This is a genomic window from Palleronia abyssalis, from assembly GCF_900302445.1.
GTDB lineage: Bacteria > Pseudomonadota > Alphaproteobacteria > Rhodobacterales > Rhodobacteraceae > Palleronia > Palleronia abyssalis.
Map to the genome: position 1 here is coordinate 1 of NZ_ONZF01000017.1, position 47,566 is coordinate 47,566.

The window sequence follows — 47,566 nt, forward strand, 5'->3', positions numbered from 1 at the left end:
GAACCCTCGTCAGGCCCTTCCCACACTGGCCTCGCGTTTGGACCATATAGTCATTTGTCTAAATGGGCCAGCCACGCCCCAAGCCGACTCATCGAATTAGGCTCGCTTGCCCATCTGAGGATGACAAACTAACAATATTGTGGCAGGTGTTTCCTGATCCCTCAGAGGAGGCCCGATCCATGCTGTCCAAACTCAGGACCACAGCCCTTGCAGCCGTCGCGGGCGCAGCGGCCGTCTCGGCCCAGCCCGCTCAAGCTCAGTCTTACCCTATCGACTGCGCGATCCTGCTTTGCCTATCCCACGGCTGGCCGGCGTCCGCGCCGTGTGCCGCCGCCAAGGCCGAGTTCGTTCGCCGGATCACGCCGTGGCCGGTCGAGCCGCCCCTTCAAATCTGGCACTGTCCAATGGGAGGCGGCGTCCAGTTGCAGAGCGCCCCTGCACGGAGCCCGTGGCTGGATAACCCCGTGATCGACGCGGAAACCGATCCGCACCCTTTACCAGCCGACTCCGCCACTCCCGAAGCGGTCCCGGCGGTTTTCCGCAACTTGGGCGGCGATGACTTCGAGCCCACCGATCTTCTGCACTTCGTACAAGACTACACGGACGGAGATGGGCGCGCAGACATCGACATCAGCGGCCCGACCTTCGACTATGTGCGCTCGATCCGCGTCTACAGCGTTGAGCGCCTGCGCCAGCGTGAGGTCGGTCGGGACGGAGACGAGTATTGCCGCAGGTCCGAAAGCGTCCGTCTCGGCACTTATGGCGAACAGGGGTCCTTCTCGTGGCACGGCGCCGATCCTAGCGATCTTCCGGATGCTTTCGTTGGTGACGAGAGGTGGGGGGACCACTGCCCGACCGTTTCCGTCCGCGCGGTCTTCGTGGACTGGCGCGATTACCAAGGCAACTACGGCTTCGAGCAGGTGAATTACTAGGCTTTGTGCCCGTGACGGGCGTGCAACCCTAGAATTGCGACACCCTCCGAAACCCTGTATGCCTTATCACATAATAGTGCGGCCAGAGAGTCGCAGGCAAAGGAGCAGTAATATCCGCACAAAGTAAAGCCCCCGCGACGGCGGCAACCATCACGGGGGGGCTATAGAGCCAGGGTCGGCAAACCCAGCTAACCTATCTGTCAGGTTCGGTTCTATCAGCTCCCCTACATCGCAGGCAAGCGAAAAACGCACTTGTGCGAACCACCCCGCTTTGTCTGTCGCCGCCTCGCTCCAACAGCAGCGAGAACCGAACCAATGCAGGCAGCACACCTATATTCCGTGGCTCCGTCAGAGCCTCGACAACCTATCCTTCCGACCGGCATGGAGCGCGACGGCTTCGTCGCCTTGGTCGATACCATCGCCCCGCTTCTCGGGGTCGGGAACGCGGCGCTCAGCACGTTCCGCACCATGATCGCCATGACCAAGCCGAGCGCCTTCAAGGGCGGCTCTCAAGAGCCGTGTTGCTACGCCAGTCAATGCGAGATCGCGCACAAGCGCATGGTGAACCCCTCGCGCATTCGCGCCCATGAGCGTGAGCTTGAGGCCGCAGGACTCATCGAGCGCCGCACTATGGCAAACGGTGCCCGCTCCGGTTTCGCCGGATGCGGCGTCTACTTCACACGCGCCATTGCCCGCGTTCACGACTTCCTAGCCATGCGCGACCAGCTCGAAGCGGAGCGCCGCACACACACGACCCTCCGGGGCCTGCGCAGCGTCCACAAGCGCCACATCAAGGCGGCGCTGTCCGACCTGATCGACGCTCTAGGCGTCACGGCAGAAGTTCAGGCGCTCATCGACGCCTATCAGAGCTGGCCGGACGCAGACGCGCTTCATCGGCTCCCGCTGGCTGATCTCGAAGCCCATGTCGAAGAGGCGGACAAGCTGTGCACAAGTGCCTACGATCTTCTAACTAACGTGCCAGAATCGAGCGGTCGACCGGCCGAAAACGAGCGGTCCTATATACAAGATACGAGCCAAGATTCTAATAATGTAACTTGTAACGCTCACGCGATCGTGCGGAGCGCGGGCAAGCCCGCGCACTCAGATTCAGTAGATGCACCGCCTACCGGCGGCGCATCATACAATGAAAAAAAGGATGGACGGGGAGCGACCGAGCGCAACACCGAATATCTCGCCAAGCTCACCCCGCAGCAGCTCTACCGGCTATGCTCCGAAGAAATGCAGCTCTACATCGACGGCCGAGTAGGGGCAGGCTATCCCTTCGACCTCCGCGCTTTCGAGATCGCCGCAGAAATGCGAGTGCCAGAGCTTGGGATCAGTCCGAGCGCCTGGGCCAAAGCGAGAGACGAACTACAAGGCGGCGCGGCCACTCTCGCAGTCCTCATCATCGACGCGAAGACGACCGGCCCCCGGCCTCAAGTCAAATCGCCCGGCGGCTATCTGCGCGGCATGATCGCGAAGCATCGAGAAGGATCGCTTAACCTTGTCGGCGGCCTCATCGGCCTTTCGCAGCGACACATCGAGCAAGCAGACGCATGAGCCCTTCCCCGGCATCGCCACCTCCCAGGAACAAAAAAAGGCCGGAACCTCGCGGTCCCGGCCCGGTGCTATCACCTTTCGCGGCCATCGGCGTCCCCGCCTGTTCCGCACCTTTGACAATACTGCAACGTTGCGCCGGATCAACCCCCATCATCTTTCCCAAAATACCCTCTGGGGAAAGCGCGGTAGCGCTTTTAGGGCAGACAGCCCCCATGAATAAAATTGTAATATTGTCCGGCGCCAAGTATTGTTTCGGAAAGGCTGGTCGTTGTTTCGAGCCTTGCCTTGATGCATTCTCCCGATCTCTTCGTGGTGAAGAGGCACTTCGGCTCCCTTGCTCCGGCGGGGGGCCTTTTTTCGTGCCGATCTAAGTCCCGACCGAGCTTTCGCCGGGGGTCTCAAGCTCGCTGATCTCGGCCCGCGTCGTTTCCAGCTTGTGCAGGGATTCCAGGATGGTGCCGGGGATGAAAAAGACCGATGAGAAGGCGATCAGGCCGATGAAGACCTTCTGCGTCCTGTCGGAAACGATGTGGCTCAAAGCCAGGCCCAAGCCCATTGCGGCGAAAGTTCCGACGACAAAAGCGATCAGCATCATCACGCACCATGCGGCGAAGCCCCATTATCCCATCATCGCGCCGTAGACCCCGGCCTTCATCGCTTTGACATAGGCCGCAGCCAGTCCCGTGAGAGCGAGGGCGAAGTCGCTCATTCCCCTGCGATAGCCATCGGCCACCGGGTTGTGCGCGCCATTGTTGTTGGTTTCGGTCATGCTCGACCCTCTCTTGTTTTCGAGTGTCCTGAGAAGGATATGGACTCTTTGTGAAAACCAGAAATCGAGAGGTGCCCGGCCTTGGGGCCGGGCGGTTGGCCCGACCTTCCCACAGGACTCCTCGCTTACCTTCGCTCTATGGGGGGCGCGTCCAGCTCGTCGCCTGCATGGCGCGAGGCTGACGCCTCGCGCTGGAAAGCTCGGGCGGGGCGCGTCGAAGGTTTGCCGAGAGTCGGCTTAGTGAGCCCTTCGGAGAGTGTCCGTCGCTTATTTTCTGCCGAATATCTGGGTCCAGAGACGGCGCCAGAAACCCAGCTCATTCGTGGGCAGAGCAGGCTCTGCCTGAGGCTCAACGTTCGGCGACTGGCCGTAAAAGCGCGCCTTGGACATTCGGTCCCGACGGCGCTCAGCTTCGACCTGCTCGTCACTCCAAGGGCCGGCTTCTTTAACCTTGCCCCGGTCGATAACATAGTGTGACCGGCATTTCAGGGTCCAGTTGCCGATCGACGGCCGAAGCGAAATGGTCTCGCCATCGAACGTCATCTTCCAGTCCGTAGGCGTGAAAGGCGCGACGACCTCCTCGCCGCAACCACAGCAGCACGTGTGGGCTGAGGTCGCGTATTCCATCGAAACGTATAGTACACCGGGCTGAAGTCGTTCAGGGATGTGCTCGACAAAACGATGTTCAAGTCGCTTGTGCCGCATCACTCAAGGTCTCCATTGATCAGCATGTTACCGTCGGTCGTGTAGGTGCAATGATGCTCGCCCTCGAGATCGCGATAGAACCCGCGGATCTTCTTCCATTTGGCGACTGCGAGGGCCGCATTCAGGGCGTTGAGCTCCGCCACCTGGATGTTGGAGGCGTAGACATCATTGGCGCCGCCGCCTACAAAGGAGATACGCTGGCGCGCATGGCCCCGCCTCTCCGGCGTACTAGCGGTCACCCGCAGGATACCGCCGAGCGACCCCTCATCGAGCTCGAGGCCCATACCGACATCGAGGAACGCCGCGCCGATCGTCTCGAGCTTCTCGACGATCAACCGCTTCGCTTCGCCGGCATCTAGCGACAAGAACGCGAAGGTGACGCCGTCAAGGAGATGAAGATTGTCAGCTCCGAGCTCGACATCGTGCGCCTCGATATTGCGGTGCATCCGGCCGTAGATGCGCTTGAAATATTCGACCTTCTTCGGCGCCTCGCGAAGCTCCTCCAATGTCGGCGCGCCGGGTGCCCTAAAGGCGTTATGGGTCAGGAACTCGTCGCTGTCGAATAGCCTAATCTCCCTGACCGGGGTCTTGGCGACGAAGTCCAGAATGTAACCGCCGGTGCCGCCGCCGCCGATGATGGCGACCCGCTCGTTCACGAGCCGCTCTGTTAGGACGCCGATGCCAACACGGTCGGAGGCGGTCTCAATGAAGTTGAAGACGCTATCCTCCTCCGGCTCCGGCTCGCGGAAGGTGCGGGGGGTCGCCCGAGGCTTCAGCACCGACGCCGGCCCGGCGATGATATTCGCGTAGCTCGTCATCTTGTGGTGGTAGTCCGAGTAACCGCCATCTGGCTTGCTCGAGAAGCTGTGCGTCGCTTTCAGCCCGTGGCCGAAATGGAAGGTCCTGGCTTGATGCGAGATCCCCTGGATAGGCGTCCCGTCAGCGCGGCAGGGAAAGTCGCCGTCCCAATGGACTACATGGGTGTCGGGTCGGCGCGTCGCATCGCCAGCCAGCGTGAGGCTCGAGATGAGTGTGCCGAAGCGCACTTCGCGCCGCGCATCGACGTAGGGCACTTCCCGCATGACGAGCTGACCGCCCTGCCGCAGGACGAAGTAGCCTTCGTCCCGCAGCAGCTTGAGGTCAGGACTACGACTGAACAGTTCGCGTGACATTGAACACCGTCCTCTTTTTCTTGACATCGACCGAGCCGCCAGCTCCGAGTTCACCGGCGTGCGGCGAGGAAGCCGCATGCCGGTATGTCATCGAGAAGACGACGTTCGGCTCATGCTGGCCCGGGAACGCGAGCTGGACGATCTGCTCGAACGTGACCGTGCGTGCGTTCACCGTGCGCGGCCGCGAATTGACGATGATCTCGAACGCCAGCCGCGCCGTGATAAACCGCTCGATGCCTGGCTCGGCCAAGTCGATCAGTTCGCCATTCTCGATCAGGCGATCTTCGCCCCCGGGGACATCGAGGAAGACACCCTCCCCTTCGCCGGGCTTTGCGAGGTTGTAGAGGATAGCGCTGCTGATGACGGGTTTGCCCCAGCGCAGCTCGTCATCGTTCAAGGTGAGCTTGAAGTCCCGATCCGTCATGAAAGCTACGAACCGCTCGGCGCCATGCTCGCGCAGGTCGAAGGGTTCGTTCAATCTAACGTCCTCGAAGTCGCCCGAGGGCAGGATCGCGAACAGGCTGTATCCGTCCCGCGGGTCCAGGGCACCGGCCTCGAGCAACTGACGGCCCAGAGGCACGGGATCGCTCACCTGACGAGACCGGAAATTGAGGTCGTCCTGCGCGAGGAGAAAGCGATACCCCCGCGCTGGACGCAGCGCCCGGCCTTCGCGCAGGGCGTCGCCGAGATCGTCGTAATCAAGAAGTTCTTCGGTATTCATAAGATTGGGTCCTTAGGTTTTGCCGAGGCGGCGCCACGGCTCTAAGGGTCCAATCGGGGCGAGGAGGGCGGACCGGTAAGGTCAGGTTAACTTTTTTTGCAGAGGCCCCTCGGGGGTCTGCCCACAAATGAAGAACGCGGGGCAATTCGGACAGGTACGCGACGAGACCTCGGCTGGAAATCGTCCCGCGCGGATGTCGCCAAGAAATCTCGCGAGCTTGTCCTGACGCCCCTTCAGTTCTCGGTCCGTCAACGAAAGCGCATGCGCCTGACCGTCTGAAAGATGGATGAGCTCCGCGACGGCCCCGGGAAAGGCCTGCTGTACGGCCAGCACCAGCGCTGCCGCACCGACATCCTTGCTCTCGGCCGAGCGCATGTGACCCGTCCGGATACGACGTACGGCGCGGACGCCATCCGATCGCGCCAACACCTCGTCCGGTCGAACGATGATCTCGTCCCCGCCGAATTTGAGGCTCAGTGCGACCGGCGTCTCGGCCACCGCTTCAGCGCGGTTGGCTAGGAAAAAGCGCAGCATCGCCAATGCCAAATCCCGGAATTCGGCGCGATAGCCGTGGTCGCCCAGGCCGTGAGCGGCTAGAGCCGCGTCCGTGCGCTCCTCTAGGTCCCGCTCGGATTGTGGGCTATTTGAAGTGATCAGCTCCTCGACCACCACGCGCACCGCTTCGTGCAGGTGCATGAAGGCGCTCACGGTCCGTTGGCCACCGATCTGGAGGATATGCGTATAGAAGAAGCGACGCGGACAGGACTCATAAAGAGCGATCTGCGGGGCTCCGAACCGCAGCCGTCCGTCGACAACCAACTCGATGTCTCTGGTTTCCGCGGACGTGGGAAGCGACCGCGCCGGCACGAACGAAAAGTGTGCCAAAGCGGCCCCAAGACGGTCGAGAAATGGCGATAGCGGTCGGTTGTGCCCGTTGCTCTTCTTGGTTGGGGCATAAAGGATCAAGCGGTTGCAGGCGCGCGACTGCGCCACGTAGAAAAGGCATTCCTGCTCCTCGAATTGACCTGCGCGGAACGCCTCCAAGGCACTGCCCTGCGCCCCCTCAATCATCCCGTCAGGCGCCGGACAGGGCGGAGCTGGCGGCGTGCGTGGGATCGTGTCGCTGTTAAGCCCAGGAATATGGACGCCGGCGAATTCTAGGCCCTTTGCGCCATGGATAGTCATCAGCCGCACGGCGTCGAGATGCTGGGCCGCCGCCGGCAATTGCCGCAGGTCCCGGTCGTCGCCAAGGCGCACAAGCCTGCGAACGCGATCGAGCACGCGCGTGATAGGCAGTCCGCGGCCGCCCGGTTGCACCCGCAGAAAGTTGAGGAACTGCCATATCGCGATCCCGCGCGTACGATCGGTTAGATCGGAGGACTCTCCAAGGCGCGCCGAGATGCGGGTGCGATCAAGCAGCAGCGTCGCGAGTACGGTCCACGGCGAGGCTGTTTGGTCGAATCCGCTGAGCGCGGCCGCAAGCTTGGCAAGGGCCTGTCGGCCGGCCTCACTGACTCCGGGTATCGCATCGGCATGCTGGAGCCAGCCGCCCGGAGCGTGCTCGGACGCCCGCAGATGTTCGAAGGTCGCCGAAACGTCGGCCAAGGACATGGTGAAGTCAGGCCAGCAGCCAACCCGCACTAGGCCCATGGCGCGCCGATCTACAAGGAGGGAGAGAAACGCCAGAAGATCCTTAACTTCGGCACGCTCGAACAGGCTGCCAAGAAACAGCACTGGCACGCCGAGCCGTTCAAGATCCTGCCCGATGGTGGATAGTTTCTCGTTGCCGGTACAAAGGACAGCCTGATCCCGGTAGCCGTAGCCCTCGCGGCGGAGCTCCTCGATCGCGTCGGCTAGCGCTACTTGCTGCTGCTCGCTCTGCTGCACAGTCCGTAGCTCGGGCTTATGTCCAATGGCATCCCGATCCGCTTCGAGGCCATCGTCTGCGTCGCCTGCGCGCATCGTGATCGCGAAACCCGAGAAGCTGTCAACGATCTCCCGCACCGAACGATAGTTGCGCTTTAGCCGCCCGCGCTTGCCACCGGCGAAGTCCTCGTTGCCGAACCGGGTCATGTTGAAGGATGAGGCGCCGCGAAACCGGTAGATCGACTGCTTGGCGTCGCCGACCATCCAAACATTATGGCCGTCTGGCCGCAGCGCGCTCAGCAAGCGCACGCTGCTGCGGTTCACATCCTGATATTCGTCTACCAAAATGTGGTCATATTGCGCTTGCAGCGTCGCACGGATGGCCCCCTCGTATTCGAGAAGCTTGACCGGCAGGGCAACAAGATCGCCAAAGTCGACGCAATGCGTGTTGCGTTTGAGCTGCTCGTAAGTGGAGTAGACGCGGGCCACCTCGGCTGCGCGCTCGGCGGCCTTGCGCGTTTCGGTGTCTGCCGCTCTGGCAAGCATGGCGTCGGCAAGCCCGGCGTAGGTTTCGGCGTCGACCACCTCGTCCTTCGCCCGCGAAACAGCGGCCAGCATGTCGGAGATGATCTGAGTTGGATCATAGAGATTGCGGTAGTGCGCGAGCCTCAGCCGCGGGAACTCTTCCTCAAGGAGTTCGACGGCTTCAGTTCGATCCATCATCCTCGGGTCTTTCGGCAGCCCGAGCTCGGCATGGAAACGGCGAATGATATCGAGACCGAAGGCGTGGAACGTGCCGATCCACATCGCGGCCGTAGCCTCGGGCCGCTTGCGCGCAATGCGCTCCGCCATTTCGCCCGCTGCCTTGTTCGAAAAGGTCAGAAGCAAGATGCGCCGCGGATCGACACCCTCCTCAAGAAGGCCTTCAACGCGTGCGACCAGCGTTTGTGTCTTGCCGGTCCCAGGGCCGGCCTCAAGTAAATAGGCTTCACCCCGATGCGCCGCCGCTGCGGCCTGAAGCGGGTTGAGCGGCCATTCGACATGTGCCGTGGTCGTAGAGGGCGGCATAGGTGGTAATAGCAACGCATCGAACAACTGCTGCGCGACGACCTCGAACGGCGCGGCGAGCTTCGCGGCGATTTGCGATGCGGAGAGCCCCTGATCGATATGGAGCGCCCGCGCCACAGTGCGCGGAAGCAACAATTCGCGCGCGAATAGGTCCATCTGTACTTCGCGGCGTTGCCTGCTTCCGTAGTCGACAACCCGATCCATTCCGACCGGCGAGTGCTCAGCTGCTCGGGCCGGGTCGATTGTCGGTGCCGCATCGCTAACTGTATCGTCACCCAGCTCGACATGACCGATCTCATGCGCCACGAGAAAAGCTTGCTCGAACAGAGATCCGATATTCTCGTGAAGAATTAGATCGTCCGCGGCGACGAAAGTCGCGCGGCCACCGTTGAGGACGGCTGCCCCGGCGGCGGTCTTTTCGACGTCAAGCCCCCGCCGCTTGGCCTCGGCGACAGCAAAATCGTAGGGCGACCAGGGATCGGCGCCAAGTGCGGCGAGGCGAGCGTGAAGCTCGGCGGCGACTTGCCTAGCGAGTTCCACGCTGTCCATGTCAATCCGCCTCCGCCAACAAGCGGGCCCGCTTATCCGCTGGAACGCCGGCATCGATCAGCACTTGCTCGAACGTGACCTGCTCGGCAGCCACTGGCTTGCTATCGGCCTTGTAACTGCGCGCGGCGTCTAATTTGGGTGCCCCACCCCAGGACGCCTCCAATTGCGCGATACTGCTGCGCGTAGCCTCAGCCAACCTCGCCAAGAAGCCTCGCGGGATGCTGACCAGAGAGACCCGTCGTTCGCGCAGCGCGGTCACGACCTGCCGCGGCACGTCCAGGCGTTGGGCGACGGCGCGCCAGTCATCGACCGTCAGTGCTGCGAAAGGGTCGGCCGCCGCTGCCGGCATGGCCGCGGCGTGTTGCGACCAAGCAGCGTCGATCGATGCCTGATCAGCGTCAGATAGGGGGGCGGCATCTTGATAAGGCTCGCGGTTGAGTTCGCGAGACAGGTCGATGAGTTCCGCCGCGTATTCTGGGAAGCGACGCAGATAATACTCCAAGGTGGACCGGCCAGGCTGGCTTTCGACGGCGAATGCGTCGAGCACGGACTCCCGGGATGGACGTTCGCCGGCGGGGCTCAAATCTCGTCTCCGTTGGCCATCGCGGCACGCAGGGCGGAGCAGGCCTTGTCGCGGTAGGTTCGGACGGTCTTTTCGGATCGGCCAATGGCCTTAGCGATGGTCATGACGTCCTGCTCCTTCGAGTCGATGGGGAAGCCTTGTCTCAGCATGTGAATGATCCTGCTTTGTTCGGGCGGTAGAGCATCAATCGCTGCTTCCAGGCGCAACCGGTAAGCCGCATCGTCGAGATCCGACGTGAAGAAGGGATCGAAGGCGCCAGCCGCCGCCTCCACCTCGGGCGTCAGCTCTCCACTTTCCTCGTCATATTCGATGGGCCGGGTACGGTTCTCGTCGCGCCAGGCTTGTTCTTGCGCATCCCGCCTTAGACTGGCGACCGCGCCATCGAAACGCACTTCAAAATAATCCAGCTTGTCGACGTAGGCGATGCGATCCGTGGAAAGAAGTTCAGCGAAACGGCTCACCACCTTGTCTCGCACGTTCCCACGGGTTAGCGATTCCGTCTTACCATCGAAACTTTCCACCCGAGGCAGACTGCGAAGCACTCGTTCAATTAGTATCCGATAGAGACGCTCGAACCACGTCTCATTGTTGTCGGCGCAACTTGCACGGATGAAGTAGACGAGACATTCGCTGGGGATGTATCCTGGATCGGAGCGCTTCGTGATCGAAATCCGGGCGATCAAATCATCACGTTGAAGGACTTCCAGTTCCCCGATAAGAGCTTCCACCTTTGAATCACGCTCGTAGCGTTCGCCGCTGATGAGGCGTCGCTTGCGCAGCGGTACTACCATTGTTTCTCCCAAACTCCATTGGCCTGCATCTTACTTCAAGATGGAACGGCGACCGAGCCAATTACAGCCAGGTCTTCCTCTGTCAGGCCGAATATGGCGCTCACTTGCCGTTCCAATCGCATTCGCGCCTCCCTCAATGCGCGCTCACGACGGGTGCGCTCGTGAGGCGTGCGCGCCGAACGCAAGTTATCGAAAGCAGCAACAACTCCTCTGGCCTGTGTCTCGACTGCCTGCCGTGCCGCCTCGTCGTCAGGCACTGGAATAGGCAAGTCCCTGATGAACTGCTTGCCATGAGAATAATAGCCGCCTTTGAACACGCTTGTGTTCGTGCGGATCATCGCCTCGCATAGCGGATGGTTCAGCACGGCCAGCAAGTATAATGTCGAGACCGGCGCGTCATCTTTGGCGCGGATCATGTAGTACGGGCCGTTGCCGCCGCCGGTGATGATCGTGTTTGTTTCGTCATAGGCATAACGGGCTTCGCGGGAGAGCACCGGCAGGATGATTTTCGGCCGGTCGAACTTCGTCAGACTCTGCGAGCGGCCATACTGGTACCATTGGCGCTCAGCAGCGGCCCCGCCGGCGATATTGCGCTCTTCAAGCGCCGCGCGCCGTGCGGTCAGATAGTCCAGGCAAAGCGGATATTGCGCCGCCATTTCGTCCGGCTGCAACAGCCGCGCGCGCAGCCTGCCGGTGGGCGTGTTCACCAGTTCATAAGGGAAGATCATCCACGCATTCGCCTCCGGTCGCCCGAAGGCATCAAGCGGCGCGTCGTGCAAGCAAGGACGCAGGATGCCACGCTCAATCTGCCACTCGCGCCCATCCCATTCTATGGTGATGCTATCTGCATCGCTGCGTGTTTCACGCACCAGATAGATTTCATCGGCGCTGGTCTGAACACCAACCTCGATACTGGCAAGCGTCTCAAGCCTGCCCTCCACAGCGCCCCTGATCCTGCCGAACAACGCGCGGACATCATCCTGTCCGAACGTCCAAGGTTCATCGGTCAGCTCGGCGGTCGGCACTGTCAAGGTTGCGCCCTGACGGCCGTAGCGCCATTCTTCCAGAGCGCAGGCATGCTCTACGTGAACATTGTCGGAGCCGCCGCCATCCAGCACCAGAATGCAGGTGTAATTCGATGTGCCGCGCCCGAAAACCTGCTTGACACCGAAATGCACAATCTCGTCGAGCCACGGGGTGGCAGTCAGCAATCCGCGCAGAGTGCGTCCCGAACGGATCGTCATGAATTTGTTCGGCACAATCACACCAAGTCGGCCGTCATCTTTTATCAAGCCGAGCGATCGCTCTATAAAGAGCGCATATTTATCGAAGTTATCCTGCCGCCCCGTTGTGTAGGGGGACTGCGCGGCATGGTAGAATTCAACTTCTTCGGGCGAGTAGGCTACCATGTTCTGAATGCGGATATAGGGCGGGTTACCAACAACCACATCAAAGCCGCCCGCCGCCATTTCCTGGGGGAACTCGTCCTCCCAGCTGAACGGGTTGATCCGGTCGCGAAGAGCCGGATCGAGCGGACCGCACGCGGCTTCCCATTCCAGCGTGCTAACCAACGAATTCCCGCAGTGAATGGTCTCATCCAGCGCTGGTAGCGCAGCGTGTTGATTGCGCCGCACATAGTCTTCGAGCGCGGCTTCGCTTTCGTCCTCGATCAGCTTGAGGAGCAAGCTGAACTGCGCCACCTCGACCGCGTTCGGATCGATGTCCACACCGCGTAGATGCGCGAGAAGGATGCGCCGCTTCTCGTCGAAGGTGAGCCGCCAAAGATTATCAGCCACCTGATAAATCGTCCGGCCTTCGTGTCTCTCGAGGCCGTCTGCGACGTACCAATCCAGATAATGGCCAAGTAGAAAATCGAACGCCGAGAGCAGGAAGATGCCCGACCCGCAGCAAGTGTCGGCCACGGTAAAGCCGGTCAACTCTTCCGGTGACTTCCCGGCGAGACCCGGACCAAGCGCGCGGGCGACGATGGCATCGGCGACGAAGCTAGGCGTTGGGACGACACCGCCGCTTTCACGGACTTCAGGCTTGCTTTCGATTGTAACCCGCCCGTCGTCAATGACGATCACCTCACCGAGGAACTGCTCGTAAATCTCTCCGAGCACTTCGGTTTCTACCACCGCGAAGGTGTAAGGGCTGAGCGGATAATATAGCTCGGCAATGATGCCTCGCAGCACCTCATCGCCGATCCGGATACCGAGCGGGTCGTCATCGATCAGCCGGAAAAGGCCGGAATCGTAGAACTCATCCGCACGCCGCAGAACATCTGTCAGGGCGTTGAATGTCGCAGCGCCGTCAAGATTCTTGAGCGTTTCATACCTTTCGATCTCCCTGTCTTCACAGACGCGCAGGAACACGATCCTTGAAAGGAAAAGTTGCACGGCGTATGTGAGCTCTTCCGAGGTCAGTCCGGCCACGTTGGCGTGAATATCCACCGCCAGGCGCGACCGCCAGTCACGAACCTGACGTAGGAAGAAATCATCGAACTGCTCTGAACCGTGACGAGTGGTATCGATTGCGAAATGCCGATCGAAGTCACCGGAAAGCATGCTGGCGCGAGAGAGCAACAGCCAAAGCTCGTCAAAGCGCGCTTCGAACTCGTCATATCCGAACAGATGAAGCCGCGCGACATGGGCCGCATGCGCTTCGTCCGGTACGGGATTACAGTCGTATATTGCAAGCTGATGAAAGTTTGTGACCACGGCAATCGGCATGCTTGCCGAATAACCGTATCGGCGCGTCTGGAAGGCCGGTGCGCGGTCACGGTCTATGCGAACGCTTGGCTTTTTGGCTTCAATAAAAAGCTTCCGTTGCCGTGCCAGCCGCAGCTCATAATCGGGGCGCTTGGACAATCGCTCTGGCCCGACCTCAACAGTCGCTTCCTCGATAACTTCGCGATAAATGCGCGGTTGGCCACCGATATTATGAACGTCCCAGCCAAACGCTTCGAGCAGGGGAGTGATAAACTCGGTTCTCGCCTGTGTCTCGTTGTAGCCGGCATCGCGATACTCGGCCTCGTTGTGCCGGAAACGCGCTACTAGCTCGGCGACACGGGCGCGCGCTTCGTCTTTGGCATCGTCGGGATCTACTGCGGGGGCCATGTCTTCGCCTTCGGCCTGATCGGTCATGCTTTCCTAGCCTCGCGGAGCCTTACCGGCACGCCGCCGCGCGAGCCGCCGGTTGCGCATCTTCTCCCATATGCTCCGAAGCATCTGGCAGTCGGCTTTCGATAGGCCTATCTGACCCATCAGAACGCGGCGATTATTCTCCTCAAGCACCGTCTCAAGCTTGCCGGCGCGGATGAGGGCGTCGCTTTCTTCCAGTGGCATCGCATCGCCGAGCGCGGCCGGCATCAGAAGCTTTTCGGCTTCGGTGGGTTCCAACTCCAGAACGCCGCCGCCATAGCTGCGGCCTTCAATTTCTGCTGATGCAGCCGTCAGGTAGCTGTAGCTATTGGCAACGATGGCACGCGGGTCGCCGCCCTTGCAGCGCATGCGGTGAATTGTATCTGTCGCCGTGGCTTCAGCTTCATTGAGCACAATGCGGGGAAAGTTGTAAATCTGCCGGAACACAAACGCGTGCGGCACATAAACTGACGGTACCGCATACCAGGGCGTGCGCACGGAGCATTTGTAGCCCTTATGGACCTGCTGGTCTTCGCCGAGGCGGATATAGCTCGCCAGCGACCCTTTCGGCTTCGTGCCGTTCATGGGCGCCAGATGCAGTAGATGCACGCGCTGGTTTTCGTCCGCGAGGGTCCGCCATCCGGCTTTGTCCACTATTGCGCCTTCGAGGTGCGCAGATCGGGCGATCAGCGGCATCGTGTATTTTTGCAAACCGAGATCGCTCACTTCGCTTTCGCGCAGCACAAAAAACTGGTTCTTGCCGGTCACGACACCGACATTGACAGAGGCATACGAGCCAAGTTCAACCGTTTTTTCGCTGACACGCAGTGCGCGCATGAAGCTGATTTCATCCGCATTCAGAAAGTATTTGAGCCATTTCTCGCTGTCATGACAAACGGTTTTAGGGGATGCGCCACGCAGCACAGCCGGTGGCGAGCGTTTAACAATATCGGCAACCGAGTCGCTTTCCGTGAGGTTCACCTTGCACGGATTGCTCGCGGACGGTGCGGGGCGAGCCTCATCGGCGAGCAGAAGCAGTACTTCCTGCTCGGCTTTCTCAAAGAACAGCTCGTTACAAGCGATCAGGTCGACACGGCCAAAACGGTCGGTCAGGAACGAGCGGAGCTGCGCAGCATAGCTAACCTGCAAAAGCTCCGCCGGCAGCACCAGCGACATACGTCCGCCTTCCTTGAGCGCCGCTGCTGCTGCAACTACGAACGGCACCCAGATATTGGTCAGACGGTTCGGCGAAAGCCCCTGTTCCTTCATTATATCCATCGCACGGGTGCGGTGCGGTTCGGGAAAGCTCTGATAGCGAATGAAGGGGGGATTACCGATTACCGCGTCGTATTCCGGCCGGTGCGGTCTGCTCCACCAGGCAAAGAAGTCGCTGGTCTCGACCACATCGGCAGCGCGATAGCCAAGACCGTCCTTTAGACGCGCGCGCGCCTTGTCGGCTTCGTCGGGTATGATCTCGACACCGCGCAACTGGTTCGCGCGCGAGGGTCCGTGCGCCCCCAGCTCTTCCAAGCGCTTGCTTGCCGCTTCGAGAAAGGAGCCGTCGCCACAGCTCGGCTCCAGAACCTGTTCCCCTGCGTCACGGATCGCCCATGTGCACAGCCATCGCGCCAGTTCGGCGGATGTGTAATATCCGCCGCGCAGCTTGTCGGCATCAAGCGCAGTGAAGCGGCCACTATGCGTCCGCTCGCTCGCATCTTTCAATGCGGTGTAATCGGCAACATCAGTTGCATGCTTGTTCATCGCTCTTGCCTCACATGAAATAGCGGCTGTTCGTCGCGAAGCAGCCGCTCGATAGCCTCGCGCACCACCCAGGCGACGGAGACCTTGTTTTGTTCCGCTATTTCAAGGAGTTCAGCGTGCTGCTCTTCGGTCAGGCTGACCGATAAGCGGTGTGACGCTTTAGACGTGGTCTTCTTTCCGGCGACAGGGGGCATAGCGTGCGAATCCTTGTTTGCACCACGCTACACCACTCTGGTGCATGCGAGAAACGGGTCTTCCTGTTTCATCCCCAACAAATTGTGGGGGAGGTTTCTAAGTGACATATAGATTGATGTATAAGAAGAACAAAAATAGAACATAAGAGCGCTGAATCCAGCCCGTCCCGTTCTCCCTGCGGCCCAGATGCGCCGGCGTCCGTCTCGGCCCATTCGGGTGACGGTCGCTTATGCGACACCGCCACTCTGGCGGCTGAATAGTCGGGAGAGAGCCGCGCGAGGCGCGCGGCTCGCATGAGATCAGGAGACAGGCCGGGGGATCGACGGGCTACGCCCGCTCACCCCCGCCCTGCCATCTTCCTATCAGTTTGTCCGCCCAACAGTCCTGCCCCGGAAAGTCAAAAGACAAGCGCCGCCTGCGGCGTCGTCTCCGTCGGGGGCCGTGTCCTCGGCTTCGCCTGCGGGCCGCACCAACCCCCGTCTCCGATCCTTTGACTGTCCGGTCCAGGACCGTGGGTCGGGCTTCGCCCTCTCCCACTCTGTTCCGCCGAAAACATGCGTTTTCGGTCGGATCAGGTGGCCGAGGCGCAGCCCATCGGCGGAACGAGGGCACCTAGACCCCGCCGCCTCACTACGAAGGAGGCCACAAATGGCTAAATCGAAATTCGATGTTTACCAGCACGTTACCAACGAAATCATTGCGCAGATCGAGGCAGGCACGCCGCCGTGGCGCAAGCCGTGGACCGGCGGCGGTGGTGGCGCGCATATGCCCTTGCGGTTCAACGCCAAGGAATATCGCGGCATCAATGTCCTGATGTTGTGGGCGACCGCTTCCGCGAAGGGCTACACGTCCGCGCGCTGGATGACCTACCGGCAGGCGCAGGAGCTTGGCGGGCAGGTCCGCAAGGGCGAGAAATCTGCAACGGTGGTCAAATATGGGACCATCGAAAAGGAGAACGAGGACGGCGACGAGCAGCGCATCCCGTATTGCCGCGCTTACCGCGTTTTCAACGCCGACCAGATCGAGGGCTTGGCCGATGAGTTCTACATCCGGCCCGGGCCGCCGCGCGACCTTGGCACCGGGCCCGACCCCGAGCTTGAGGCTTTCTTTGCCCGCTCCGGTGCGACCATCGAGACGAGCGACCAGCCGCGCGCCTTCTACGACCTCCGCCGCGACGTGATCCACATGCCGCCCATTGCAACATTCCACGCCGCGCAAGGCTATTACGGCACGCTTGCCCACGAGCTGACCCACTGGACCGGGGCCGACAAGCGCCTTGAGCGGTTCAAGCGGTTCAATGACCGGAAAGCCTACGCCTTCGAGGAATTGGTCGCGGAGATCGGCGCTTGCATGTTGGGCGTGCAGATCGGTGTTGAACCCGAGTTCGACCAGTCCGCGGCCTATGTCGAAGGTTGGCTGCAAGCCATGAAGGACGACAAGCGCGCGATTTTCCGCGCCGCGTCGGAAGCTCAGAAGGCCGTGGACTACATCACCGAAAAGGCGAGCCGTGAGGCACCCGCCGCACAGGTGGCCGCATAGGCGGTCCCTCCCGCCGCTTGATGCAGCCGGCGCGGTCCTTCGGGGCCGCGCTTTTTCATGTCCGCTTCAGGCTAGGCGGGATCGAGGAAGGAGCCGCCCTTGAAATGAACGGGCCGGGGCAGGTCTCGCGCCCTGCCCCGGCCCGTCCCGGCGCTATCGCGCCGATGGCCGCTTTCGCGGCCTCGATCAGTTGCAGGTGAATTTCTGACCCTCACCCGTCTCGATCCTTCGGGAGCTGCCCTTCATCGTCAGTTCGAGCGTGTCATGCCCGCGCAGGCCATCGAGCAGCGCCCCCCAAGTCTCGGCTAAAACAACCCGCTTGGCGACGCGCCCGCGCTCCGCTTGCACGTCGATCACCGTCTCGTCGGGAAATGCGATCCGCACCGGCCCGCTGAAGTCGTCATCGGCCCCGAGCTGAACCATGAGGGCGCTTTCCGATTGATCGCCGTAGGCCTTGTTCGGGTCGCAAACCAAGGAGAGGACCGCGCCGCCAGAGGCAACGCGGTAGAGATCGACGCCACTCTCGAAGTCATGCTGCCAGGCGCTGGCCGGAGCTGCGCCAAGCAGCCCAAGCCAAGTCGCCAGCCCGAGCGCGCTACACCTTTTCCAGACGCTCAGCATTGGAGGTCTCCAATTCCTCGAACACGAAATCAGTCACAGGTTCACTGAACCAAGCGTGCTGACGTTCGCCCGTGTTCCACTCGTAGAGGTAGCCGACATGCTCGCGGGCCTCGCGGGTCATAATTTTACCGACAACCTCTCCGTGTGTCTTTTTTGTCTTCGCCATTCTGCGGCCTCCTTCGTGGTGAGGCGGCGGGGTCTTGCTGCCCTCCTTCCGCCGGTGGCCTCCCTGGCGCAACCATGACCGGCTGCGCTGGCGGTAATGAGCGTGTGATCGCCACTACCTTGCCTGCACCTTGGATGCCTTTTGACCACCCACTAGATCACGTCCCACTACGAATGGACACGAAACGGAACGAAGTATAGCCGCGTAGAGCATTGATTAAGAACGGAAAATATTTTTCCCCCCCGGACGGCGGCGACGACGATTTCAAGACGCTTTTCGCCCGTGTTGCGGCCGAGGGTGTCGGGCGCCCCGCCGACAGCGACGGGTGCCCGCAGGGACCGTGGACGCCCGAGCTGCTGGCCGAGGCGATTTCGCAGATCGACGCCAACCGCGCCGGGATCGAGCTGCGCACGGTCCAGCTCTGGTTCGAGGACAACGAGAAGGGGATTAGCACCAACAACATCCGGTGGCTTGCCAGGGTGCTAGGCTGCAATGACCCGGAGGGCGCGAGTGCGTGGCAAGCCGCATTGAGCAAGTCCCAGGCCCGGTTGACCGCCCGTCGGCGCGCGCGGCGTCAGAAGGAGACTAGCCATGACACCGAGAAGGACGATCGGACGCCAGATAACGCCCCGAGACCGACGCGGGCCGAAGATCCCCGCCAGGGGTTCAGTCTCGCCCGCGTCTCGGAAGGGATTTTCAGTCGCGGATCACCCCTGAACCTTCCCGCTTCGGTCTTCGCGGGGGCCGTCGCCCTCCAATTCGTCTCCTACTTCCTGTCGATCCACAGCGTCACATACGTGCGCGAGGACGGGATCACCAAGCAGGTCGGGTTCCTTTGGGCTCCCAACTGGACCTTCCTCTTCATCGTCTTCATGCCCCTCTTCTTCGCCTTCGTGGTCGATCAGGTGACAAACTGGAAGAACGGGGGCCGCTGCGCGCTGCTGTCCCATATCACCGAGAGCGACCGCCCCGATGACTGGATGCGGAGGGTCGAGGCAACATCCTACACATATTGGGCCGTCTTCCTGCTGTGTGTGGGGTTCGCCGGCGTCTTCCAGTGGGTCGGTGTCCGCCTGCTGCCGGTGCTGAACGGTGGCGGCGACTACGCGATAGACTGGGGTTCGCTGGCTATCGCCCGCCCTGACGAGATCGGCATCATCGAGCAAGTCGCGTTCACCGGGGCTGCATATTTCTATATGTCCCTATGCTTCTACCTGTTCATCGCGGGCCTGATCCTACTTTCGACCGTGGCCGAGGACTTCGCGCAGATCGGCAAGACCTTGGAGCGGCAACCGAACGTTGCGCGCTCGCGCGAGGCTCAGGCGGCGGGCTCGAGGATCATGCGCGGGATTTTCCGCGCCACGGTCGCCGGGCTCCTTGTCGCCATGTGCATGAAGCTAGAGAGCCTGTATGTCGTCACCGCCGCCCCGAGCGTCTGGCATTGGCTCTTCTTGGACGCCGCCTCGATTATGACCCGCTTCGGAGACCCGGTCGATTGGGGCGACTATAGTATGCCGACCCACTTCACGAGCCTCCTGGTCGCGCTCATGGTGGGCGCCGTCTATCTCTACGGGGCCATCCGCATCGGGCTCACCACGCCGTTCCATGTGCCGTTGGCCCGAACGACCGTTGCTGTGCTGTTCCTCGGAATCGCCTACTTGCTGGTTGGCGTGGTGACTGGTTTCTCGATTCTTCTAGCGCTCGCACTCATCGTCGCCGTCTATGGCCTCTTCGATCCCGGCTTCGGCATTCGCTACAAGACGCAGGAGGGCCGTCAGCATGTATCATAGGTGGCTGGACCGCTGGGATGAGCGCCGCACTCGACGCAGCGACGATGTGAAGGAGGTGACGGGGCTCGACCTCCGTGCCGACTTTGCGTTTCCCGCATCTGAGGGTGCGGCCAACATGGCCGAGTTTGGCGCATTGGCAGCCGAGGCCGTCGCGGACTCGGACTCTTTCTATGGTCTGGACGACGCCGCCCCCGCCGCGAATTGGGAAGACGGCTGGCTCAGCTTCCCATCGAGCATTTCCACCGAGACGCCAGAAAACAACACCGTTCGGGCCAAGGTGACGGAGGCCGGTTCATCCGATCATGCCCTGATCGTCTTCCATCACTGGAACGCCACTTCGCGCAACGCCCAACTCGCCCGTTTCTTTGCATGGCGCGGTTTCACGGTTGTTGAGATCGCCATGCCCTATCACCTCGAACGCAGCCGCCCCGACTCTTCGCACGCCGACCACATGCTCAGCCCCAACCTCGGCCGCACGATCCAGTCAATGCGCCAGGCCGTGCTAGACGGGCGACAGCTCACCACCATCTTGCAGCGGCGCGGATATGCAAAGGTCTCGGTCCTTGGGATCAGCTTGGGGTCTTGGGTGGCTGGCTTACTTGCCGCGCACGAGCCCGCGGTCGCGAAAGCTACCCTGTTTCTCACCGCCGGAAGCCTTGCCGATATGGTCTGGACCGGCAGCGCCACGCGCCACATTCGCGCGAGCCTCGAAGGCGAGATCGAGCTTGCCGAGCTACGCCGCGCTTGGGCGCCGCTCAGCCTTGAGAGTTACGCCGACAAGCTGGCCCGTCACGGCCTTGAGCTACAAATGGTTCTGGCCGAGCGGGACCAGGTTGTCCTGCCCGCTCTTTCGGAGCGTCTGGTTTCCGAGCTGGACCGCTCCGGCGCCAGATCACGGGTCAACCGGATGAACTGCGGGCACTACTCGCTCACCCTGCCCCCTTACATCATCAGCGCCGGTCTCAGCGCCGCGCGGTTTCTGAACCGCTAGGCCCCGGCCTGCCCATCATCTTTCCGAAAATATCCTCGGGGGAGCGCCGCAGGCGCGGGGGCTGAAAGCCCCCTGCCCTACTTCATTTTGCGTTTCTTCACGTTCTCAATGATCGAGTCCAGCTCTGACCAGAACAGCGGCTCGAACTGCCCGCGTAGCATTTCGTTGTCCGACTTGAGGCCCAGCGGGTTCATAGACTCGTGGAGCTTTTCAAGCACCGGCTGACTGACGTGTTTCGTTGTCGTGTAGCGGTGCGTTGAGCCCATCCGCTCTACGTCGGGCGCGGCCTTAAACTCCGCTTTCGGTTCAAACTGCGCGAGCGCGCGGCGTCCCGCCAGCTTGACCATATCCATGATCGAGACCGCATCGGACTGAACCGCTTCCAGGGCCGCGCGATGATCTTCCTTTGGGTAAGCGGTCAAGGCGACTTTCTTCATCGGCTTGGGCTCCTTGCTGTCCGTTTGCCGTCTCGGGCGCTTCGTAGAAGCGCTGCGCGTCGCCTGTGGCGTCGGTTTGTCTGCTACGGGCTTCTGTGGCGGTTGCGGCGTTGGTGCCGTCACCTGAGGCTCTGCTGCCGGGGCGCTGGCCGTCGAGCTGGCTTGTGGCGTCTCAGTCGTCTTGGTTTCTTCGGGAGCTTTCGCCTCCGGTTTGGTCTTTTGTTCGCTCTCAGTCGGCTTCGGGGAGGGTGTCGGCTCCGCTTCATACTGCCCGCCGAACCCTTGAGAGCGGTCCACATTCGGACGTTTGATCTGAGGTTTCTTGCGACGATATTCGCTGCTCATTGGGACGCCTCAATCTGCTCAAGGATCGTGCGCGCTTCGCGCAGTGCGTCGAGGTAATACCGAGCGTGGCCCCGCATGAGCGCGTTAGGATCATTCTGCCGTTTTTCTGCCAGCTCGTGCATCGGCCCTTCCCGATCCACGTCGCCGTGCTGAGCTCGATCCAGGAACATTTCATCAATGACCGGGAAGGCTTCAAATGCAGCTTGAGCGGCAAGGACCATAGATTTCGTCGGCTTCGACGGCATCCGGGTCAAGACGACCGAGAACGGGGGCATCAGGGACGGATCATCTGCGGCCTCACATGCCCGCCGATAGTATTGGTAGGTGTCGCGCGTTATCTTCACGTCGGTTTCACTCGGCATCATCGGGCAGATCAGGAAGTTGCTCTGTTCAACCAGAATATCGGCCCACATGCCCCCTGCCCCCAGCGTGTCGATGAAGACGTAGGCAGCGGTCTTTTCCGCTTCATCGAGCATAGCTTCGAGCGCATTCGGGTCGTCCAGTTCCTTCACAGTCAGTCCCGGCGTTTCTCGCCCCAGGTCTTGATGCCAGCGGAACAGCGCCTTTTGAGGGTCAGCGTCGATAGCCAGTGTTTCGTGTCCGTTGGAAACGGCGGCGTCGGCCAGCGCCCGCATCAGCGTCGTCTTTCCGCTGCCGCCTTTTCTCGAAAGTGCCGTGATGACTATCATCGCAAGTCGTCCTTCTATCTGCTCGCTGCGGCCTGCGTTTTGCGGTGTGCGGCCTGCTGTCTGCCATTTGTGGCATGTGGTTCTCGGTTTGCGGCCATCGGTTTGTGGCTACCTGTCTGGTTTTTGCAGCTCGCGGTCTGCGGTGTCAATATTGCTGGATGCGGTGTGCGGTAAGTTGTAAGCGGCCTGCGGTATGAGGGGCGCGGTATGCAGTTAGCAGGGAGTGGTTTGCGGTCTGTGGTTTGCGGTAATCGGTTAGCGGCCCGAGGTCTGCAATTGCCGATACTGCGGTGTGCGGCGTGATGCTTGCGGTGTGCGGTGATCGTCTTGCGGCTATCGGCTTGCAAGGTTGCGGTACGCGGCCTGCATGTTGCGGCGAACGTTGTGCTGCTTAAGGTTTGCGGTTTGCGGTGTGCGGTCTGACGTATGCGGCCTGCGGTGTGCAGCGAAGCTGCTGACCCCCCGAATTTGCATAATTTCGGATGCGCAGCGCGGAGGGCAGGGTGAGCGCGCCTCGGCAATGCCCGTGAGAGCGCCTGTGCTGGCCGCTGAGTGCCGTTCAGTCCCTTGCGGGGCCCTCACCCGCGGATGCGCCCCTTGGCGGCTGTCAGGGCGCGCTTTTCAGCGCGGCCACCTCATCTTCGATTTCGGCGGCGTGGTCTCGCCCGGTGGGGCTCGACGTTCGCGGGCCTATGGCCGCTCAAGCGGAAGACGCCCCAAGTCGTTCAGTGGAAGCTCGCGCTTCCGTTGATCGGTGGGGCGTGGGGGTTTATTGGGGGAGAAGGTAGCAAGAAATAGAGACGTTAACTTCGCATGGCTCGCACACGCCGACTTCTCCCCCAAGAGCGATTCGCGATCGCTCGCGAATACGAAAAAGGCGTGTCTGCAAAGGCACTTGCAGCGCGTCACGGAGTGTCGACGCGAACGATCCATTACACCGTTCGTTCGGTGCGAGACGCGAAGACCGAGAACCAGTCGAGGACACGGACAATCGGAGCCAGGGTGACGGAGGACGAACTGGCTGCCTTCGATCAAGTCTTGAAACGATACGGCATCGAGAACCGAAACGATGGGTTGCGGGCGTTGATGCACGCCGCAGACGGTCTGTTCGTCACGGACGCCGAGCTAAAAGATGAGCTTCACAGCCATCGCGTTGCGCTGAATCGTATCGGGAACAACATCAGTCAGATTGCAAAGCGGTTGAACGAGGCGAAGCTGAAAGGCTTGAAGCCGCGGATCCATCAGGACGACATGGCCCAAATTCGGGGCCTCGCCGGCATGGTGATGACCTTCGGCGACCAGCTTCAAGGGATGATCCTACAGCGCCGCAACGGTCTAGCGCTTCGCGTTTCCGATGCTTTGAGGGCCTTCGGCAATGGCTCGTAGTGATGCCGTGTCGGCTGTATCCGGCGAGCTGTTTCGCGACGGGTGGAGCAAGATCAGGGGCGGGGCAGGCGCCCAGGCCCGCCGCCAAAAGCAGCTCACGCGCGCCGCTCGGGGCCACTCGCCCGCGATCTTCAAGCCGGTGAAACAAGGCGGGTGCCGTACGCGCTCCCAGCTTTCAGGCCAGTTAAGCTACGTCGGCACCAAGGCATCGCACATCATCGATAGCCGGGGTGTTCATGATGGAAGCGGGCCTCTTACCGAGCAACAGATTAACGATATTGCAGATCGTTTCTCCGGCAACTGGAACGAGCGGTTCAGCCCGAAGCTCGGCCATACCACGCATATGATCATGGCTTTCCCCATTGGTACGAAGGGGGAAGACGTTCGCGATATGGCCGGTGAGGTCTGCGAACAATTTTTCATGCAAGAGGGACAACAATTTGACTATATTGTAGCTATCCACGAGGATCGCGCGCACCCTCATGCCCACGTCATCCTCAACCGCCGGTCTGCCGAAGGGGAGCTGTTCTATCTCGGGCGCGATCATCACTTCAACTACGACGACTTCCGCCAGGCGATGGTCGAAGCGGGAGAGCGTCATGGGGTTAGGTTGGAGGCCAGCCGTCGCGTTGATCGCGGCGTTGCGAGCTACAGCCCCAACAAGAGCGAAGTCTATCGCGCCAAGGAAGAGGGCAGGGAGCCGCAAGCGCGTGAGCGCGTCGGTCCCGATCTTGATCGGGCCTTGGCCGACATTGCCAGCACGGCGGAGCTTTATCGGTCGCTCGCAGTGGAAGCGACGGCCGAGAACCGAGAGGGCGTTGCCAACGCCCTGAACCGCGCCGCCGCCCTGCTTGGACGTGGCGAGCCGCTAGAGCCTGATGGAGAGATTTACATGGCCGAGACGCAAACCTTCGATGAGCTTCGGAGCGATTTTTCCGATCTTGCGACGCAGGCGGAGGCAAAGGCTCGGACGTTGGCGCCTGACCGCCGCGCCTCATTCGAGCGCGAGTTGTCCGACATTTACGCCAGCGTGTCGCGCTCCGAGACCTACAAGAACGCGCCGACCGAGACGGGCATTTATGCCGAAAACAATATCAACCGGGAGGCAATTGGCCGTCTCGAGGAAGCCGACACGCGCGCGCAGATCGAGAGCGCGCTTGAGGGGACGGGCATTTCGGCGGATGCCGTCGCGGCTCGCGTTGAGGCGGGCGCGAACAGCGAGGCTCTTGAGCGCCAGTGGCTCACCGACGACATACGGCAGATTGCAGAGCATGACGGCTTGGACCTGTCGCGCGCCGAGGATCAGCAGATTGCCGTGGACCGGCTCGACGCCGTTCATGTCCAGCTTGGCGAAGCTCTTTATGAGGCGGATGTGCTCAGAGATTCCGGAGTCAGCGACGCGGACGCCGAGCTAGTCGAGCAGGGCGATGCCGCTTCGCCCACCGCTTCTGTCCTTGCCGCGATGCGCCAGGACAGCGCCCGCGATCCGTTCGCCAGCGACAACGAGCGGGACGCTTACCGTGCCGAGATCGAGTCCGGGCTAGACGAGGATCAGATCGAGGATCTTCGCCACGGCAGCGACGAGGCGCTGGCCGAGGTTTCCGATGACCGGCTCGACCGCCTCTATGCGGCGAAAGCTTACCTGCAAACCGACGCGGCCACCGCCGAGGGCGAGGTCATGCAGGAGATCAACAACGAGATCGCGAACGAAGAAGTCGATGCCGCGCGGCTGCGTCATTCCGCTACGGACACGGAGAAAGGGCAGACCCATGGGTAACGGCAAATTCGCCGGAGCCGTTCTCAGCCTGACACTGGTGGGTGCGGCCATCGGCTATGTGATCGCGACCGCCTTCCTGACGTTCCGCTATTCGGGCGTCTCGGCCGACGTGGATTTTCTCATGCTCGCCCGAGACTACACGAGCATGGCGTCGAGCCGCCCGGAAGACTTCACCATCGTCAACCTCATCATCGGCGGCTTCGGAGCCGCCGGTCTTCTTTTGAGCGTCGTTCTAGCAGGGGAGGCCCTGACAAAATTCGGGGAAACCCACTGGCAAACCGCGCGCGAGATGAAGCGCAATGGCTTCTTCGGCTCTGTCGGGACCGGCTTCATCCTTGGCAAGATGGGGAAGCCAGGAAGCCGCGCGAACCTCATCATGTCGAAGGTCTTTCCGCACGCCTTGATCGTCGCTCCGACGGGCCGAGGGAAGACGACCGGTTTCACCATTCCGAACATGCTGACTTTCAAGGGCAGCGCCGTGGTCCTGGACGTGAAGGGGGAGATTTTCGACGCGACCGCACGTCATAGGGCAGGGGAGGGCGATAAGGTCTACCGCTTCGCGCCGACCGACTGGCAGAACAACCGAACGCACCGCTACAACCCGCTTAAGCGCATCTACGAGCTGGAAAACCCCAACCAGCAGCAAATGGAGCTGCAACTGTTGGCCTCGCTTTTCCTGCAAAGCGACAACGACCGTATGCAGGGGCTCTTGAAGGGCGGCATCGACCTGTTCGTCGCGGCCGGACTCCTTGCCTTCGAGCGCAAGAGACCGACCCTTGGCGAGATATACCGGATCACCGCGTCTGGCGGTGACAAGCAGAAGGAATACAACGCGCGCCGCCTTGAGGTTCAAAACCCTGCGGCCCGGTTAATCTTCGAGCGCATGGCTTCGACCAACAACGATACGCTTACGTCCTACGTCTCGCTCCTGATGACCTCCGGTCTCGACCAATGGAGCAACCCGGCGATCGACCATGCCACTGCGGATTCTGATTTCGACTTTCGCACGATCCGCAAGCAGCCGTTTACGGTGTATCTCGTGGTGGCCCCGTTGATGGTGAAGCCGCTGGCTTCCCTGATCCGCCTCTTCTTTTCCGACCTGATCGCCTCGCTACAGGACCGTCAGCCAGGCAAGGACGAACCGTGGCCGGTGATGATTATGCTGGACGAGTTCAACCGTCTCGGGAAGATGCCTATCGTGGTCGATAGCATCGAGACCCTGCGTTCGTATCGCGGCCACCTCGCCATCGTGACGCAGACGATCCCGGCACTCGATGAAATCTACGGCGAGAACACGCGGCGGTCCCTACAAGGCAACGCCGGCGTGAAGCTCTACCTCACGCCCTCCGACGAGAAGACCGTCGAGGAATTGAGTAGCGCCGTCGGCAAGACGACCAAGCGTGTTGTCACCCGATCACGCGCCGTTGGCCGAAACCCCTTCGAGGGGCGCAGCACGTCCGAGCGCACCGAGGAAGCACCGCTTCTGACCGAGGACCAGGTGCGGCGTATGCCGCTCGATGATATTGTCATGGTCATCGACGCCCAAATGCCGGTGCGCGCGAAGCGCATCCAGTATTTCAAGGATTCCTACTTCAAGCGTCTCTACGAGGCGCAGACTGGCGCCTATCCTCTGCCCGACGAGGGCGTCGTATCCGTCGATCCAGCGGAAACCGCCGAGCATGAACTGTCTTCTGACGCGCCCGATGATGCGGTGGAGCCAGAGGCCAGCAGCCTTCAATCAATGCTGTCACGCGACCCCGCCGATGAGAGCGACCAAGGGGGCGGGGAGCCGGAGCTGCCGTTTTCCGGGAATGGCCCCGACCCAGACGAAGAAGCGACGACCGACCCTTCCGGCCTGCAGCCGGGCTCCGGCCGCTCCGAAGAGAGCATGAGCATCAAAAAGGCCACGGAGACTGAATCCCCGGAAGGCCGGACGATCCGCCCCGGCAGGCGGCGGCGATCCCGCTCCGTCAGCGATCAGCAGATGGCCTTCGATCTTGCCACGCAGACGGAGTTACCCTTGGGCGGCCAAGGTGAGAGTGAAGGCGACCGAGAGACCTTGGAGCAAGGCGTCAGCAGTCTTCAAGCGTTGCTCGACCGGGAAAACGAGAGCGGGAACCTCCGCGCGGCTGAGTGATAGCGACCGCGCCTTGCCACCATGAGAAAGGTGGCCATTGCAGAACGGAGTAGAGTCTTAGGTTCGCGCGAGAGCTGCCGTTCAAGCAGCGCGCAGCGAATGGCTCTAGAGAGCCCTTTTTGACGAATGCTGCCGAGCGACTGGACGGCCGCTTCGGCGGACCCGCAGCTTAGCGAGGTGTTCTCCGTTCGGGTCTAGACATACTCCGTAATGCGTTTCAACAAGGCGACACCGGCACCTGATAGAACGCCGCAAGAAGACGTAAGCTCTTGACGACGCCCGGTGTCGAGCGGGTGGGGTCCTGTTATGTGACCGTAAACTGCCCCATCATGCCCGCATCCTCGTGTTCGAGGATGTGGCAGTGATACATGAATGGTGTCTCTTCCGAAGCCAGCTTGTCGAACCTCAGCAGGATTCCGGTCGGACCCTGCACACGGACAACATCTTTCCAACCGATCTGCGCCGAGTCGACCGGCCGTCCGTTCTGACTCACGCCTCACGATAATTGTCACACGCCTCAACACCCTTTGCGACCACGTCGAGAAGTGCGTCCACATCGTTCAGAAGGACCGTGATGCGCGGGTTGCTGATACGGTAACGGATGAAGCGCCCTTCGCGGTCGCTGGCGACAAGCCCGCAGTCCAGCAGGCACCTCAGATGGTTGGAGACGTTGGGTTGCGATAGTTCGGTCCGCTCGACGATCTCGTGAACGGCCAATGGCTCGTTGCAAAGTGCACCGAGGATGGCCAGGCGGCTCGGGTCCGCGAAGCCGCGGAACAGCTTCGCCCGTCGCTCGATGGTCGCGCTCTTGCGGTCATCGACGATTTGGGCCATATCACTCCTCGCTGATACGTTGTTCTTCAATTCATTCTAGCAGGAATAGCGCGACCATGGCCAACACCGAAAGTGCCGGACCGACGGCAGATGTTCCGCCCGTCCGTTACCGGGTTTCCGGTATGGACTGCGCGAAGGATGCCGCGCAGATCGAGCGGGCGGCGCAGTCGGCCGGAGTCGCGGCTGACGATGTGAAGGTGTCGGCGGCGACGCACATCATGACACTGAGCGCCCCCGAAGCGCGCCTGCCGGACATCGAAAAGGCCGTTGCGGTGACCGGCTACGGCTTCGACCGGATCGAAGGCGATGGAGACATTCCGCCGAATCCCGCCCATCAGGACCCGGCCTACCGACGCGCGCTCTGGATCGTCGTGATCCTGAACGTGGGTTACGGTGTCGTTGAAATGATCGGCGGGTTCATCGCCGGGTCACAGGCCGTGAAGGCCGATGCGCTCGATTTCATCGGCGACGGCGCGATCACCTTCCTTGGCCTGCTGGCCATCGGCTGGAGCCTCGCCTGGCGGGCACGGTCGGCCTTGATCCAAGGCATCTTCCTCGGCCTGCTCGGCCTTGGCGTCCTCGGCACGACCATCGTGCGAGTCTTCGAACGGACGACGCCGGATGCAGGTCTAATGGGCCTGCTTGGCATGATCGCCCTTGTCGTCAACGTCATCTCCGTTCTGCCGCTGCTGCGGTTCCGCAAGGGCGACGCGAACATGCGGGCCGTCTGGCTATTCTCGCGCAACGACGCCATCGGCAATGCGGCGGTTGTCGTTGCCGCCGGTCTCGTGGCGTGGCTGGGCAGCGCCTGGCCGGACCTCATCGTCGCCTTCGGCATCGCCGGACTGTTCCTGCACTCGTCTTGGGCAATCATCCGCGATGCGCGGGCCGATCTGAAGGCAGCGGCATGAACAGCCGCGTTCTGGGCGGGCTCTGCGCGATCGCGGCGTTCGGCCTCGATCAGGGTACCAAGGCGCTTGCGCTGAACACACCGGCGCTTGAGCGCGGCGTCGAGGTTCTACCCTTTCTCAATCTCGTGCGGGTTCTGAACGATGGAGTCAGCTTCGGTATGCTGGGCGGGATCGTGCCTTGGTGGGGTCTCATCGCGCTTGCTGGCGTGATCGTGGCATGGCTGCTGATCTGGTTGTGGCGCGCGCCGGACAGGCTGACGGCTGCCGCTCTCGGTCTGATCATCGGCGGCGCGCTCGGCAATGTCCTCGACCGGCTGCGTTATCAGGCCGTCCCGGATTTTCTGGATTTCCATTACGGAACATACCACTGGCCGTCCTTCAATCTTGCGGATGTGGCGATTTTCTGCGGTGCGGCCCTGCTGTTCTGGGACAGCTTCCGCTCGGCGCAGAACAAGCCCGAACGTAACCACCGAGAAGAAAACGTTACGGGGAAATAATCGATGTCCAGCATTCCATCCGCAAAGGGCATCGACAGCACGCTTGCCCTGCTGCGCAACCCATATGAGTTCATTCCGGACACATGCCGCGATCTTGAGGGCGACCTGTTCGAGACCCGCATCCTCTTTCAAAAGACGATCTGCATGACTGGTGCCGCAGCTGCGGAGGTCTTCTATTCCGAGGATGGGCTCGTGCGCGCAGGCTCGATGCCGAAGCGTATCCAGAGAACCCTGCTCGGCGAAAAGGGCATCCAGGGGCTCGATGGCGAGGCCCACCGTCATCGGAAGCGGATGTTTATGTCACTCATGGCGTCGGAGCGGATCGAAGCTCTCGAAAACACGACGCGGGACCTGTTGGACCGCTACGCACGGGACTGGCAAGCGGCGGAGAAGGTCGTTCTCTACGACGAAGTGCGCGAAATCCTCACCAGAGCTGCCTGCGCCTGGTCGGGCGTGCCGCTTCCCGAAGCGGAGGTCGAGACGCGGACGGCGCAGATGACGGCGCTCTTCCAAGACGCCGGGGCGGTCGGCTGGAAGCACTGGGGTGCGCGTCTGGCGCGGCATCGCGCAGAGCGTTGGACAGCCGGGATTATTGAACGGCTGCGCGACGGAAGCCTTCAGACAGGACAGGAAAGCGCCGCCCATGTCGTCGCGACGTGGCGCGATCTGAATGGGGAGCTGCTGACCTCCAAGGTTGCCGCCGTGGAGCTTCTGAACGTAGTACGCCCGATCGTCGCCGTCTCTGCGTTCATCGCCCAGGCGGCGCATGCCCTGCATCGGCATCCCGAGTGGCGGCAAAAGCTGAAGGACGACGAGGGACAGCTCGAAACTTTCGTGCAAGAGGTCCGCCGTCTGTATCCGTTCTTTCCCGCGGTCGCGGCACGGGTGAAGAGTGATTTCGAGTGGCGCGGATATCGCTTTTCCAAAGGGTACAGGGTTCTGCTCGACCTCTACGGCACAAATACCGACGCTCGCTCGTGGGACGCGCCGCAAGAGTTCCGGCCCGAGCGGTTTCACGATCGGGAGGTCACCCCCTACGACTTCATTCCGCAGGGCGGTGGTGATCACCACAGGAACCACCGTTGTCCGGGCGAGTGGATCGCGATCAGCCAGATGAAGGCGTTTTGCAGTTTCTTCGTGAACGCCATCGACTACGAAGTGCCAGATCAGGATCTGGATCTGGAAACCGAAGAACTGCCGCCCATGCCTAAATCCCGGTTCATCATGCGCAACGTCAGGCGTCGGCAGTAGCGTCGGCCTCCTCCGGCTCGACCGACCGCGCATCCTTGGTGGCCTCAAACGCTTCCCACGCAACGTAGGGCACGATCAGAAGCGCCGCGACCGGGTCGGCCCACCACCAGCCCATCCATTGCGTCAGACCGATCCCGGCCAACACCACGATTGTCTGATACTGGCAGATCATGGTGTCCTTGGCATCGTACTTCAGGGCGGGCGCATCGAGCCGTTTGCCATAGCGATACTTGCCCCAGGCGAGGAACGGGTTGACCACGAGCGAAGCACCCAGAATCGCGATACCCCACCAGTTGAAGCCCGGCGCCTTCTGCGAAATGAAGGCGGAGACCGCCTCGTAGAGGATCGCCGCGACGACGATCCAGAAGGCACAGGCAACCACGTAGAGCGCGACCTTCTTGCGGTGCAGGACCGTGCGCTTGCCGGCACCGTCCTTCTCCCCCTTCAGGCGCCAGATCAGCGTCGCGGCTGAGGTGGCTTCGACCGTGCTGTCGAGACCCCAGCTTACCAGTGCCGCGCTGCCGGTCAGAAGTCCCACGGTGACGGATACGACGACCTCGATGATGTTGTAGACGAGGCTGGCGATCTCGACGCGGATGCCGCGCGTCAGATTGGCCTGCCGGTTATCTTTCTGACTACTCATAATACCTCATAATGCGGAGCCTGCAGCAAAAGTTCGAGGCGGGAATTGATTGCCTTGCCATTAGTGTTGCGCCACGAATCGAAAGCCGATGTTGTTCTTTTTCCAAGCTTCCTTAGTAGAGGCGAGCTTGCCCCTCATACATGAATACGAATGGCCTCGGACCTGTCGCGTAGCCGGTGTCGAGCCGCTCGATCCGAAACCCGCTCTTCTCGACAAGGGCGTTCGTCGGGCGGTCAAGGTGACAGTTCCCGGCGCAACGCTTCCAGGCAGGCGTGAGCCAGCGCTGCCAGCGCCGGACACGGGCTTCCGGCGCCAAACCATGCTCGACGAAGCGGAAGATGCCGTCCGGCTTGAGAACGCGCCGGATCTCGGCGAGCGCCTTCTCCGGCTCCGACACGCTGCAGAGCGCCCAGGTGGCGACGACGCAGTCGACGCTGCGATCCTCCAGCGGCAATGCTTCGGCCACGCCCTCGATCATCTCGGCCGCGGGCATCAGGCCATGGGAGGTTTGCGCGGCCCGAGAGAGGAGTTCGGGCGACGGGTCAACACCGATGATCTGACGCACGGCCTCGGGGTAGAGCGCAAGGTTCAGGCCCGAGCCGATCCCGATCTCCAGCACACGTCCATGCAGCCCGGAGGCGGCGCGGCGCCGGTAGGGAAGAAGTTGATCCTGGCCCATCGCCAGATGCGTCAGCCGAGGGAGGATATGTTTCTCGTACAGTCGCATCTGTTCACCCGATCCGCGCAAGGACAGGGAAGGTGTCCAGCAGCCAGTAGGCCAGTGCGCTCAACCGCCCGGTCATCATCGCCAAACCCATCAGGATCATGACGCCGCCCGCAGCCTGATGCAGGCGGCGACCCCAACGACCGATGCCGCGCAGCCTGCCGGCAATACTGTCGGTGAACCCCGCGACGACCAGAAACGGGATCCCAAGGCCGGCCGAGTAGAAGGCAAGCAATGCGACGCCCTCGCCAATCGTCGCGCTTGTCGCGCTGGCGGTTAGGATGGCGCCGAGGATCGGCCCGATGCACGGTGTCCAGCCGAAACCGAAGGCGAGTCCGAGCACGTAGGAGGCGACCGGTTGCCCGCCCGGCAGGTCGAGATGAAAACGCAGGTCGCGCTCCATGGCCGACAGGCGCGCTGCCCCGATCATGAACAGACCGAACAGGATCACGATCGCGCCGCCGACGAGGTTGAGTTCGTAGCGCCACTGCAGCAGCGCCTGACCGAGCGCGGTGGCAGAGGCCCCAAGCGCGATAAATATCGTGGAGAAGCCAAGGACGAAACAGAAGCTGAGCCAGACGGCCCGCCCCTTCGAAGGCGCTGCACTGCCGGTGACCGTACGTCCGGCAACGTAGGATACGTAGCCGGGCACGAGCGGCAGCACGCAGGGCGACAGAAAGGAAACGGCACCGGCCAGCAATGCCGCCATTAGTCCAAGAGCGGAAAGTTCAATCAAATCCACATCTCCAAACTGATCGGTAGACCGCCACCACGTGTGCGCACGGAGCGGAACGGCTGGCGCGGTCGTCGTGCTTTTCCATGTCCTATTGCTTACGTTCGTCAATAAGAGCGCTTATCTGCGCAACGGCTTCGGGGCTGTTCCATTCGGCCGGGCCTGCGAGGCGCCCGCGCTCGCGCCCAATGCGGTCGATCAGAATCGTTGTCGGCAGGCCCACCACGGCCAAGGCCAGCATCGCGCGCGTATCCTCCGCGATATAGAGATCGAGGTTGCGAATGCCGGTCTCTCGGTAGAAGCGGCGCACAGGTTCGAGACCGGCCCGATCGATCGACAGCGGCAGAACATGAAAATCCGATCCGCCGAGGCGCGCTTGCAGCGCGTCGAGCGTCGGCATCTCCTCGCGACAAGGCGGGCACCAGGTCGCCCAAATGTTCAGAAGCACGACACGTCCCTCGAAGTCCGCCAGCGTCAGATTCCGTCCATCTCCATCCACGAAAGGCGGCGACAGGAGATCACGCGGAGTCCCGTGATTAGGGATCGGTGGTCGGGCGGAGGCAGGGCTTGCCGCAAGCGCCAAGACTCCGGCAAGGACGTCACGTCGCCTCACGGGTCGCTCTCAGCCTGCAACCGGCGCACGACCGGCAGAATGTCCTCCTCAAGCGAGGCCTGATCAAAGGGGCCGACATGCTTGTATGCAATGCGCCCCTCGGCGTCGATTATGTATGTTTCCGGCACTCCATAGACGCCCCAGTCTATCGCAACGCGGCCTGATCGGTCCGCGCCGATGCGGGTGAAGGGATCGCCGAGCTCTTCGAGGAAACCCAGCGCCTCCTCGGCATTGTCCTTGTAGTTGATACCGTAGATCGGAACGGTGCCCGCTTCGGCAAGATCGACGAGAAGCGGGTTCTCCGTGCGGCAGGGGACGCACCACGACGCCCAGACGTTGACGAGAGAAACCTGGTCTAGCAGGTTCGCCGAGGCTAGGCCGTCCTGCCGCCCTTCGATGGGCGGGAGCGCGAATTCCGGGATTGGTCTTCCGATCAGCGTCGAGGGCAACCGGTCGTCGTTGTTCCAGAGGCCCCAGTAGAAGACTACGCCCAGCAACCCAAACAGAAGAATAGGCAAAATCATGAGCGGCCGTCCGCTCCGGCGCCGCTGTTCTTGGTTATCCTTCGAACTCATAGCCTGCCATCAATGCTTGGAAGGAATAAGGTATCAGCAACCGCTGATATGAAGCAAACCGTCGCCGATCACAATGCCGAACGATGGGGGAGGCTTGGCCGCGGCTTCGCAGACCCGAGCCATACTTACTGTCTAGATTCTTAAGAAATCAGCGAAAGGTCGGTATCTGAAGAGGCCGTTGAATTCAGACCTCTGAACGGCCCCTTCGTCCGCACAGTCGCCGCTCACTCTTGGTCCAGCGAACGTCGGCTATCCCAAGCGATCCTCCGGTGCCTCTCGACAGATGCCTTACCGTAGGATTTCACACCGTCCTGCAATGGACCCCAAAAAAGCCCGCTGAAGCGGGCATTTTTCTATGTCTCGGACAGTCTCTTGTTGCGCTGCATCATCCTTTGGACTCGCGCGCCAGCGCCCAGGGCGGCCGACCTCGACGCCGACCCGGCCAGCTCCGTTCCGCTTCGCATCCCGCGTTGCGCCCGAGCCTGCGAGCCGCTTGTGTTCGCGGCCCCCGCCGTGAAGGAGCGAATGCCTTCGGGGCTGACCGCCTGCATCGCCGGCATCACCACATTGCCGGAGATCGAGCGCACGAGAAACGGCGTGGCCAAGATGAAGGCTTTGGACATGAGAACCAGCATGAAGAAAGGGATCAGTGCCCCGATATTCTCGGCCGAGCCCGGATCGCCAAGGGTTGCCATGAGGGAACCACCCACACCGATGATTGTCGCGAAGATGCCCGCGATGACCACAGGATAGAGGGCGAAAGAGGCCGTCGAGCTGACCCAGCGGAGAAAGTAGTCTTTCGTCGCGTCGAAGAGGGTCAGGAAGATCATGATCGGCGCAAGGGCCAGCATGAGTGTGAGGATCACGCGCGAGAAAACCACGATGAAGGCGGCGATCCCGCCGAGAAGGCTGAGAAGAACGAGGCCGATGCCGTTCGTGATCGCGCCCTGCATCCAATTCATGCTGTCTGCAATCGCGTCCAGATATTCCGTCATGTTCTCGATGAGACCGTCGAACTCTTCCGCGAAGGTGCCCGAAGGCCCGATTTCGCCGCCGCCGCCGACCGAGGCGACAAGTGATCCCGCGATGGAGTCGATGCCGTTGAGAAGCGCCGACGAGAATTGATCGAACTGCGTCCAGCTCTGCGCGAAGATCGAGATCAGCACCATCTTGACCACGAGCCAAAACGCCATCCGACCGTCCATGTCCCGAAATCCGAATATGAGGTTCAGGAATACGAGGATCACGACCAATGTGCAGGCTACCGTCCCAATAGTGCCGACCGTCGCCGCAACCATTCCGAATTGCGTCTCAGCCGCATCATTGAGAAACCCGTCAGTCGTCTCGACAAAGAACGTTACGACGCCCATTTTCGTTCTCCTGCTCTACCAGAGCCCGGCGTCTCTACAGATCGGCCGACCTTCATTCCTGTAGGTCTTCGTCGCTTTCCGAATGTCGGGGATGACTTCCAGAAACTCGAAGCGCGAGATTCCGGCAAATTCGGTTTCCATCGCCTCTGTCACGTTGTCCCAGGACGGGAAGCGCAGCTCGCAGGTGCATTCCCCGGCTTCGACCACATTGCGATAGCCTTCCTGCTGATACAGTTCCGTCGCCAGCTCCGAGCGCGTCAGGCCCTCATTGGAGGGGTTCGCGACCCATTCCGGGCGCGCAGGCGCATCCGGGCAATCCGGGTTCTCCGGCTCTTCGTTTAGATCGGGCAGCATGAACGAGTCCTGCGCAGCCACAGGTCCAGCCATGAGGCCCGCCATCATAAGGGCGGCAAGGTGGCGTCCCATCATGCCACCGCCTTTGGCTCAGCCGCCATCGGCCGCTTGAAGAAGAGGTGCAGATCAGTCGGCCCGGCCGTCACGACCGATACCAGCTCCCAGCCTTCTGCACTCCGCCGCGCGAGAGTAGCCGGCATTTCCTTCGTCTTTTTCCGCAAGTCGATGGTATCGACCTCATGCTCAAACTTCATCATGGCCTTGGCCCTCCTTTTCTTCCGCGCCCGGCAGGAAAAATTCGGTGATACCCCGGTCGCCTTCGAGACGGCCTGTCTGAATTACCACGTCGATAGAGTTTTCGATGTAACGCACCATGTCGGCGTAGGTCATCGGGACGTTTGTTTTCAGGGCAGCAATGGCGAGTCTTTGCATCGCCAGTTGCGGCGTCTCAGCGTGCAGTGTCGTCATCGAGCCACCGTGCCCGGTATTGATCGCTTCGAGGAAGGTCATGGCTTCCTGTCCGCGCACCTCGCCCAGCACGATCCTGTCAGGCCGCATCCGCAGCGTTGAAGTCAGTAGCGCGTCTGCCGTTTGATGCTCGACTTCGCGGTTCGAGATCAGCGTGACCGCATTCGGCTGCGCTGGCAGCAGCTCTGCCGCCTCTTCGATGGTGACGATCCGCTCTTCCGGCGGCACGTAAGAAAGGATCTTCCGCGCGGCGACCGTCTTGCCCGTGGACGTGCCCCCGGCGACGATCATGTTGAGCTTGTGATCCACGCAGAAGCGCAGGCAGGCGGTAATATCGCCGCTTGCTACAATGGAGCGCAGCTCGCGCGTTCGCTCCTGCCGGACTTGTTCGAGGCTACATTCCTCGCCGTAGAGGAACTTCAGCTCGATCTTGTCGAGCGGAACGTTCGTGAAGAACCGCAGAGAGATCGACGCACCGCGGCCGACCACAGGCGAGACCATAACCTGCGCGCGGATCGGTCGATTCCGATATTCGATGCTCACCGAAACGACCGGCTTCGACTTGCTCATCGTCGTTTGCGTGGCCGATGCCACTTGGTTCGCCAGGTCTTTCGCCTGCGTCTCCGACAGCGCCGTTTCAAGGGGCTGCATGAAGAGGTCCCCCTGAAACTCTCCCCACACACGCCCGTCAGGGTTCACGCATATCTCGATTACGTCCTCCCGCGAGGCTTCGGGGATGCGGTCGAGAGAGCTTTCGAGATACCCGGAGCCCATCAGAAAATCTCCAGGTCCCGGTCCACCATGACCGTGACCGTCTCGCCTTGGTCCACGTGGATCACTGGACCGAGGGACAGGTAGTCATCGAGGGCACTGTTCGAGGCGCTTTCCAGATCGCCACCAACCTGATCCGCCGCGTCGGCGGCATCCTCGCTTTCAAGCTGACCGGTGCCATAGCTGGCCCCAGCCGAGATCAACGAGATAAGAGCCGCTGAACCGAACCGTTCGTCGAACCGGGAGTCCACGAACCCGCCCACACCTGAGCGCCCCAGCTCATCGCCACCGAAGGCGCTGATTTCGACGGTCTGCTGTGTCGGCAGAATGATCCGGTCCCAAGCGATGGTGATGCGCTTCTGCGCAATCTCGACGCCCGACTGGTAACGCCCAATAAGCCGCGAGCCACGTGGGATCAGGACGCGCGACCCGTCATAGGAATAGACGTTCTCCGACGTGAGCGCGCGCACCTGGCCGGGTGTCGAGCTATCGACGGCCGTTTCGAGCGACGCCTGTATCAGCGTTCCTTGCGGTACCGTGTTCGACGGATTTGCTATCACTTCCGCCTGAGTGACCTCGGCCGTCGCGCCGCCGTTGCGGACGAAATCGGTCCCCGCATCGAGTAGCTGTTCAGCCTCATCGCCAGCGCCGTTGTCGGACCCACCGCCGCCAAATGCGATGATGCCGCTCTCGTTGCGCGCGGCTTGAAACTCCCGCGCCTCCTGCCGCCGCCGTTCCAGTTCCGCAAGGCGGCGCTGTTCCTCTTCGTTCGGCCCGGTCTCGGCCGGAGCCGTGGCGGGCGTCGGGTTGGGCTGCAACCGCGCGAGATCCAGGTCTGCTTGAAGCTGACGAAGCTCCCGGTCACGTTGTTGGAGCTGACGCTGAAACTCGCTCTGAGCCTCTTCGTTCGCCTCTTGCAAGTCTTCGACCTGCGTAAGCAAATCATCAACTCGAGCGTCTTGCTCCGACGTGTCCTGCTCTTCGGCCGGAGCGTCGCGAAGATTTTCAATCTCCGCTTGGAGCCTGTCGATCCGATCCAGCAGCTCGGAGTTCGGGGCCGCTGCCGGTTGTGGCTCAGGCTCCGGTTCAGGTTCCGGCTCAGGTTCAGGAACGCGCGTCGGTGTGATCGTCCCGAACCCGTCACCTTCGGGCTGAAACTCAGCCGGAGCGCCCGTCTGCATCCGCTCTTCTTCTTCGGGCTGCATAGAGAGATACACCAAGCCGCCCATTAGGCTGATCGCCGCCACGCCGCCGATAGCCACCAAAGGCGACACGTTCGGGCGCTGGCGGCGTGTCCCGGAGCCCCCGCCGCTCTCACTGCTTTCAAGGGCTTGCAGACGCTCTTCGAGGCTCGGATTTCCCTCGCCGTTGGTGTTCTCATCGCTCATTGCTGGCCTCCTTGCGTCGGCAGGGTTTCCACGCAGATTTCTTGGTCGCCAAGGCGCAGCACCCACCTGTTGTTGACGCCGGAGACGCGGATCACGTCATCTTCGGTCGCCATGCTGTTCACCGACCGCTCATTGCCGTTCGACCATTTGAAGATCGAAGGCACAGGCGCATTTCTGGCGAAACGGAAGTAGGTGAACGTCCCATCGTCCCAGATCGCGGTCGGTGTGATTTCTGACTGACCGCTCACGCCGTAATTGGTGTTCGGCGCACTCCGCGCGACGGCATCGCGCGGCTCAGCGCGCCGGTCCTGCGGATAATCGAACCGCACCACGTAGTGCGTCGGGTTCGAGGTCTCGGTGACGCTGAAATAGTAGCTGCGGCGATTGGTGTAGACCGTGATGTTGGTCGAGATACCTTGCGCCCCGGGCTTGATCGCAAAGGCGCGGCCTCCGGGCACCCCGTCCAGCATGAAGCCTTCCGTATCGCCGGCGATGATCGAGCGGATCGTCTCGCCCTGTCCGAACTCGATGCTCGTTACGTGGGTCATCGAGACGTTGATCCGGTAGACCTCGCCGTCGCGATAGGTGGCTGTGCGAACGCGGCTGTCGTAGTGCCCAGGTCGCGGGGAATATTCCGCCTGCGCGGCCGTGGCCGCGAGTGCGACTCCGAGAGCCAGTGTCCAGATGCCTCGTCTTTTCATGGCGTCACTCCTGCCTATCGGACACGACCGCGTATTCAGTCACCGTGAAGCCGAAGGGATTGCGCCACACATCGTCTATCTGCCGCATTTGTGCGGGCCGAAACTCATAGAGCAGCGTTGCCGTGAAGCTCCCTGTCTGCGTCCCTTCATTGGACGTCAGCCGCTTCCGAAACCGCACTTGTGCCCGGTTGTTCGTAATGAGGTTGATCGAGTCGATTTGCACATCGAGCCGCGCATCCTCGCCGTAGTTGTTGGGCGGATAATCGGCGTGGCCGCTGGTCCAGAGCTGCCGCAGGGAGGATTCCGCATTCCCATCGGACATGGCCAGGACACGCTCAATTCGCACATCGTTGTCGAGCTGGTTGTAGGTCTCCCGCGCGTTCACATAGCGGTAGACTTCGGCCTGAATGATCGCCGGGCGCTCCGTCAGCGAGACGGCTTCAACCGCCGCGTTCGGAACCGCCATGCCTGTCTCACTATCCACCGGGACCACAACCGGCGGCGGGTCCACATCGAGAACCGAGACAGCCGCAGCCGCTAGGCAGCCCGCGATGCCGAAGACCGCGCTCACGAGCGCAACCTTCTGCCAGAGCCGTTCACGGCGACGAGCGCCGTAAACAAGCTCTTCTTCAATGATCTCGTCTTGTTTAGCCACGCCTGCCTCGCTCATTCGAGGTCCGGCAGGGTGAAGTCCATGAACCTCTGTTCCTCAGCGATGGCGGCCGCATCGACCACACCGCTTTGACCGGACCCTACCGTCTGAATTGCTTCGAGTTCCCACATGCGCGTCATGGCGATCGCCAGCTCCGCCGTGACGCGCGTGTTGTGATCGACGCTCGACTTGAGCGTTTCCATGTCGGGGATCATCCCGACCAGCTCATCTACCCGCTCAAGCGACTGCGCCGCCTCGCGGTGGCTGTTCTGCGCGGCCGCCGACATGACCGCCCCTGTGGAGGCGCGCGTGGCGACGTTCTCCGCGCCTCGGTTGCCGCTGGACGCCATTTCCGACAGCGTATCTTCACCGAAGCCAGCTTCGGCCAAGACGCGCTCCATCTGCGTCTGAATCTCCGGCGCCGAACCGCCCAGGAGGCCAGAGAAGTCGCCGTTGGCGACGCCTTGGGCCAAGTCGATCACGTCCTCAAATTCCTGATCGAGAAGGCCGTTAAGGTCGCCGTTCTCCATCACCATCGCGGCCACGTTCGTCGGGCCGCTCAAGGCGTCATAGGTCTCTTCGAGCTGGTCGATTTGACTTTGGAGAAGTTCGACTTGCTCAAGTAGGCGGTCGAGTTGATCCGACTGGATGCCGTAGTCTTCCAGCATCTGCTGAATTTGCCGAATTTCCTGCGCGATGTTCTGTGTATCGACCACCGGCACGCCTTGCGCGTACGCCGGGGGCGCGGCCATGAACGCAACCGCGCTCGACAGCATGGCACCACCACCAGAGACGGCGACTGCACCCGTCAGGGCCGCCGCGCGGACCCACCGTCCTATCGTTTTCGAGATAGCCATCACTCGAAATCCTCCATTTGAAAGTCCATGAAGGCCCGCTCCTGGGCCGTTCGTGCCGCCATCGCGACTTGCTCTGCGGAAAGGGCGCGGGTCTGCGCCGCCTTGAGCCGAGTGCGGATCGCGACGAGCCGCGCCAGCTCAGCGCGCGCATAGGTGTTCAGGGCATAGGCTTCCTGAACGTCTTCGGTCTCCCCGATCCGCTCTATGATCGCGCTGACGCGCGCTGCGGCGGCTTGCACGGAAGTCAGGGAGTAGTCGCCGTAGACCCCGGAGCCGTAGGCCGTCATGCTCATGGTTGAGTTGGCGAGCGTCACAGGGTCGATGGTGCCAAGAGCATCCACGCCGCCGATGATCTCGAGGTAGTGGTTGTAGCGTTCGGGGATCACCTGCACGTAGTGCTGGGTTTCCTCGAACGGCGGGACGCCCCCATAGTTCTGCACGTTTCCAGGGCCGGCGTTGTAGGCCGCGAGCGCATGAATGATGTTCCCGTCGAACATATTCAGCATCGAGGCGAGGTAGCGCGCGCCGCCTTCGACTTGGAGATAGGGACTCTCGTAGTATTCCGGGTTGATGCCGAGATCGCTGGCAGTGCCCGGCATGATCTGCGTCAGACCGAACGCTCCAACCGGCGACTTGGCCCCGATGGTGAAGCGGCTTTCCTGCCAGATCAGAGCTTGGAGAAGCGCCCGCCATTGGACCGCGGACAGCCCGGCCGTGCCGACACCGGCGTTGCCGTGCGTCTCCTTTGCCACGCGGATAATCAGTCCTTCGACCGAGCCGCTGGCGTCTCCGAACCTTTCTTCGACTTCGCCGCCGCCCGTGCCCGGTTCACTGTTCCCCGCCTCGCCTTCAACGGCCCCGAACATCTGTTCCGCGCCGGGGTTGGTATCGACGGGCGAGTAAAGCTCATCGGAAGCCGTCTCATCCGAGCTATTATCTTCGAGGCTCGCGACCATGCCCGACACGTTCGTGTCGCCCATAGTCGCCGTCGAATGAATGTCGGCCAGAGCGTCGAGCTGTTCCTGTTTGATTTCGACCAGCCGCTCAGCGGTATCGAGAACGTCCTGTTGGAGCAGCAGATCGAGTTCCGTGCGCTCGATGATCCCCTGTATCTGCGCATTCTTCTGTGCATCGAAGACAGGGACGCCCTGCGCCCCTGCCACGCCGGGCAGGACGGTCAATGCTGTGCAGAGCATGAGCGCCGGGAGCTTAGTCGCCATCGGAGACAACCTTCCAGTGCTCCGAGTTCACCGGCGTGAAGGTGCAAGGCCCGTCAGTCGGGGCGAAGTTAAAGCACTCAGCGGTCGAGGGCTGATAGCCGCACCCGGCAAGGGTCACGGCCATCAGCAGGGCAGCGGTCAAGAGCTTCATCCGATCCTCCAGAAATCCGGGCGGTCGCGGTAGTCTTCCCCGACCAGTTCCTCGCCCTTTTCCATCCCGCCCAGGATGGTCAGAAGGTTGCCCAGCGGGCTCAGATCGGCATCGACCAGGACCGAGCCCTGATCGTCGCGCACAAGCCCGAGGCGCGAGTTGCTGCCCGAGTTGAGCAGCATGTCGAGTTCCTTGTCGTGCAGGCCGAGCAGGTCATAGTCGCTGCGGCGTGCCCGTATGTTGGGGAGAAGGATTTGCGTCGGGACCGCCTCAACGATGGTCTGACCAACGTTCGTCCTTTTGAGCTGGCTGGCATACTGCGTCATCATCACGACGACCGCGTTCTGCTTCCGGGCCGTGACGAGCCAGTTGCTCAGTCGCTCCGCGAAGTAGGGGTTATCGAGCGCCTTCCACGCTTCATCAATGACGATGATCGTGCGGCGTCGATCCTCGATTTTCCGCTCCACCCGGCGGAACAGATACGAGAGGACCGCCATGCGCTCTTTCTCGCTTTCGCTGTCCAAGATTCCGGTCAGATCGAAACCAACCGTCTCGCCTTCGAGCGAGAACGTGTCCTCTTGGTTGTTCCCGAAAATCCAGCCGTAGCGTCCGCCTTCGGTCCACTCGACAAGGCGCTCATGCAGATCGCCTTCGTCGTCGGTCGAGCTGAACAGAGAGGCCAAGTCCGTCCAGTTGCGAAGATCCTCGCGCGCTTCCGCGTTCTGCCGCACGACCTCTTGGATGCGGTTCACCTGCGTGGGCGTCAGCGGCTTGTCGGAGCGATGAACCAAAGCGGAGAGCCAGTCGGAAAGCCATGCCTGCCCGCGCGCGTCGATCTCTGTGCGGAGCGGATTTAGGCCGGTCTTCTCGCCCGCGTTGATGGACGTGTAGCGACCGCCGTTGGCGCGCACCGCCATTTCCATCCCGCGCCGGTAATCGAAGACGAACAGCCGCGCGCCCGCGCGCTTCGCCTGCGTCATCAGAAAGGCGGCGAGAACGGACTTGCCCGAGCCAGGGCGTCCGAGGATCAGGGTATGCCCCCCGGTCGGCTCTTTCTCGGGCGACCCTTCCTCATGGAAGTTGAAGTGGAAGCCGCCCCTATCCACGGTCGGGAACATAGTGACGGGAACGCCCCAAGGGACGCGCTCGCCGGTCTTACCCATCTGAGGGCGATGGAAGGCGGCATAGTCCGCGAAGTTGTGGTTCGTGACCGCCGCCTTACGGCTTCGCTTGGCTCCATTTCCGGGGTGCTGCGCGAAGTAATGCGTCTTAGCCGCAAAGCTCTCATTCACCATCGTGACGCCTTCTGTCGTCGCGATGTTGCGCACTTCGGCGCCGATGCTATCGAGCTTTTCTTCGGTCTCCGCGAATACCGTCACCGTCATGTGGTGTAGCCCGAAGCTCAGCCGCCCGGTTTCGAGATCATCGAGCGCGGTCGGCATTTCCTCCAGGAGCGACATTGCGCCGTTGTCTGACGCGCGACGAAGCCGCATCTGGCGCTTAATGCGCCCCGCCATGACGTTCGAGTTGATGGTGCTGAAAGACTGCGTGACGACCATATCGACCGGCAGGTTCAGATCATCGAACATCGTGCACTGCGACGTGCTGTGATAGCTCTTGAGCGCAAAGGTGGTCCCTACGCGCCGTCCTATGGTGCCTTCGGACAGGTAGAAGTTCGGGCCTTTGAACGTGACGCGCGTGTTCGCCACGTCTTGCGCCACATAACCATAAGACGAGCCGCGATAGATCGGGCTTTCCCGCCCCACATTCAGCGCGCCGAGGAAGCCCAGCAGCTCACCTTCCTCAGCCGACAGAAGCCGCGCGTTGAGGTTCCCAAAAGTCGAGCGCAGAAAGTTCGTGACCTCGTAGAGTCGCCGCAGGGCCTTTTCCGTCTCGCTCCGGAGCGTTGCCATCGACTTCGCGCGGCGCAACGGCACGTTCGCCCCGAGCGTTGGGCGACGCATCACCGTCAGCGTGAGGGTCTTGTCGCGTAGCTTTCCATCGTCCAGGTGCGCTCGCCAACGGTTATCGACCGCCTCGGCAAAATCACCCCCGTTGACAGGCGGCAGGCCGTGTTCGACAGGCCGCGAAACCTTATGGACGTAGAAGCTGTAGTCCGATCCTGACTGCGCCACGACATGCGCGAAGAGCGCCCGCGTCTTGTCGAGCAATTCGTCTTCGGTGGTGGTGCTGTTCAGACCGTCGAGCCGGATGCACTGCATCAGCTCGTTTCCGCGCGTGCGGATCGTCTTGTCATCGACCAGCGACACGTAAGGCAGCAGCGAGGCCATCTTGCGTTCGCGGGCAAACCACGTCGGCAGGAGTTCGTTGTCTTCAAGGGACATAGCTATCTCCCCCGTGCTGGCGACGGTTTCGCGTGGGCGGAGTTTCTTGGAGAGTGGTCGCAATCACGTCGATGAAATGCGGATCCCAATCCGCCGCCTTCCAGAGAACCGGGTAGGCGGCAAGGGCCAGCAGCGCGACGATGACGCTTTGCACCCAAAGGAAGACCAGAACAGACCCGAACATCCAGATCATCGCATACATGATCGGCAAGCCGAGCAGCTTGGGTGGTTGCGTCAGACCTAGATAAACACGGGACTGCTCTGTCATCGCTTTTCGACCTCAGTTATTCCAGATGGTCGAAACAATGGTCGGCGCCGCTGCGACGCCGGCGATGGCGATCACGGTCCAAAGCGCCTGCCGGAAGTCGAGAATCCCGAACAGCCAAGTCAGGAAGACCCCGATCAAGGCGAGCGTCCCGATCACCATGCCGAGCGGGCCGGTGATGGCGTCCACGATGCCTTGCAGAAGGTCTTGTACCGGCGACAGGTCCAGCTCTTGAGCGAGCGCCGGTTCGGCTATGACAAAGGTCAACACGACCGCCATAGCCACGTGAGTGATATTCGACTTCATCCTAGATCTCCTTGCAGCCTTGCGAAGACCCCCATGACCTTGAGGACGTGATTTTGGGTCTCGCGGTACGGGGGTATTCCCCCGTTCTCGACCACGGCCGCTGGCCCTGCGTTGTAGGCAGCGAGGGCGAGCCGTGGGTCCTGGAACCGGGCGAGCTGGGTCAGAAGATACCGAGCCGACCCGTCCAGATTTTCCTGCCAATCGTGCGGGTCCACTCCGAGGGTAGACGCCGTAGCAGGCATGAGTTGCCCGAGCCCGATCGCGCCCACATGGCTTCGAGCGTTCGGATCGTAGGCACTCTCGATTTCGATGTTTGCGCGGAAAAAGCGGCGCCACTCCGAGACGGACATGCCGACGCGCCGTAGCGCCGGGTGCGACCCGTAGCGCATCGCCGTCGTATCAATTGCTTGGAGGACCGCAGCGGGCGGAACGACCGCGCGCGGAACTTGCACCGCGGCTTCGGCTTCGCCGCCCTCTTCATCTTCCTCGTCTTCGTTGAACAGGAAAATGCTATCCCCGTCCGACCGGCGCGCATCGCCGTAGGTGCGAGAAAAACCGTTCTGTGGAGATTGCGCTTCGAGGCTTCCGTCCGACCGCATCACCATGACCATTCCCTGCGCGTTCGCAGGCGGCGTGGTGAGCGCGGCGGCTACGAGAGCCGCACCAAGGAGAGCGCTACTCTGACGCTTCGTCTTGTTTTCGTAGGAGGCGTTGAGACGCCCGAGTGCCCGCTTCCAGTGGAATCTCGATGAACTTGCATCCCTGATCGTGCAGGAAGGAGATGAGACCCGGAGCCGTTCGGAAATACCGAGGGGCGAGGTCCTTTTCCCCTTTGCCTTTTCCTCGTGCCGTGACGAGCAAATGTTCTTCGCCGTTGTCGTCCGAGACAGCCCGGAGATACCAGCGACCATACCAGGTTGCGTGCTGCTTGAAGGCGCTTTCCGAGCAGACGATCTCCGCTCGATACCCGCGCTCGAGTAAGTTTCTGAATGTCTCTTCGACGACCACATTAGGCGCTGCTTTGAACATGCGTCCGGCCTGGCCTCCTAGCTCACGAGCATCGGAGACGCGCACCAGACAAGGCGCCGCCACCGATACAATATTGTTATTTTGTCTGCAACCGTACAGATTGCAGGCAGCGTCGGCTCTACCCGGTCTCGGGGAATCCGGGTGACAACCAATTTACCATTGCAACACAAGGGGTTCACCTATGATGTGCGGTCACTTTCACCCTCTAAACACTACAGTAATTTTGTTGATTTTTCTGGCCTTCCCAGCTCATTCTCAGAGCTGTCTACCACCAGAAAAACCATATTTGCCATCAGCGGAGAGCGAGGTGCGCGAGTATGCCGACCTGTTGCGCCAGGACTTCGAGAACTATCTGTCCGAAGTCTCGGATTACATCGGCTGTCTGGATCAGGAGCGCGTGCGCGCCTTCCGCGAGGCCCAAGAGGTCACAGAGCAGTATCAGCGGTTCATCGAGATTGTCAGGGACTAGCTGTCGCCGGAGCCTTCGTGGATCGCCTTGGCAACCGTGGTTCGGCTGATCTGTAGCTCCTTGGCAATCCATCTTTGACTGCGGCCCTCGGCCGCCAACGCCCGGATTTTCCGACCGTGCCGCCGCACTACCGGCGCATCGCCTTCCTGCCGCCCCAAGGTTTTTCCTTTGGCCCGAGCGGCTTCCAGCCCCGATTTGACGCGCTCAGAGAGTAGTGCCGTCTCAAACTCCGCCACGCCCGCGAGGAAGGTCGAGATCATCTTTCCCATCGGAGACGACACGTCCAACTCAAGACCGTTCAACGTCAGAAGCGAAACCTTCTTCGCTTCCAGCTCACTCAGTGTTGAGAGAAGGTCCGAGGTCGAACGCCCCCATCGCGACAATTCGACGACCGCGATTGCATCCACTTCGCGCCGCTTTGCCATCGCCAGAAGCCGCGCACGACCGGGCCGACTGTCCCGCCGTCCACTGGCTGTCTCGCACTCTTCCGCGACGATCTCGTAGCCTGCCCGCTCTGCAAAGGCCCGCAGCTCGCGCAACTGGCGCTCGCCGTTTTGCTCCGGCGTCGAGACCCGCGCATAAATGGCAATCTTGTGGCCCATTTGAACCCCCCTGCGGAGAACCCTCGTCAGGCCCTTCCCACACTGGCCTCGCGTTTGGACCATATAGTCATTTGTCTAAATGGGCCAGCCACGCCCCAAGCCGACTCATCGAATTAGGCTCGCTTGCCCATCTGAGGATGACAA

Annotated in this window: 50 protein-coding genes; 12 read left to right on the forward strand and 38 right to left on the reverse strand. The window is 61.6% G+C overall.

Annotation, left to right across the window (positions count from 1 at the left end; translation table 11 throughout):
- Positions 1-179: 179 nt before the first annotated feature.
- On the forward strand, positions 180-932 hold the full coding sequence (locus PAA8504_RS20450) for a hypothetical protein (RefSeq protein ID WP_108896000.1): 753 nt from the start codon (positions 180-182) through the stop codon (positions 930-932).
- Positions 933-1,313: 381 nt separating this feature from the next.
- On the forward strand, positions 1,314-2,492 hold the full coding sequence (gene repC, locus PAA8504_RS20455; protein ID WP_181375901.1) for a replication initiation protein RepC: 1,179 nt from the start codon (positions 1,314-1,316) through the stop codon (positions 2,490-2,492).
- Positions 2,493-2,859: 367 nt separating this feature from the next.
- Here repC and PAA8504_RS20460 read toward each other — a convergent pair whose 3' ends face one another.
- The 11 genes from PAA8504_RS20460 to PAA8504_RS20505 all read right to left on the reverse strand — a co-directional run bounded on the left by PAA8504_RS20460 (position 2,860) and on the right by PAA8504_RS20505 (position 15,814).
- Positions 2,860-3,084 carry a hypothetical protein gene (locus PAA8504_RS20460; RefSeq protein WP_146190551.1) on the reverse strand — a complete coding sequence of 75 codons (225 nt, stop codon included), beginning with the start codon at positions 3,082-3,084 and terminating at the stop codon, positions 2,860-2,862.
- Positions 3,085-3,111: 27 nt separating this feature from the next.
- Positions 3,112-3,261 carry a hypothetical protein gene (locus tag PAA8504_RS22220; protein ID WP_181375902.1) on the reverse strand — a complete coding sequence of 50 codons (150 nt, stop codon included), beginning with the start codon at positions 3,259-3,261 and terminating at the stop codon, positions 3,112-3,114.
- A 267-nt stretch (positions 3,262-3,528) separates the two neighbouring features.
- Positions 3,529-3,966, reverse strand: coding sequence for a ubiquitination-like system serine protease family protein (locus PAA8504_RS20465; protein ID WP_281259969.1), 438 nt, complete (start codon positions 3,964-3,966; stop codon positions 3,529-3,531).
- The gene (locus tag PAA8504_RS20470) at positions 3,966-5,138 is read right to left on the reverse strand and encodes a ThiF family adenylyltransferase (RefSeq protein ID WP_108896004.1); all 1,173 of its coding nucleotides are present in this window, start codon (positions 5,136-5,138) and stop codon (positions 3,966-3,968) included. Before PAA8504_RS20470 ends, PAA8504_RS20465 begins: the two co-directional genes overlap by 1 nt.
- Positions 5,113-5,859: a multiubiquitin domain-containing protein gene (locus PAA8504_RS20475; protein WP_108896005.1), complete on the reverse strand. Its 747-nt coding sequence runs from the start codon at positions 5,857-5,859 to the stop codon at positions 5,113-5,115. Before PAA8504_RS20475 ends, PAA8504_RS20470 begins: the two co-directional genes overlap by 26 nt.
- Positions 5,860-5,940: 81 nt before the next feature.
- Positions 5,941-9,342 (reverse strand): UvrD-helicase domain-containing protein, encoded by a 3,402-nt coding sequence (locus PAA8504_RS20480; RefSeq protein ID WP_108896006.1) that lies wholly within the window; start codon positions 9,340-9,342, stop codon positions 5,941-5,943.
- A gap of 1 nt (position 9,343) precedes the next feature.
- Entirely contained in the window at positions 9,344-9,889 is a 546-nt protein-coding gene (locus tag PAA8504_RS20485) for a hypothetical protein (RefSeq protein ID WP_245897717.1), read from the reverse strand.
- Positions 9,890-9,921: 32 nt separating this feature from the next.
- Entirely contained in the window at positions 9,922-10,716 is a 795-nt protein-coding gene (locus tag PAA8504_RS20490; protein WP_245897718.1) for an RNA polymerase sigma factor, read from the reverse strand.
- A 35-nt stretch (positions 10,717-10,751) separates the two neighbouring features.
- Positions 10,752-13,862 carry an Eco57I restriction-modification methylase domain-containing protein gene (locus PAA8504_RS20495; protein WP_108896009.1) on the reverse strand — a complete coding sequence of 1,037 codons (3,111 nt, stop codon included), beginning with the start codon at positions 13,860-13,862 and terminating at the stop codon, positions 10,752-10,754.
- 6 nt (positions 13,863-13,868) lie between these two features.
- The gene (locus PAA8504_RS20500) at positions 13,869-15,620 is read right to left on the reverse strand and encodes an Eco57I restriction-modification methylase domain-containing protein (RefSeq protein WP_108896010.1); all 1,752 of its coding nucleotides are present in this window, start codon (positions 15,618-15,620) and stop codon (positions 13,869-13,871) included.
- On the reverse strand, positions 15,617-15,814 hold the full coding sequence (locus PAA8504_RS20505; RefSeq protein ID WP_108896011.1) for a ribbon-helix-helix domain-containing protein: 198 nt from the start codon (positions 15,812-15,814) through the stop codon (positions 15,617-15,619). Before PAA8504_RS20505 ends, PAA8504_RS20500 begins: the two co-directional genes overlap by 4 nt.
- A gap of 649 nt (positions 15,815-16,463) precedes the next feature.
- Between PAA8504_RS20505 and PAA8504_RS20510 the strand changes: the two genes are divergently transcribed.
- Positions 16,464-17,354, forward strand: a complete 891-nt coding sequence (locus PAA8504_RS20510) for an ArdC family protein (RefSeq protein WP_108896012.1) — start codon at positions 16,464-16,466, stop codon at positions 17,352-17,354.
- 186 nt (positions 17,355-17,540) lie between these two features.
- Here PAA8504_RS20510 and PAA8504_RS20515 read toward each other — a convergent pair whose 3' ends face one another.
- Positions 17,541-17,975, reverse strand: a complete 435-nt coding sequence (locus PAA8504_RS20515) for a hypothetical protein (RefSeq protein WP_108896013.1) — start codon at positions 17,973-17,975, stop codon at positions 17,541-17,543.
- Positions 17,950-18,141, reverse strand: a complete 192-nt coding sequence (locus PAA8504_RS20520; RefSeq protein ID WP_108896014.1) for a hypothetical protein — start codon at positions 18,139-18,141, stop codon at positions 17,950-17,952. The genes PAA8504_RS20515 and PAA8504_RS20520 overlap by 26 nt, the downstream gene beginning before the upstream one ends.
- Before the next feature lie 212 nt (positions 18,142-18,353).
- Between PAA8504_RS20520 and PAA8504_RS20525 the strand changes: the two genes are divergently transcribed.
- A complete protein-coding gene (locus tag PAA8504_RS20525; RefSeq protein ID WP_108896015.1) occupies positions 18,354-19,931 on the forward strand; it encodes an RcgA family putative transporter in 1,578 nt (525 codons plus the stop codon).
- Entirely contained in the window at positions 19,921-20,922 is a 1,002-nt protein-coding gene (locus tag PAA8504_RS20530) for an alpha/beta fold hydrolase (RefSeq protein WP_108896016.1), read from the forward strand. The genes PAA8504_RS20525 and PAA8504_RS20530 overlap by 11 nt, the downstream gene beginning before the upstream one ends.
- 77 nt (positions 20,923-20,999) lie before the next feature.
- Here the strand turns inward: PAA8504_RS20530 and PAA8504_RS21910 are convergent, their stop codons facing one another.
- The gene (locus tag PAA8504_RS21910; protein WP_146190552.1) at positions 21,000-21,704 is read right to left on the reverse strand and encodes a hypothetical protein; all 705 of its coding nucleotides are present in this window, start codon (positions 21,702-21,704) and stop codon (positions 21,000-21,002) included.
- A complete protein-coding gene (locus tag PAA8504_RS20540; protein ID WP_108896018.1) occupies positions 21,701-22,393 on the reverse strand; it encodes a nucleotide-binding protein in 693 nt (230 codons plus the stop codon). The genes PAA8504_RS21910 and PAA8504_RS20540 overlap by 4 nt, the downstream gene beginning before the upstream one ends.
- A 1,002-nt stretch (positions 22,394-23,395) precedes the next feature.
- Between PAA8504_RS20540 and mobC the strand changes: the two genes are divergently transcribed.
- The 3 genes from mobC (at position 23,396) to PAA8504_RS20555 (ending at position 27,693) form a co-directional block, all read left to right on the forward strand.
- On the forward strand, positions 23,396-23,779 hold the full coding sequence (gene mobC / locus PAA8504_RS20545) for a plasmid mobilization relaxosome protein MobC (protein ID WP_108896019.1): 384 nt from the start codon (positions 23,396-23,398) through the stop codon (positions 23,777-23,779).
- A 139-nt stretch (positions 23,780-23,918) separates the two neighbouring features.
- Positions 23,919-25,556 (forward strand): relaxase/mobilization nuclease domain-containing protein, encoded by a 1,638-nt coding sequence (locus PAA8504_RS20550; protein WP_245897719.1) that lies wholly within the window; start codon positions 23,919-23,921, stop codon positions 25,554-25,556.
- Entirely contained in the window at positions 25,549-27,693 is a 2,145-nt protein-coding gene (locus PAA8504_RS20555; RefSeq protein ID WP_108896021.1) for a type IV secretory system conjugative DNA transfer family protein, read from the forward strand. Before PAA8504_RS20550 ends, PAA8504_RS20555 begins: the two co-directional genes overlap by 8 nt.
- 304 nt (positions 27,694-27,997) lie before the next feature.
- On the opposite strand, the gene PAA8504_RS20560 is transcribed toward PAA8504_RS20555, so the two are convergent.
- On the reverse strand, positions 27,998-28,186 hold the full coding sequence (locus PAA8504_RS20560) for a multicopper oxidase domain-containing protein (protein ID WP_035746442.1): 189 nt from the start codon (positions 28,184-28,186) through the stop codon (positions 27,998-28,000).
- Positions 28,183-28,527, reverse strand: a complete 345-nt coding sequence (locus PAA8504_RS20565) for an ArsR/SmtB family transcription factor (RefSeq protein WP_036708219.1) — start codon at positions 28,525-28,527, stop codon at positions 28,183-28,185. Before PAA8504_RS20565 ends, PAA8504_RS20560 begins: the two co-directional genes overlap by 4 nt.
- A 56-nt stretch (positions 28,528-28,583) precedes the next feature.
- On the opposite strand from PAA8504_RS20565, the gene PAA8504_RS20570 reads away from it, so the two are divergent.
- The 3 genes from PAA8504_RS20570 to PAA8504_RS20580 are packed head-to-tail and all read left to right on the forward strand — an operon-like array spanning position 28,584 to position 31,186.
- Positions 28,584-29,438 (forward strand): cation efflux transmembrane domain-containing protein, encoded by an 855-nt coding sequence (locus PAA8504_RS20570; RefSeq protein ID WP_064260189.1) that lies wholly within the window; start codon positions 28,584-28,586, stop codon positions 29,436-29,438.
- Entirely contained in the window at positions 29,435-29,935 is a 501-nt protein-coding gene (gene lspA / locus PAA8504_RS20575) for a signal peptidase II (RefSeq protein ID WP_009807499.1), read from the forward strand. Before PAA8504_RS20570 ends, lspA begins: the two co-directional genes overlap by 4 nt.
- Positions 29,936-29,938: 3 nt before the next feature.
- A complete protein-coding gene (locus PAA8504_RS20580; protein WP_108896022.1) occupies positions 29,939-31,186 on the forward strand; it encodes a cytochrome P450 in 1,248 nt (415 codons plus the stop codon).
- On the opposite strand, the gene PAA8504_RS20585 is transcribed toward PAA8504_RS20580, so the two are convergent.
- The 20 genes from PAA8504_RS20585 to PAA8504_RS20675 all read right to left on the reverse strand — a co-directional run bounded on the left by PAA8504_RS20585 (position 31,170) and on the right by PAA8504_RS20675 (position 46,351).
- Positions 31,170-31,829: a cation diffusion facilitator family transporter gene (locus PAA8504_RS20585; RefSeq protein ID WP_082379096.1), complete on the reverse strand. Its 660-nt coding sequence runs from the start codon at positions 31,827-31,829 to the stop codon at positions 31,170-31,172. The genes PAA8504_RS20580 and PAA8504_RS20585 overlap by 17 nt on opposite strands.
- Positions 31,830-31,941: 112 nt before the next feature.
- Positions 31,942-32,556 (reverse strand): class I SAM-dependent methyltransferase, encoded by a 615-nt coding sequence (locus PAA8504_RS20590; RefSeq protein WP_099278771.1) that lies wholly within the window; start codon positions 32,554-32,556, stop codon positions 31,942-31,944.
- 4 nt (positions 32,557-32,560) lie between these two features.
- Positions 32,561-33,262, reverse strand: a complete 702-nt coding sequence (locus PAA8504_RS20595) for a cytochrome c biogenesis CcdA family protein (RefSeq protein ID WP_369796074.1) — start codon at positions 33,260-33,262, stop codon at positions 32,561-32,563.
- 115 nt (positions 33,263-33,377) lie between these two features.
- The gene (locus tag PAA8504_RS20600) at positions 33,378-33,899 is read right to left on the reverse strand and encodes a TlpA family protein disulfide reductase (protein WP_035746432.1); all 522 of its coding nucleotides are present in this window, start codon (positions 33,897-33,899) and stop codon (positions 33,378-33,380) included.
- Positions 33,896-34,423, reverse strand: coding sequence for a DsbE family thiol:disulfide interchange protein (locus PAA8504_RS20605; RefSeq protein ID WP_064260187.1), 528 nt, complete (start codon positions 34,421-34,423; stop codon positions 33,896-33,898). The genes PAA8504_RS20600 and PAA8504_RS20605 overlap by 4 nt, the downstream gene beginning before the upstream one ends.
- Positions 34,424-34,827: 404 nt before the next feature.
- A complete protein-coding gene (locus PAA8504_RS20610; protein ID WP_107978099.1) occupies positions 34,828-35,844 on the reverse strand; it encodes a TrbL/VirB6 family protein in 1,017 nt (338 codons plus the stop codon).
- Positions 35,845-35,859: 15 nt separating this feature from the next.
- Positions 35,860-36,273, reverse strand: coding sequence for a hypothetical protein (locus PAA8504_RS20615; RefSeq protein WP_107978098.1), 414 nt, complete (start codon positions 36,271-36,273; stop codon positions 35,860-35,862).
- On the reverse strand, positions 36,270-36,455 hold the full coding sequence (locus tag PAA8504_RS20620) for a DUF4177 domain-containing protein (protein ID WP_210204180.1): 186 nt from the start codon (positions 36,453-36,455) through the stop codon (positions 36,270-36,272). The genes PAA8504_RS20615 and PAA8504_RS20620 overlap by 4 nt, the downstream gene beginning before the upstream one ends.
- Positions 36,442-37,440, reverse strand: coding sequence for an ATPase, T2SS/T4P/T4SS family (locus tag PAA8504_RS20625; protein ID WP_108896023.1), 999 nt, complete (start codon positions 37,438-37,440; stop codon positions 36,442-36,444). Before PAA8504_RS20625 ends, PAA8504_RS20620 begins: the two co-directional genes overlap by 14 nt.
- Complete coding sequence (locus PAA8504_RS20630) at positions 37,440-38,825, reverse strand: TraB/TrbI/VirB10 family type IV secretion system protein (protein WP_181375903.1); 1,386 nt, start codon at positions 38,823-38,825, stop codon at positions 37,440-37,442. The genes PAA8504_RS20625 and PAA8504_RS20630 overlap by 1 nt, the downstream gene beginning before the upstream one ends.
- Positions 38,822-39,526 (reverse strand): TrbG/VirB9 family P-type conjugative transfer protein, encoded by a 705-nt coding sequence (locus PAA8504_RS20635; protein WP_108896024.1) that lies wholly within the window; start codon positions 39,524-39,526, stop codon positions 38,822-38,824. The genes PAA8504_RS20630 and PAA8504_RS20635 overlap by 4 nt, the downstream gene beginning before the upstream one ends.
- A gap of 4 nt (positions 39,527-39,530) precedes the next feature.
- On the reverse strand, positions 39,531-40,196 hold the full coding sequence (locus PAA8504_RS20640; protein WP_108896025.1) for a VirB8 family type IV secretion system protein: 666 nt from the start codon (positions 40,194-40,196) through the stop codon (positions 39,531-39,533).
- Positions 40,193-40,954, reverse strand: a complete 762-nt coding sequence (locus PAA8504_RS20645) for a type IV secretion system protein (RefSeq protein WP_108896032.1) — start codon at positions 40,952-40,954, stop codon at positions 40,193-40,195. The genes PAA8504_RS20640 and PAA8504_RS20645 overlap by 4 nt, the downstream gene beginning before the upstream one ends.
- 80 nt (positions 40,955-41,034) lie before the next feature.
- Entirely contained in the window at positions 41,035-42,255 is a 1,221-nt protein-coding gene (locus PAA8504_RS20650) for a lytic transglycosylase domain-containing protein (protein WP_108896026.1), read from the reverse strand.
- A complete protein-coding gene (locus tag PAA8504_RS22225; RefSeq protein ID WP_181375904.1) occupies positions 42,245-42,406 on the reverse strand; it encodes a hypothetical protein in 162 nt (53 codons plus the stop codon). The genes PAA8504_RS20650 and PAA8504_RS22225 overlap by 11 nt, the downstream gene beginning before the upstream one ends.
- Positions 42,403-44,751 carry a VirB4 family type IV secretion/conjugal transfer ATPase gene (locus PAA8504_RS20655; RefSeq protein WP_108896027.1) on the reverse strand — a complete coding sequence of 783 codons (2,349 nt, stop codon included), beginning with the start codon at positions 44,749-44,751 and terminating at the stop codon, positions 42,403-42,405. Before PAA8504_RS20655 ends, PAA8504_RS22225 begins: the two co-directional genes overlap by 4 nt.
- The gene (locus PAA8504_RS20660; RefSeq protein WP_107978157.1) at positions 44,741-45,019 is read right to left on the reverse strand and encodes a VirB3 family type IV secretion system protein; all 279 of its coding nucleotides are present in this window, start codon (positions 45,017-45,019) and stop codon (positions 44,741-44,743) included. The genes PAA8504_RS20655 and PAA8504_RS20660 overlap by 11 nt, the downstream gene beginning before the upstream one ends.
- A gap of 12 nt (positions 45,020-45,031) precedes the next feature.
- Complete coding sequence (locus PAA8504_RS20665) at positions 45,032-45,322, reverse strand: TrbC/VirB2 family protein (RefSeq protein ID WP_108896028.1); 291 nt, start codon at positions 45,320-45,322, stop codon at positions 45,032-45,034.
- Positions 45,319-45,933 carry a lytic transglycosylase domain-containing protein gene (locus PAA8504_RS20670; protein WP_108896029.1) on the reverse strand — a complete coding sequence of 205 codons (615 nt, stop codon included), beginning with the start codon at positions 45,931-45,933 and terminating at the stop codon, positions 45,319-45,321. The genes PAA8504_RS20665 and PAA8504_RS20670 overlap by 4 nt, the downstream gene beginning before the upstream one ends.
- Before the next feature lie 64 nt (positions 45,934-45,997).
- Positions 45,998-46,351 (reverse strand): hypothetical protein, encoded by a 354-nt coding sequence (locus PAA8504_RS20675; protein WP_092696180.1) that lies wholly within the window; start codon positions 46,349-46,351, stop codon positions 45,998-46,000.
- 307 nt (positions 46,352-46,658) lie between these two features.
- Here PAA8504_RS20675 and PAA8504_RS20680 point away from each other — a divergent pair, with 307 nt between their 5' ends.
- Complete coding sequence (locus PAA8504_RS20680; RefSeq protein ID WP_245897720.1) at positions 46,659-46,820, forward strand: hypothetical protein; 162 nt, start codon at positions 46,659-46,661, stop codon at positions 46,818-46,820.
- Here the strand turns inward: PAA8504_RS20680 and PAA8504_RS20685 are convergent.
- The gene (locus PAA8504_RS20685) at positions 46,817-47,422 is read right to left on the reverse strand and encodes a recombinase family protein (RefSeq protein ID WP_108896030.1); all 606 of its coding nucleotides are present in this window, start codon (positions 47,420-47,422) and stop codon (positions 46,817-46,819) included. The genes PAA8504_RS20680 and PAA8504_RS20685 overlap by 4 nt on opposite strands.
- Positions 47,423-47,566: the final 144 nt, after the last annotated feature.

Coding starts and splice junctions, on each gene's coding strand:
- PAA8504_RS22225 (WP_181375904.1), bottom strand. CDS start 42,406: ATGAAGCTCTTGACCGCTGCCCTGCTGATGGCCGTGACCCTTGCCGGG.
- PAA8504_RS20660 (WP_107978157.1), bottom strand. CDS start 45,019: ATGACAGAGCAGTCCCGTGTTTATCTAGGTCTGACGCAACCACCCAAG.
- PAA8504_RS20540 (WP_108896018.1), bottom strand. CDS start 22,393: ATGATAGTCATCACGGCACTTTCGAGAAAAGGCGGCAGCGGAAAGACG.
- PAA8504_RS20605 (WP_064260187.1), bottom strand. CDS start 34,423: ATGATTTTGCCTATTCTTCTGTTTGGGTTGCTGGGCGTAGTCTTCTAC.
- PAA8504_RS20615 (WP_107978098.1), bottom strand. CDS start 36,273: ATGATGGGACGCCACCTTGCCGCCCTTATGATGGCGGGCCTCATGGCT.
- PAA8504_RS20590 (WP_099278771.1), bottom strand. CDS start 32,556: ATGCGACTGTACGAGAAACATATCCTCCCTCGGCTGACGCATCTGGCG.
- PAA8504_RS20565 (WP_036708219.1), bottom strand. CDS start 28,527: ATGGCCCAAATCGTCGATGACCGCAAGAGCGCGACCATCGAGCGACGG.
- PAA8504_RS20625 (WP_108896023.1), bottom strand. CDS start 37,440: ATGGGCTCCGGGTATCTCGAAAGCTCTCTCGACCGCATCCCCGAAGCC.
- PAA8504_RS20585 (WP_082379096.1), bottom strand. CDS start 31,829: ATGAGTAGTCAGAAAGATAACCGGCAGGCCAATCTGACGCGCGGCATC.
- PAA8504_RS20570 (WP_064260189.1), top strand. CDS start 28,584: ATGGCCAACACCGAAAGTGCCGGACCGACGGCAGATGTTCCGCCCGTC.
- PAA8504_RS22220 (WP_181375902.1), bottom strand. CDS start 3,261: ATGACCGAAACCAACAACAATGGCGCGCACAACCCGGTGGCCGATGGC.
- PAA8504_RS20665 (WP_108896028.1), bottom strand. CDS start 45,322: ATGAAGTCGAATATCACTCACGTGGCTATGGCGGTCGTGTTGACCTTT.
- PAA8504_RS20555 (WP_108896021.1), top strand. CDS start 25,549: ATGGGTAACGGCAAATTCGCCGGAGCCGTTCTCAGCCTGACACTGGTG.
- PAA8504_RS20655 (WP_108896027.1), bottom strand. CDS start 44,751: ATGTCCCTTGAAGACAACGAACTCCTGCCGACGTGGTTTGCCCGCGAA.
- PAA8504_RS20475 (WP_108896005.1), bottom strand. CDS start 5,859: ATGAATACCGAAGAACTTCTTGATTACGACGATCTCGGCGACGCCCTG.
- PAA8504_RS20675 (WP_092696180.1), bottom strand. CDS start 46,351: ATGTTCAAAGCAGCGCCTAATGTGGTCGTCGAAGAGACATTCAGAAAC.
- PAA8504_RS20640 (WP_108896025.1), bottom strand. CDS start 40,196: ATGAGCGAGGCAGGCGTGGCTAAACAAGACGAGATCATTGAAGAAGAG.
- PAA8504_RS20595 (WP_369796074.1), bottom strand. CDS start 33,262: ATGGCGGCATTGCTGGCCGGTGCCGTTTCCTTTCTGTCGCCCTGCGTG.
- PAA8504_RS20530 (WP_108896016.1), top strand. CDS start 19,921: ATGTATCATAGGTGGCTGGACCGCTGGGATGAGCGCCGCACTCGACGC.
- PAA8504_RS20685 (WP_108896030.1), bottom strand. CDS start 47,422: ATGGGCCACAAGATTGCCATTTATGCGCGGGTCTCGACGCCGGAGCAA.
- PAA8504_RS20500 (WP_108896010.1), bottom strand. CDS start 15,620: ATGAACAAGCATGCAACTGATGTTGCCGATTACACCGCATTGAAAGAT.
- PAA8504_RS20620 (WP_210204180.1), bottom strand. CDS start 36,455: ATGATGAAGTTTGAGCATGAGGTCGATACCATCGACTTGCGGAAAAAG.
- PAA8504_RS20580 (WP_108896022.1), top strand. CDS start 29,939: ATGTCCAGCATTCCATCCGCAAAGGGCATCGACAGCACGCTTGCCCTG.
- PAA8504_RS20460 (WP_146190551.1), bottom strand. CDS start 3,084: ATGCTGATCGCTTTTGTCGTCGGAACTTTCGCCGCAATGGGCTTGGGC.
- PAA8504_RS20480 (WP_108896006.1), bottom strand. CDS start 9,342: ATGGACAGCGTGGAACTCGCTAGGCAAGTCGCCGCCGAGCTTCACGCT.
- PAA8504_RS20470 (WP_108896004.1), bottom strand. CDS start 5,138: ATGTCACGCGAACTGTTCAGTCGTAGTCCTGACCTCAAGCTGCTGCGG.
- PAA8504_RS20510 (WP_108896012.1), top strand. CDS start 16,464: ATGGCTAAATCGAAATTCGATGTTTACCAGCACGTTACCAACGAAATC.
- PAA8504_RS20515 (WP_108896013.1), bottom strand. CDS start 17,975: ATGCTGAGCGTCTGGAAAAGGTGTAGCGCGCTCGGGCTGGCGACTTGG.
- PAA8504_RS20610 (WP_107978099.1), bottom strand. CDS start 35,844: ATGGGCGTCGTAACGTTCTTTGTCGAGACGACTGACGGGTTTCTCAAT.
- PAA8504_RS20670 (WP_108896029.1), bottom strand. CDS start 45,933: ATGGTCATGGTGATGCGGTCGGACGGAAGCCTCGAAGCGCAATCTCCA.
- PAA8504_RS20650 (WP_108896026.1), bottom strand. CDS start 42,255: ATGGCGACTAAGCTCCCGGCGCTCATGCTCTGCACAGCATTGACCGTC.
- PAA8504_RS20635 (WP_108896024.1), bottom strand. CDS start 39,526: ATGAAAAGACGAGGCATCTGGACACTGGCTCTCGGAGTCGCACTCGCG.
- PAA8504_RS20450 (WP_108896000.1), top strand. CDS start 180: ATGCTGTCCAAACTCAGGACCACAGCCCTTGCAGCCGTCGCGGGCGCA.
- PAA8504_RS20465 (WP_281259969.1), bottom strand. CDS start 3,966: ATGCGGCACAAGCGACTTGAACATCGTTTTGTCGAGCACATCCCTGAA.
- PAA8504_RS20505 (WP_108896011.1), bottom strand. CDS start 15,814: ATGCCCCCTGTCGCCGGAAAGAAGACCACGTCTAAAGCGTCACACCGC.
- PAA8504_RS21910 (WP_146190552.1), bottom strand. CDS start 21,704: ATGAGCAGCGAATATCGTCGCAAGAAACCTCAGATCAAACGTCCGAAT.
- PAA8504_RS20495 (WP_108896009.1), bottom strand. CDS start 13,862: ATGACCGATCAGGCCGAAGGCGAAGACATGGCCCCCGCAGTAGATCCC.
- PAA8504_RS20490 (WP_245897718.1), bottom strand. CDS start 10,716: ATGGTAGTACCGCTGCGCAAGCGACGCCTCATCAGCGGCGAACGCTAC.
- repC (WP_181375901.1), top strand. CDS start 1,314: ATGGAGCGCGACGGCTTCGTCGCCTTGGTCGATACCATCGCCCCGCTT.
- lspA (WP_009807499.1), top strand. CDS start 29,435: ATGAACAGCCGCGTTCTGGGCGGGCTCTGCGCGATCGCGGCGTTCGGC.
- PAA8504_RS20520 (WP_108896014.1), bottom strand. CDS start 18,141: ATGGCGAAGACAAAAAAGACACACGGAGAGGTTGTCGGTAAAATTATG.
- PAA8504_RS20645 (WP_108896032.1), bottom strand. CDS start 40,954: ATGCTGTCGAGCGCGGTTGCGTTCATGGCCGCGCCCCCGGCGTACGCG.
- PAA8504_RS20630 (WP_181375903.1), bottom strand. CDS start 38,825: ATGAGCGATGAGAACACCAACGGCGAGGGAAATCCGAGCCTCGAAGAG.